This window comes from Methanothermobacter thermautotrophicus (assembly GCF_014889545.1).
GTDB lineage: Archaea > Methanobacteriota > Methanobacteria > Methanobacteriales > Methanothermobacteraceae > Methanothermobacter > Methanothermobacter thermautotrophicus_A.
Genome location: NZ_QKOF01000005.1, coordinates 228785 through 284861 on the forward strand (window position 1 = coordinate 228785; position 56077 = coordinate 284861).

Here is a 56077-nt window from a genome sequence, read left to right on the forward strand (position 1 = left end):
CACCCCTCAGCCTCGGCGGCCTCAGGAACAGCACAGTATATGTTAACCCTGCCAAAAGAACATACTCATTCACATTCAGGAATACAGGGAAATACACCACCACAGTGACATACTATGTGACGGTCTACTCATCAAGCGGTGCAAAACTTGGATACAGGTCATTCAAGTTCACACTGAACCCCGGCAGAAGCTACTCAGCAACCATCGGGTACTACCCATACGATGCAAGGATAGTGACAACAAGGAAGATCTACAACCCCAGCCGCTACACAAGGACCATAAAACTCTCAGAGACCTTCAGGGCAGACACACTATCAGCAACACTAAACTACAGCTACACCATAAGGGGCTACCGGTACGTGTACATAACAAAGACCTTCAGGGCGGTTAACATGAAAATAACCGTCACCTGATCTTTTTCCTATTTTTTTATTAAACAGGGCTTATTCCATGCTGACAAACACACAGCACTGAGATGATCAGAAAAAATTACTTCAACAAAATAAGGATTAAGGAAAAAATTATTCGAACATCTTCCTCATGCATCTTCTTATAGTACCCTCGGCTGCCTTTCCACCCATGAGGTTCTTTATCTCCTTTGCAAGGGCCTGTGCAGCCACAAGATCCGTGTGCTTGATCTCACCCTTCTCTATCCATTTATTCACCTCATCGTCAAGGTCTGATAGGGTTTTGAGTGCTGCATCAAGTTCCTCCTGCTCCTCAAGGAGGTGCATTGATTTAGCGCTCCTCACAAGGAGTTCAGGGTTCATGGCCTTGAGCATTCCATTAACACCTGAGGTTTCAACAAGTGACGCTATTGTCTGGAGTGTCATGAGGATCTGCTTCTCAACCATCTCCTTAGGGGCCCTGATTATCTGTGTACCCACATAGTAGTAGTCAAGGACACCTGAAAGTGTTACAGCTGTTACCAGGGACCCCATATCTGCAACTGCACTTGATACGTCGGCAGGTACAACATAGGCTGCCTTACCGCAGCTTTCAGCGAGTTCAACGCATTTTGATATCTGTTCATCTGTTGCTATGTCAAGTTCACTGCTTGAGTGTCCCCCTATGACATAGTGGCCATGCTGTGGTGTCCCGGGGACGGCTGCAGGGTGCATTGATGCTATACCAAGATCCTTACGGTCCCTTCTAAGCTCCCTTTCAAGGACGTAGTAGAGGACCACAGGTGAGACCGTACAGGTGTTTGCTATGACAGCCCCCTCTGGCAGGTGCTGTGTTATGTCCTTTGCTATCTCAAAGGTCCTTTTACCGAAGGGTGTGAAGAGTACTGCTATTTCAGCATCACTGGCTGCCTCAGCATCGTTGTCTGTTACAGTGACCCCTGCGTCCTCAACCACCTTCCAGTGTGCATCATCCAGCATTTCCCTTGCTGGTTCTGCCAGTACAACATCATGTCCGGCCTCTGCAAATTCAATTGCCATTCTGCTTCCGCCGTAGGGTGCCTCCCCCCCATACTTTTCAGGCAAATTCAGCTGGTCCACATAAAGTTTCTGGTTACCCGCGCCATAAACTGCAACTTTCATAGTGCTCACCTAACATTAATATATTGTTAAGTAATTTGAATGAATATTATAAATTTTGGCATTTTTTTCTTTGAAAAAAATAGGGTCCCCTAACATCCTAAAATACACAGGAAAGTCAAAGATTATTTTAAAGTTTAATATATCCCCATTCAAGTTTTAATTTAAGATTTAAAGACCTTAGCCATGTTATGGATTGAAACTATGGGGTCTGAGATGCAAAATTTTTTAATAAAATTAGCTGCCACCATAATACAGTTACTGTTCATAGGAATGATTAGAAAAGAGAAAATTTGAGTGATCTACTCTGACTCTGGTTCACCGTAAAGCTGCTCTGCTATTTTCTCCAGAGTTTCAATACCCTTCGCCTCCTTCTTGAGGAGCGGGACCTCTGCAACCACCTTATCACTGAATTTATCCCTGATCTGCTTAAGTCTCTCCTGCTGGAGCTTTCTGCGGGCATTGCAGAACTCACAGTCACTCTCCTCAGGGAGGACCTGGTTCACTATTACGCCGTCTGCGTGGATACTGTACTTCTCAAGGGCCTTCATTGCCCTCTCTGACTCGTATATGGACATCTCCTCAGGGATGACAACCATCTTGAAGGATGTCCTCTCAGGGTCTGACATGACCTCCCTTGCAGCGTTTATCTGCTTCTTGGTGGCCTCCATGTCCTGCAGTGCCCTGTCCTCCTCTTCCTCATCACCCATGAATGGGAGTATGTTCTTGAAGGCCTTGGCCATGCTCCCTATCTGCCTCCTTATCTTTATCATCTTCCCCACCCATGAGTCCATTATTTCAGGGAAGGATAGGAGTCTGAGGGTGTGGCCTGTTGGTGCCGTGTCAAAGATGACGATATCGTATTCATCGGTTGTCATGTACCTCAGGAACTGGTCGAAGGCCGCAGCCTCATCGATACCAGGGGACATTGATGCCATGTCCATCTGGTCCTGGAGCATATCCAGGCCCATGCCAGGGTTCATTGCAGCCTGTTCCTGAAGTTTTGCCTGGTACTCCTCCATCGCAACCTCCGGGTCTATCTCAACCGCGTAGAGGTTCTCGCTTATCTTTGTGGGGGTGTGGCCTATCTCCCTCTCCAGTGAATCTGAAAGTGAGTGTGCAGGGTCAGTTGAGATCACCAGGGTCTTCTTACCTGACCTTGCCATCCAGAGGGCTGTTGCAGCCGATATGGTTGTCTTACCAACCCCTCCCTTTCCGCCTATGAATACAAATGTTGTTTTGCCCTTATTGAACTTGAAGAGATCCTTAAATGCCATTATACTCCTCCTGTAAAATTAATCATCGATCCAAGATCAGCATCACTGATATAAGTTTTTCTACCTCTTTTGATAGTTATATAAAATATACCCTACTTACTTTTAACCATTGCTGTTGGATGAGAGTGATTCCATGAAGTGTGTTCCCCGGCTTTGTTCAGAAGCGGCATCGTTGATAGAGGATTTCATAAGGCAAAAGGTGGCTGAGAGTGGAACCGGCGGTGTGGTGCTGGGTCTCAGTGGCGGTGTGGACTCGAGCACAGTCGCATACCTTGCAGTTAATGCCCTGGGACCCAATAGAGTCCTTGGACTCATCATGCCATCCGATACCACTCCCAGGGATGATCTTAGACACGCCAGGACCGTTGCAGATGAACTTGGAATTGAGAGTGAAACCATAGACATTGACCCCATCCTAGAATCCATTGGTGGGCTCTGCAGCCATAATGCCAGTGAAATGGCCCTGGCAAACCTGAAACCGAGGCTCCGGATGGTGATCCTCTACTACCATGCCAACTCCATGAACCGGCTCGTGGCAGGTACCGGTAACCGGACCGAGCTACTCCTGGGTTACTTCACCAAGTACGGTGATGGTGGGGTTGACATGCTGCCCATCGGGGGACTGTACAAGGGACAGGTCCGTGAACTTGCGGGGAGGCTGGGTGTTCCCCCTGAGATAATAAAAAAACCGCCTACAGCCGGACTCTGGCACGGACAGACCGATGAGGATGAACTTGGTATGAGGTATGATCTGCTGGATGAACTCCTCTGCCTGCTGGTTGACAGAAAGCTACCGGTTGATGAGGTCGCATCCACCCTCTCTCTGCCGGTCTCAGAGGTTGAGAGGATTGCCAGAATGGTTGAAGGGTCAGAGCACAAGCTGAAGCCCCCTGAGGTCCCGGATATCAGGGAGGTGATGGAGTGTTCACACTGATATACATAACAGCATCATCAGTGGATGAAGCAGCATCCATCGGACGTAGACTTGTTGAGGAGAGACTCGCTGCCTGTGTTAATATAATACCCTTCATAAGGTCCATCTATCACTGGGAGGGGAGCCTGGAGGAGGATGATGAGTCAGCCCTCATCGTTAAAACGTCCCATGAACTGACCCCGCAAATAATTAAAAGAGTCAGGGAACTACATAGTTATGATAATCCATGCATAATATCAATTCCCATAACCGGGGGATCTCGTGATTACCTTGAATGGTTAGACAATGAAGTTAAAAGGCCATGATGGCGGTGATTCAGTGGATATTGAAAGGAAATGGCGTGATAGATGGAGAGATGCTGGCATATTTCAGGCTGACCCTGATGATAGAGAAAAGATATTCCTCACAGTCGCTTACCCCTACCCAAGCGGTGCGATGCACATAGGACACGGGAGGACCTACACGGTCCCTGATGTCTATGCGAGGTTCAAGAGGATGCAGGGCTACAACGTCCTGTTCCCCATGGCCTGGCATGTCACAGGGGCCCCGGTCATAGGGATAGCCCGGAGGATTCAGAGGAAGGATCCCTGGACCCTCAAGATCTACAGGGAGGTCCACAGGGTCCCTGAGGATGAGATTGAACGTTTCAGTGACCCTGAGTACATAGTTGAATACTTCAGCAGGGAATACCGGTCTGTTATGGAGGATATGGGCTACTCCATCGACTGGAGGCGTGAATTCAAAACCACGGATCCCACCTACAGCAGGTTCATACAGTGGCAGATAAGGAAGCTGAGGGACCTTGGCCTCGTAAGGAAGGGCGCCCACCCTGTGAAGTACTGCCCTGAATGTGAAAACCCTGTGGGTGACCATGACCTCCTTGAGGGTGAGGGTGTCGCCATAAACCAGCTCACACTCCTCAAATTCAAACTTGGAGACTCATACCTTGTCGCAGCCACCTTCAGACCCGAGACCATCTACGGGGCCACCAACCTCTGGCTGAACCCTGATGAGGAGTATGTGAGGGTTGAAACAGGTGGTGAGGAGTGGATAATAAGCAGGGCCTCTGTGGATAATCTTTCACACCAGAAACTGGACCTCAAGGTCGCAGGTGAGGTTAACCCCGGCGACCTGATAGGCAGGTACGTAGAGAATCCTGTAACAGGCCAGGAACACCCCATACTCCCTGCATCCTTCGTTGACCCTGAATATGCCACAGGTGTTGTGTTCTCTGTCCCTGCCCATGCCCCTGCAGACTTCATAGCCCTTGAAGACCTCAGGAAGGACCATGAAATCCTTGAAAGGTACGGACTTGTGGATGTGGTTGATGGTATAGAGCCCCTGAATGTGATAACAGTGGATGGCTACGGTGCGTTCCCGGCGGCCGAGGTTATAGAGAAATTCGGTGTCAGAAACCAGGAGGACCCCCGCCTTGAGGATGCCACCGGGGAGCTATACAAGATCGAGCATTCCAGGGGCGTTATGAGCAGGCACATCCCTGTCTATGGTGGTATGAAGGTCTCTGAGGCCCGTGAGGTCATCGCCGATGAACTTAAGGACCAGGGCCTTGCAGATGAGATGTATGAATTCGCTGAGCGGCCTGTCATATGCCGCTGCGGTGGCAGGTGCGTTGTGAGGGTCATGGAGGATCAGTGGTTCATGAAGTACTCTGACGATGCATGGAAGGGCCTGGCCCACAGGTGCCTCGAGGGTATGAAGATAATACCAGAGGAGGTCCGGGCCAACTTTGAATACTACATCGACTGGCTCAATGACTGGGCATGTTCAAGGAGGATAGGCCTTGGGACAAGGCTACCCTGGGATGAGAGATGGATCATCGAACCCCTCACAGATTCAACCATCTACATGGCATATTACACCATTGCACACCACCTCAGGGAGATGGATGTCAGTGAGCTGGATGACGAGTTCTTTGATGCCATATTCCTGGGTGATTCAGGAGCCTCTAAGGATCTCAGGGAGGAATTCCAGTACTGGTACCCCCTTGACTGGAGGCTCTCGGCCAAGGACCTCATAGGCAACCACCTGACCTTCCATATATTCCACCACTCAGCCATATTCCCTGAGTCATGGTGGCCCCGAGGGGTTGTTGTCTTTGGTATGGGCCTCCTTGAGGGTAACAAGATGTCATCCTCCAAGGGCAACGTCATACTCCTCAGGGATGCCATTGAGAAGCACGGTGCAGATGTGGTGCGGCTCTTCCTCATGTCATCAGCAGAGCCCTGGCAGGACTTTGACTGGAGGGAGAGTGAGGTCATCGGGACCCGCAGAAGGATTGAATGGTTCAGGGAATTCGGAGAGAAGGTGTCAGGTATCCTGGATGGAAGACTTGTCCTCAGTGAGGTTAAACCTGCTGAACCTGAAAGCTTCATTGGAAGGTGGATGATGGGACAGCTGAACCAGAGGATACGTGAAGCCACAGAGGCCCTTGAATCATTCCAGACCAGAAAGGCGATTCAGGAGGCACTATATCTTCTTAAAAAGGATGTTGACCACTACCTTAAGCGTGTTGAGGGTAGAGTTGATGATGAGGTGAAATCTGTCCTTGCAAACGTTCTGCACGCATGGATAAGGCTCATGGCTCCATTCATACCATACACTGCCGAGGAGATGTGGGAGATGTATGGTGGTGAGGGTTTCGTATCAGAGGCCCCATGGCCAGAGTTCTCAGTTGATGCAGAGAGCAGGGATGTTCAGGTTGCAGAGGAGATGGTCCAGAACACCGTCAGGGACATTCAGGAAATCGTGAAGATCCTTGGCTCCACCCCCGAGAGGGTCCACATATACACATCACCGAAATGGAAGTGGGATGTGCTGAGGGTCGCAGCAGAGGTTGGGAAGCCAGATATGGGCTCAATAATGGGCAGGGTGTCAGCTGAGGGCATCCACGATAACATGAAGGAGGTTGCTGAATTTGTAAGGAGGATCATCAGGGACATTGGTAAATCAGAGGTTACGGTGATAGACGAGTACACTGTACTCATGGATGCATCTGATTACATTGAATCAGAGGTTGGAGCTGAGGTTGTGATCCACAGCAAACCCGACTATGACCCTGAAAACAAGGCTGTGAATGCTGTTCCTCTGAAGCCGGCCATATACCTTGAATGATCCTCAGCCGGCCCTTCAAAGGTATAATTTAACTCCTACTCCTTTTTCTTTGATATTTATCCAGAGCTGGGTGCGACTACCTTATCATCGTCCTTAACTCTTACCCCTTTGATATCAAAAAATGAGAGTCTTTTCAGTCTGATGGACCCCTCAATCCATCACATATCTTCCAACCCTGTTCATAAGGGTCCCTACACCCTCGACTGTGGCCCTCACAGTATCCCCAGGTACCATCTGTCCCACACCTGGAGGCGTGCCTGTTGCTATTATGTCCCCTGGCTCCAGTGTCATGATATGGGATATGAACTCAAGGAGCTCATGGACCGTGAATATCATGTTGGAGGTGTTTGATGACTGTCTGACCTCCCCGTTTAGCTTCAGAGATATATCAAGGTTATCCGGGGTTATTTCAGTCTCTATCACAGGCCCCACAGGACAGAAGGTGTCAAAACTCTTTGCACGTGTCCACTGCCCGTCCCTCCTCTGGAGGTCCCTAGCAGTTACATCATTGAGGACCGTGTATCCTGCTATGAACTCAGATGCCGCGGAAGAGTCAACCCTCCGGGCCCTCTCTGATATGACGGCTGCAAGTTCAACCTCATAGTCAACCTCTGATGACATCTCAGGGTATATTACCGTGTCTCCATGGCCTATCACGGTGGTTGGTGGTTTCAGGAAGATGACTGGTTCATCAGGGATCTCCATCCCCAGTTCGGCTGCATGGTCCCGGTAGTTGAGGCCGACGCAGACCACCTTTGAGGGTGATACCGGTGGGAGTATCCTCACATCATCCAGTGAATGTTCAGCGATGGCTTCAGGGTTATCTGAAAGGTATTCCTCCCTCCGGATCTCTAAGATCCTGTTATTCTCTGTGAATCCATGGAGGATTCTCCCATCCTTCATGAACCTGAGGAATTTCATCTCATCACCTTCAGGGTATTATCCTCTCAATTGGCACCACAAGTATGTCCCTGGCACCAACCGCCTTGAGCCTGTTTACAAGGTTGAAGACCTCCTTTTCATCCACTACAGCGTGTACCGCCACCACCCCGTTATCTGAGAGCACCTCTGAGACCGTGGGGCCTGTCATCCCGGGCATCAGAGCTCTGACCCTTTCAAGGTTTTTGCGGTCGATGTTTAGCATCACCAGCCTCCTGCCCTCGGCATCTATGACTCCACGTATACCTGTTCTGAGTTCCTCTATTATCCTGGACTTGGTGGCGTAGCTTTCCCTGTTTGCTATTAGCTTAACCGAGCTTTCCAGGATGGTGTCGATCACCCTGAGGTGGTTCATCCTGAGGGTCGTCCCTGTGCTGCTCAGGTCTGTTATGAGGTCAGCGACTCCAATGAAGGGTGCTATCTCTGTTGATCCTGTGAGTTCAACAACCTCTGCATCTATGCCCCGCTCACGGAGATATTTCTCTGTTATCCCCGGGAACTCTGTGGCTATAACTGCACCCTGAGGTATATCCTCCGGGCCCCTCATGGGTGAGTCCTCAGGGGCTGCAAGGACCAGGCTGGCCCTTCCGTATCTGAGGTCCTCCAGGATTTCGACGTCACTTCCCCTTTCAACTATGAGATCATAGCCTGTGATCCCCAGGTCAGCGGCACCGTCGGCAACGAATTCAGGTATATCCGCTGCCCTGCTGAACATTACCTCGATCTGTGGGTGCTGTGTCTTTGAGAATAATTTTCTGTTAACAGTGTCCTTAAGACCTACACCTGCATTCTCAAGTAACCTTATCGCAGGCTCGCTTATTCTTCCCTTGGAGGGAACCGCTATTCTTATCTTCATTCAATCCCTCAATTACTGGTTAAATTTTAAATTAAAATCATGCAGGTTCTGTTCATCTGCAGGACATATCATTCTTGGCTGTAGATTAACTTATATTTCTTTCAGAAAACCTATATAATAGGTTTGGAGTCCGGTCCATGACTGGATTATAAGTTAAAACTTATAAGTTATAAGGTGGTTCCATGGAGAATGAAAGTATACTGATAACCGGTACAGAGATCCTTGATGCCAGGGGGGTCCGGCGTGGATCCGTCCTCATTGAGGATAACAGGATAGCTGATGTATCAAACACCCTAAGCCCCGGGGATGCCGACACAGTGATTGATGGAACTGGAAAGCTCCTGATCCCTGGACTCGTGAACACCCACACCCACCTCTCAATGACACTTTTCAGGGGGATTGCAGATGACCTTCCCCTGGACAGATGGCTGAACGACCACATATGGCCGGCTGAGGCCCGGCTCAACGGTGACTACTGCTACGCTGGAGCCCTCCTGGGATGCATCGAAATGATAAGATCAGGGACAACCTCCTTCAGCGACATGTACTTCTACATGGACCACGTTGCACGTGCCGTGGAGGAGGCAGGCCTCAGGTGCGTCATAAGTCACGGCATGATAGACCTGGGCGACACTGAAAAGATGAGAGCAGAACTGATGGAGAGCCGCAGGATAATAAAGGAATGCCACGGGATGGCTGATGGGCGCATAATGGTTGCACTTGGCCCCCACAGTCCCTACACCTGCTCAGAGGAACTTCTTAAAAAGACGGCTACCCTGGCCTGTGAAAATGATCTCATGATACATATACATGTCTCAGAGACAGATAATGAGGTCAGTGAAGTCTCAAGGTCCCATGGAATGACACCTGTGGAGTACCTTGATGAGACAGGTTTACTGGGCCCGCAGACCGTGGCTGCCCACTGCGTCTGGCTGAAGGACCGGGATATGGATATCCTTGCAGAGAGGGATGTGAAGGTCTCACACAACCCCACGAGTAACATGAAACTTGCATCCGGAGTATCCCCCGTCACCCGGCTCCTCAAGAGGGGTGTTAACGTTTCACTGGGAACCGATGGAGCCGCATCAAACAACAACCTCGACATGTTCCAGGAGATGAAAACGGCCTCCCTGCTCCAGAAGGTGAACCTGGGAGACCCCACAGCCCTTCCAGCCATTGAGGTATTCAGTATGGCCACAGTCAACGGTGCCAGGGCCCTTGGAATCGACGCCGGCCTGATAGCCCCTGGTAAGCTCGCTGACATCGTCATACTAAACACCAGGAGGCCCCACCTCACACCATGGAGAAATCCAGAATCACACACAGTGTATGCTGCCTCAGGGGCCGACGTGGACACCGTCATATGCGACGGCAGGATACTACTCAGGGAGGGGGAACTGGAGGTCCTGGACGAGGAATACGTTATGGAAATTGCAGAATCAGCTGCAGGGGAGCTAACAGATGATGGCCCTCTTCGACGTTGATAAGACCCTGATACACAGGTCATATGCACATGAGGACGCCTTCAGGCACGCCTTCAGGGAGGTCTATGGCGTTGATGCCGGCGTGGACAGCATAGACTACCACGGGAAGACAGACCCTTCAATAGCAGAGGAGGTGCTCCTCCTCAAGGGACTCGAAGATGCGGAGATAGAGATGCACCTGGATGAATTCCTGGTGGAACTCAGAGAGTACGTGAAGCATAACATAAAGGGGGAGGATATAGAACTCATAGATGGTGTGGATGAGTTCCTGAGTTTCCTAAAATCCATGGGTGTGTCTATTGGCCTCGTTACAGGAAACCTGATGGAAATAGCATTCATGAAGCTTGAAAGGGCGGGTATTGCAGGTTACTTTTCCTTTGGGGGCTTTGGAAGTGACAGCCCCGACAGGAAGAAGTTGACTGAGATTGCGGTTAGAAGGGGCCTGAGCCTCGGTGCAACCGGTGTCACTGTACTCTTCGGTGACACCCCCCATGACATGATGGCCGGCACCCATGTTGGAGCTGTTAACATCGGCATATCAGCGGGGAGGTACAGTGAAAGGGACCTCCTGGCTGCCGGGGCCTGTTATGTATTCCCTGATTACAGAAGCCCTGAACTCAGGGATACCGTGCTGAATATCCATGACCCGTGATCATATTTAATAGCTGTCTTAAGCTGATTTAAGGCCCCTCTCTATGAACCCGGTTTTCCTTTCCCTGTTGAGGACTATGCTTTTAAGCCATTCAGGTCTGGTTTCAGGGAAATCCTTCCTGTAGTGGGACCCCCTGCTCTCCTCCCTTATCAGGGCTGACTCCACCACCAGCGAGGACGTTATAAGCATGTTTTCAAGTTCAAGGGCCTCAATGAGGCAGGTGTTAAATCCGGATGTCTCAGGGACATTCAGATCACCCATCATCATTCTGAGGTCCTTGATAACTGTCCTGGCTGATTCAAGGGACTCACGACTCCTTACTATTGCAACACCGCTCCACATGGCCTCGTGAAGCTTATCCCTTATCTCAGATGGGTTGTGGGATCCATCGGCCACCATTGACTTTATACGGTATTCCTCCTCCTCGACCGCCGATTTAATGGATGCAGAGGATGATTTAAGGGCGTTCCTTGCAGCAGCTATCCCTGCTCTACGCCCGAATACCTGGGTATCCGCAAGTGCATTGCCTCCCAGTCTGTTGGCTCCATGGACACCCCCTGCAACCTCGCCGGCTGCAAAGAGGTTCCTGAGGTTTGTTCTTCCCCATTCATCTATCCTGACACCCCCCATGAAGTGGTGTGCTGTGGGTGCCACCTCCATTGGCTCGGATCTTATATCAATACCAACATCCTGGAACTGGAGGAGCATGGTCTCAAGTTTCTCCTCTATGACCTCATCAGGGAGGTGGCTGACATCAAGGTAGACTCCACCATGCCTGGTGCCCCTCCCCTCCATGATCTCAGTGTAGATTGCCCTTGCAACAACATCCCTTGTTGCAAGTTCACCCCTGGGGTCGTATCTCTTCATGAACCTCTCCCCCTCACTGTTGAGGAGTATTCCGCCCTCACCCCGCACGGCCTCCGTCACAAGGATCCCCCTCCTTGACTCTGGGTAGACCATGCCTGTGGGATGGAACTGGACCTGCTCCATGTCAATCAGGTCAGCCCCGGCCTTCCATGCCACAGAGAACCCATCACCACCCTTCTGGATTGTGTTGGAGGTCACCGGGTAGATGTGACCGGCTCCCCCTGTTGCGAGGATGGTTGAAGCTGCCCTGAAGGCCACAGTGCTGGAGTCCCTGATGGATACGCCCATGGCTCCAAGTACACGGTCCTCCTCCACGAGGAGGGATGTTATCATGACCTCCTCCACGGTCTCTATATCCCGTCGTAGGACCTCCTCCTTGAGGGCGGTTATCATCTCATGGCCGGTGCGGTCACCCTGGTAGCACGTCCTGCGGTATGTCTGCCCCCCGAAGGGTCTCTGGTCAAGCAACCCGGATTCCTGCCTGTCGAAGAGCGCCCCGTAGTTTTCAAGGTCCCTCAACCTGTCGGGTGCCTCATCCACAAGTATGCGGACGAGGGCAGGGTCATTGATGAACCCACCCCCCCTCATGGTATCCTCGAAGTGCACGTCCGGACTGTCCTCAGGGTCAACACATGCAAATGCAGCGTTGTATCCGCCCTCAGCCATTCCAGTGCATCCTGATTTGAATGATAAACCCTTTGATACTATTAATGGCGTGAGATTGTGTTCAGAAACTTCTATGGCCGCCCTGCAGCCGGCTCCCCCGGAGCCTATTATCAGAACATCACATTCATAGACCTGACTTTCCATGGACAATATTTTTAACATTCACTATTATAAGGTTTGGCAGTCAATAGTTAAGGTGATAAACCATCACAAGAGAATAAAGTCAATCCATGGTGACAACACCCCATACATTCTGGTGATTGGCCTGGTCAACAGTGGATTAACCACCTGATTTATTCAATAATTTAAAATCAGTGGGGGTTCTGTTTGAAAAGAAAGGATATAGTGAAGCTTTCAAGGAGGGACTTTGAAAGGGCATGGCTTGAAAGTGGGAGGAGCCTCAGTAAACCCCACCATGACATGCAGTATCCACGCCTCCGATTTGAAACCGGAAAATCTCATGTACTCTATGATACCATCTGGATGATAAGGGAGGCCTACCTGCGCCTCGGCTTCAGTGAAATGGTGAACCCGCTCCTCATAGACGAGGAGCACATATACCGCCAGTTCGGGCCCGAGGCCCCTGCAGTGCTGGACAGGTGCTTCTACCTTGGGGGCCTCCCAAGGCCCGACATCGGACTCGGGGCCGATAGAATTCAGATGATAGAGGATATGGGTATAGAGGTATCTGAAGAGAAGCTAGAAAACCTGAAGGAGGTCTTCAGGTCATACAAGAAGGGTGACCTTTCAGGGGACGACCTGGTCCTGGAGGTCTCAAATGCCCTTGAAGTTGAGAGCCATGATGGTCTGAGGGTCCTTGAGCGGGTGTTCCCTGAGATAAGGGATCTGAAGCCAGTTTCAGGGAGAACCACCCTCAGGTCCCATATGACATCAGGATGGTTCATATCACTCCAGAACATCCACGACAGATACAGAATGCCCCTGAAGCTTTTCTCAATTGACCGCTGCTTCCGGAGGGAGCAGAAGGAGGACTCAAGCCACCTTATGACCTACCACTCCGCATCCTGTGTCTTTGTGGACGATGAGGTCCCTCTCGATGTGGGTAAGGCCGTTGCAGAGGGACTCCTCGAACACCTGGGATTCTCAAGGTTCAGGTTCCGCCCGGATGAGAAGAAGTCCAAGTACTACATACCCGGCACCCAGACAGAGGTCTACGCCTACCACCCCCTCCTTAAGGAGTGGGTTGAGGTGGCAACCTTTGGCCTCTATTCACCAATAGCCCTCTCCATGTACGGGATAGACAGGGAGGTCATGAACCTGGGAGTGGGGGTTGAAAGGGTTGCCATGATACTCAACCAGGCCAGTGACGTGCGTGAAATGGTCTACCCGCAGATATATGGGGAGTGGAGGCTGTCTGACAGGGACATCGCCGAGATGCTCAGGATAAACCTCCACCCTGTAACCTCCGATGGTCGCATGCTCATGGAGCAGATAATCAAAACCTGGAGGGCCCATGCAGACGCCCCATCCCCCTGCAGCTTCGAGGTCTACAGTGGAGAGTTCCTGGGACGACGGATAGAGGTGAGTGCCCTTGAGGTGGAGGAGAACACCCGGCTTCTGGGACCCGCAGTATGGAACAACGTTTACATATATGATGGAAACATCCTAGGGGTGCCCCCCGGGACCGAACTCGACAGCGACCTCATCATCAGGGCCAGGAAGGAGGGCCTGAACACAGGCATAACCTACATGGAGGCCCTTGCAGCCGAGGCCGCCTACCGCATAGAGGAGATGGTTGTAAGCGGCGCAGAGGAGGTTGAGATAAGGAGCACGATAGCAAGGTCCCTCTCTGACCTTAACCTCACACTCGAGGACGCCGCCATGAGGTACATAACAGGTAAAAACCGTGAGATCGACCTGAGGGGGCCGCTGTTCTCAACAATAAGGTGCAAGTTAAGGGGGTGAGGCTCTGATAATCAGAGGAACTGTTAAATCAGGTTTCGGTGAGGGGGCATACTTCATAACTCGCAGCGTATACCAGGAACAGTTCAGGAAAAAGCTGGGCTTCGACCCCTTCCCGGGCACCCTCAACATAGAGGTTGGGGACCCTGAAATTCTGGATAGAATAAAGAGGGGGGCCCCTGTGATACATGGAGGCGGGGGCTTCGGTGATGTCCTCTACGTTAAGGCCGTGCTCAACGGAGAGGTTGAAGGGGCCATCCTCTTCCCCGTCAAAACCCATCACAGGGCCGGGTGCCTTGAATTTGTGGCCCCTGTGAATCTCAGAAAAACCCTTAAATTAAGGGATGGAGATACCGTTAGCCTGGATATAGAGTCTGATGAAGTCCAGGAATAGAACATCAGTAGATGGATACATGATAATGGATTAATAAACATCAGGATTATCAATGGAGATTGTGATCATATGATTCAGGAAGCCCTTAAAGCGCTTAAAAGGGGAGAAATAGTCCTTGTATTTGATGCAGATAACCGTGAAAGAGAAACCGACATGATCGTTGCTGCTGAGAAAATAAAGCCGGAGCATATAAGTATCATGAGAAACGATGCCGGGGGACTCATATGTGTTCCTGTCTCCTGGGAGAACTCAGAGAAGCTTGGAATACCCTACATGACCGATATAATGGAGGAGGCATCAGGCAGGTACCCGGTCCTCGGGAAACTGTCCCCCCATGACATACCCTACGATGATAAGTCTGCCTTCTCCATAACCGTGAACCACAGGAAGACATTCACAGGGATAACAGACAATGACCGTGCCCTCACAATAGGGGAACTCGCAGGCATCTGCAGGGATGATAAGCATGAGAGCTTCGGCGACCTATTCCGATCCCCCGGCCATGTCACCCTCCTCAGGGCTGCTGATGGCCATGTACTCAGCAGGGGGGGTCACACCGAGATGAGCATAGCCCTCATGGAGATGGCCGGACTTACCGGTGTTGCTGTCTGCTGTGAGATGATGGATGACAGGACAGGTAACTCTCTCTCAACAGAGGATGCCATGAAATACGCCAGGGAGCATGACCTTATTTTCATGAGCGGTGCAGACCTTATTGAATCATACATGGAGTTCAGATCATAGAGGTGTTCATAATGGAGAGGCTGAAGATAGGGATCAATGGACTTGATGATACCATAGGCGGTTTCCCCATGGGAAGGTCCGTTCTGATAACAGGGGAGCCCGGGTGTGGTAAGACCATCTTCGGGCTGCGCTTTGCCATAAGCAGCTGCATGGAGGGTTATAACACCGTCTACATAACAGCAGAGGAGGACGCCAATGACCTCCACATACAGGCAAACTCCTTCGGGTGGAACACCCAGGAGCTGGAGGAGAAGGGGCTCCTCAACTTCATAGAACTTACAGGTATAAGGGCGAGGATAACCGAGGCAGAGCTAAGCATGGACATGGATCCAATGAAGGGCAACTTCACCAAGATAATACATGACATACCCCCTGAGGCCGAGGTGGTTGTCATAGACAGTCTTGGTGGCTACACAGCCAAACTCACAGCCTATGAATTCAGGAACCAGTTTGACCTCCTCGTATATGAGCTCAAACAGCGCGGTATAACATCCGTCATAATACTGGACAGTGCAACATCCAAGGAGTTCAATGAACTTGCTCTATTCTCGGTCTACGGCGCCATAAAGCTTGGTAGAAGGGAGAACCCCTACACCGGTCGCAGGGAGCGGATAATGGACATAGTCAAGATGAGAAGCACCAAAACACCACTCCAGTTCCTCACATATGAGATCGGTGGTGAGGAGGGTATAACCATAACTGAAGGTGAGGAGATCCCTCAAGAGGATATGGGGATCTAAAACCTCAATCCAGAAGAAAGACATCCAGAATAGGTATTCAACCCCTGAATACCCTTCTGATTTCTTCGGGGCCCATGTAACCCCTAAATTCTGGTTTTTTTGCTAATCTGATGAGGGCATCGACATCGAGGTGCTCCTCCACAGTCTCCATGGCCTTCAGGCAGAAGTCCTCAAGTTTTATCTCAACCTCAGGTGTGCCACCCCTCTCACTCATCTCTATCCTCGGGATGGCAAGGTACCTTCCACCTGATGCCCTCTCAAATATATCCATATCATAGACCCTGTTCAGTATTCCACAGGATACATCAACACCCAGTCCCTCAAGTACAGCTATGTGGGCGTCAAGATCAACCACTGCAGACTCTATGCCGCCCTTACTGCAACCGGCAACCATTATCACAGGGATCCCGGCTGCCAGGGCAATCTCAGCCCCTGAGTATGGTGTTATATCATTCAGGAGGCCCGTGAGGATGCTCATAACTCCCTCGATAAGTATTATGTCATATCTTCCCCTCACAGATTCAAGGACATCCCTGAGCTCCATCCAGCCCAGGCGGCCTATCCTTATGGATGAGTGCTCCTCCATTGGCTCCTTTATGAGGTAGAGGGCGGGGACTATGTCCCTGACATCGGGTCCCACCTTGATAACACCCACCCTGAGGCCCCTCCTCCTGAGGGCGCCTGCAAGGCCCGTTAATATGAAGGTTTTACCTGAGTCTGAACCCGTGGATGCTATCATTATGGCGGGTGGCGTGCCCCTCACCCCTCCAATGTCTGTCACGCGTATACCCGTTGATATCCCGAGTTCAGATCTCAGGGCTTCACGAAGTTTCCTGTTGGCTTCAAGTATCCTCTCCCTTGATGTCTCATCTGCATCAAGGAATTCCAGGATGTTATCGACGAGGGCAGGGTTCTCATCCAGGCAGCCATGGACCATGGTCCCTGCAACGTTACCATCATCACTGCAGACCCCTGATATGATCTCCCCCGGCCTTTCACGATAGTCTGCCCTGACTATGCTGGACCTCATTATCTCAGGTGCATCGCCACGTATCTCACCGTAGGTGTGGCAGTGGAAACCTGTTATGCTCTCACCTGACATCCCGGAGGTGAGGAAGGACTCTCCGGTTATGGTTGCCTCCACCCGGTCGTTGCTTATCATGGGGTGGAAGGTTACGTTAAGTAGTCCCAGGCCCTCCCTGTAAACAGGGCATGGAGACCTTCTCCCTATATCTGTCCTCTCTGCAAGGGCCTGGAAACCTGAGCATATCCCCAGTACAAATTTTCCGTCGGCCGCCATCCTCCTTATCTCGGATCCAAGTTCAGGTGAAAGGCTTCCTGACTCAACTATGCTTCCCCCCGGTATTATGATCCCGTCCAGGACCCTGTGGGCCCTTGAACCCTTCACAAGGCCATTAGCTCCAACAATATCCGTTGGGAGAAATCCGAAGTTCTCAAAGGCAGGGACCGATCCCCTGACACAGACGAGTCCAATCCTCATGGGGGACACTCTCTTACAGTGAAGCAATCTCCCTCATGGCCGATAATATTATGCCGTCATCGCAGGGCTTTGCCTGTAGCTGCAGACCAACAGGAACTCCCCCCACATCTCCTGCCGGTATGCTTGCAGCCGGTATGCCTGCAAGGTTAGCTATGACCGTCAGGACATCATAGGCGTACATTTCCATTGGTTCAAGCTCCTCGCCCAGTTTGTGGGGTAGTTTTGGAACCGTTGGCCCCGCTATTATGTCCACGTTGGTGAGAAGACCTGTTATCTCTCTCCTTATGAGGGATCTTGCCTGGAGGGCTCTCTTGTAGTATCTTCCAGATAATTCCTTCTGACTTATGTAGGAACCCATATGTATCCTCCTGAGGACCTCAGGACCGCAAACATCCTCTATCCTGTGGCCGTACTTCCTGCCGTCATACTTCCTGGTGGCTGAGAAGAATTCAACGTAGTTTATGAGGTAGTAGGTGGGGAGGCAGAGGTCTATGTATTCAAATTCCAGTTCAACTATCTCGGCGCCCTCATCCTCAATGGCGCCCAGTTTATCCTGGATAACATCGTCTATAGCCTCATCGGTGACCTCCAGAAACTCCCTGACAACACCGACCCTTAGGTCCTTCAGCTCAGTCGCCGCCTCAAGGTCAGGTGAACCTTCCAGGGTTGTGGGGTCTGCAGGGTCATGGCCTGATATGACCTCAAGGGCCAGGGAGATCCCTGAGACATCCGCTGCCAGGGGCCCTATCTGGTCAAAGCTCATGGCGAGGTCCAGAAGTCCCTGCCTGGAAACTGCCCCATAGGTCGGTTTGAAGCCCATTACACCGCAGTGTGATGCTGGATTCCTTATTGAACCCCCTGTATCTGATCCAAGTGCCAGGTCACACATGCCAGCAGCCACTGCGGCAGCACTTCCACCACTTGAACCGCCCGGGATCCTTCCAGGGGCTGCTGGATTGTCTGTTGGACCGAAGAATGAGGTCTCGGTTGAACTTCCGGCGGCAAATTCATCCATGTTGGTCATGCCGATTATTATGCCGTCCTCCGCCTTTATGCGCCTTATAACAGTTGCATCGTAGCTTCCAGTGTAATTTTCGAGGGTCCTTGAAGCTGCTGATACGTTGAAGTCCTCCACGTTGATGTTGCTTTTAACTCCTATCACAAGGCCCGCCAGTCTCCCTGTCTCCTGGCCAGAGGCTATCCTTGCGTCTATCTCATCTGCCCTCTTAACGGCCTCCTCAACCTTTAAATCTACGAAGGCGTTGATATCATCGTTCTCGGACTCAATCCTCTTAAGAAATTTTTCAAGGTTTTCTGATGCGGTCAGGGCATGATTCTTAATCATATCAACCTTATCAACAGTTTCCATGTTTAACACCCTTATATTTCAATTTTAAGTGAAATTTAAGTCTGATCTGCATTAATGGCTGCCATGACTGGGTCTGGCTTGGAATATCTGACCCGTGGGGCTCCACGGCCACCATGGCGGCATACATCTCTGGTTTTAATTTCATTTCCAACACTAATAAATGTGAGATGTTCAATATTTAAAGATTGGGAGATTGGACTGGATTGTTATTAAATGGATGGTGGATGAATGGAAAAAACAGTTGTGCTCACGAGGAGCGATGTTGAGGGTCTCCTTGACATGGAAGACTGCCTGAAGGCAGTTGAGGGTGCCTTTGTACAGGAGGCCCTTGGAAGGGTTCAGATGCCCCCTAAAATGTACCTGTTTTTCAGTAGATACGATGGAGACCTCAGGGTCATGCCCTCCTACCTTGAGGAACTTGAGATGGCCGGTGTTAAGTGTGTCAATGTGCACCCCTCAAACCCTGATAGACATTCCCTGCCAACGGTGATGGCTGTCATAGAGCTGGTGGACCCTGAAACAGGGTTCCCCCTTGCACTGATGGACGGAACCCATATAACCGATATGAGGACGGGTGCCGCTGGCGGTGTATCTGTAAAGTACCTCGCATCCAGGGACGCGTCGAGTCTCGGGATAATCGGTGCCGGAAGGCAGGCCTGGACCCAGTTAATGGCAATCAGCAGGGTGGCGGATCTTGAGGAGGTCAGAGTCTACTGCAGGACACCGTCAACGCGTGAAAAATTTGCCTTAAGGGCTTCAAGGGAATACGAAGTCCCCGTGAGGGCCGCTACAGAGCCAAGGGAGGCTGTTGAGGGTATGGACATCGTTGTAACCGTCACTCCATCAAGGCGTCCTGTGGTCATGGCAGACTGGGTGTCCCCGGGTACGCACATATGTGCCATGGGTGCAGACGCCCCAGGGAAGCAGGAACTGGACCCCCTCATACTCAAAAATGCCCGTGTATTCTATGACAGCCTGGAGCAGGCAACCCACAGCGGAGAGATAAACGTGCCCATCACCGAGGGAATCCTCGGGGTGGATGACCTCCAGGGAAGCCTGGGGGATGTTATGACAGGCAAGATTGAGGGTAGAACTTCAACCGCTGATGTGACAGTATTTGATTCGACTGGACTCTCCATTCAGGACATAACAACAGCATGGATGGTCTATGAGAGGGCCGTTGCCGGTGAGGTGGGCCTTGAGGTGGATCTTCAGGGATGAGGTGAAGCGCATATGGGGAGTGGAAGGATCCTTATAGCATGAATGACAGATAATCTGATGGAGCTGATAGCATGTACCCCACCAGGACGTATATGAATGAACTCCTCACAAGGATGGACCATGTCTTCGAGAGGATGAGGTTAATTAGCAGAACAAGATCCCTTAAAAGGGAGGAGATGGAAGAGATAGACCACCACCTGACGGAGATAATGAGGATACTGAACAGGTACAACTGAAGTCGGGACACATGACCGGTATCCTCCTATTTGCTCTGACATCATTTCTTATCGGATTATCAGGTGCCATGGCCCCCGGCCCCCTCCTAACTGTAACTGTTTCAGATTCCATCAGGAGGGGATTCAGGGCTGGACCCCTCCTTGTGGCCGGGCATGTCCTCGGGGAGGCCCTTCTCGTTGTTCTGATACTTATGGGGCTGGGTTGTATCCTCAGATCAGGCGCTGCCCCAGCCCTTCTGGGGACTGCAGGTGGAGCGGTCCTTATATGGATGGGGATCCTTGGATTCAGGGATTCTGAAGACACTGAAAGCATACCTGATGGGGGGTCAATCCTCAGGGGGGCCATCATAAGCCTCGCAAACCCCTACTTCTTCCTGTGGTGGGGTGCAGTGGGCGCTGCCCTCATGTACAGGGGACTGGAGTCAGCAGGCACCCTGGGACTTCTGGCGTTCCTTGCAGGTCACTGGTCATCCGACCTCACATGGTACAGCCTGGTATCATTCATGTCATCAAGAAAATCGTTCAGAATGGATGGAAAACCATACAAACTCGTTATGAGAATTTTAAGTTCATTCCTGATTCTCTTTGGAGTATACTTCATTATTGAGAGTCTGAAGACCATTTCAGGATAGGCAAGGTCTTTATTGGTTTCCCGTTACTGCAGTGTTCTCTCAAATTAATGATACAATCAGATCCAGTGAAGGCAACTGATCTGACACCCACCCTCAAAATCTTAATACCATGAACAACATACTCAGATCCAATGAAGGCCGTTGTTTTTGATAATTCAGGCACCCTAATACGGAGGTACAGGGCCCTCAAGAACCTTAAAACCGGTAAGATATGTGACAGCATGAACTCCCTTGATGTTGTTGATTACCGGGATCGTAGGGCGCTCGTGGTGCTTCAGACGGATCCATCCACCTGTATAGTTAATGCCAGACCCGACCAGACCATCTACGAATTCATAGAGAGGAACCATATAAGGTTCAATATAAGTTACGCCAACACAGCTGTTGATCAAGGTGAAATCCTTGATGTGCTCAGGGATGACCCTGCCACCGTGAGGGACATACAGGACACCATAGATGCTGTCGCAGAAAAGAACTATAACATACAGATATGCAGCGGTTCAGGTTTCATCGTCAACATGGACCGGAGGAGGGTGGATTTCACCATAACAGCCGGTGGAAAACTCTTCCCTGAGGTCCCACATGTTATCAGAGAACTCATGAACCGGAAAATCGACATATACATTGCATCCGGAGACCGGAGGGGGTCCCTGATGGAACTTGCAAGGATCCTTGGGCTCCCAACTGAAAACGTATTTGACACCGCAGACACCGAGAGGAAGGCCGAAATAATCCGTGAACTCAGGAGGATGTACAGCAGGGTGGTTATGGTGGGTAATGGCATCAATGATATTCTGGCACTGAGGGAGGCTGATATAGGGGTTCTTACACTCCAGCAGAGGGAACCTGTTCCCCAGAGGCTCATAGAAGCCGCTGATTATGTAATAGAGAATATAGAAGAGCTGCTGGATATAGAGATCTGAATTTAAACAGAGGGGGGATGTATCATGGCTGATTTGAGCATAATCCAGGTGAACGACACCCACGGATACATTAAAAGCCATCCTGAACTTTTCTGGGAGGGCCGCGAAATCGTATATGAGAACCTTGGTGGTTACCAGCACATAGCCGGACTTGTTGATAAAATACGCCAGGAGAGGCCCACACTACTCCTTGACTGCGGGGACACAATACACGGCACATACCATGCCGTCAAGAGTCGGGGCGCTGCAATGATCCCGCTGCTGAATGAGATGGGATTTGACGCCATGACAGCCCACTGGGAGTTCGCCTATGGCCCTGAAAGGTTCATTGAACTCTCAAAGAAGTTAGACTACCCCATGCTTGCCATAAACTGCTACCGTGAGGGTAGCGACAGGCTGGTATTCCAGCCCTATGAAATCCTTGATGTTGGGGAAGTGCAGGTGGGTGTCATAGGGATAGCATCAAACATAGTCGATAAGGTCATGCCCCCCAGCTTCAGCGAGGGCCTTGAATTCACCCTTGGCCTGGAGGAGCTCCCAGGATGGATCGATGTCCTCAGAAATGATGAGAGGGTGGATCTCATCGTTGTGATATCACACCTTGGCTTTCCACAGGAGGTGCAGCTGGCATCTGACGTAGGGGGCATCGATGTGCTGCTGAGCGCACACACCCACAACAGACTTGAGAGGCCACACATGGTTGGAGATACCATAATCATACAGTCTGGCTGTCATGGCTCCTTCATCGGGCGCCTTGACCTTGAGGTGCGTGATGGTGTCAGGGGATTCAGCCATGAACTCATGAAGGTTAGGGGCCCCTCAGATCCTGAGGTTGAGGAGATGGTGCTCAGGATAACTGATACCGACAGTGACTACCTTGAAATGGTGGTGGGCTCCACCCGGACCCACCTTAACAGATACACCATACTGGAGTCAACCATGGATAACCTCCTCCTGAAGGCCATAATGGATACAGGGGACTTTGACCTTGCATTCTCCAATGGGTGGCGTTACGGTGCCCCTGTACCTCCAGGAGATATAAGAATGGAGGATATATGGAATATTATACCTGTGAATCCTCCTTTATCTCAGGTGCGGTTAAAAGGCAGGGACTTATGGAAGATGATGGAGGAGAACATTGAACTCGTATTCTCAAGGAACCCCTACAATCAGATGGGAGGCTACCTCAAGAGGTGCCTTGGGCTTGAAATGTACTTCAAGATCGAGAACCCCCCCGGTTCAAGGATACAGAAGATATTTGTAAATGGCAGGCCCCTTGACCCCTCAGGGACCTACAGTGCTGTCTACGTCACATCCCAGGGGGTTCCATCCAGGTACGGTGAGGACCATGAGGAGACCGACCTGAGGGCCATTGAGGTGCTTGAAGAATACATCGCGATAAACAGCCCGGTGGACGCCGGCCTGGAGGGGAGGATAACACCCGTCTAGCGGAGGTGGTGTCATGGTGGATTACCGTGTGGTCTTCCACATAGATGAGGATGATGAGTCAAGGGTTCTGCTCCTCCTCTCCAATGTCAGGAACCTAATGGCTGATCTCGAATCCGTCAGAATAGAGGTTGTGGCTTACTCCATGGGAGTTAATGCCCTTCGGAGGGATTCGGAGTACTCAGAGGATATAGCTGAACTCATTGGTCAGGGCGTCATGTTCTGCGCATGTTCAAACACCCTCAGGGCATCTGGTATGGACGTTTCTGATATTCTGGAAGGAGTCCAGGTTGTATCATCAGGCGTTGGTCAAATTGTGAGAAGACAGACAGAGGGGTGGGCCTATATAAGGCCCTGATTCAGTATCTGTCTAATTATTAAAACGCATAAAGGGGAGTACTTGAAGGAGAGGGGTGTCCTCTCCGCCGTATCTGTCTAATTATTAAAACGCATAAAGTCTACACATCCACTGATCCACCCAACAGACAGAACGCAGAAAGGGTGTCCCGAGAAGCTAAAGGAACCTCTTGAATATGAGAACTGCATATGCAGTGGAGCTGTACTCAAGTACTATGGGAGTTAATATGAGTGCAAGGATGGCTGCGAGGGGCATTAAAAGGTTCTTCATCAGAACACTCCGGTATTCATTTACCTGGATATCCATTAAACCATTCCTCTGGGTATAGATCCAGCTAATGGATAATAGACCTAAATGAGCATATTCACGTGGAACAGGATGTTGGGTGTTACAAGGTTTCCATGTTACTTATCAGGTTTGTTAAGAGGGGTACCATGGCAACGACCATGAGCAAGATGATGTTTATCCATATGAATCCAGTGTCAATCTTCTCCAGTTTCTCGAACTGCATGTGGTTAACCACCAGAAGACACCCAGAGGAGGAAACTGAGACACTAGCTGTACAAATCAGACGCAAGACCCATGATGTAGGCGTCCATTTTCGAAGCACTGATTGTGCCCGTGGGAGTATCTATACCCAGAACAAGTATTGTCATGGCGATAGCGAATATGGCATCAACCAGAGCCTCCAATCTATTCTTTCTCATAACGCCCGCCCCAAATTCCAGCCCCCTCAAGGATTCTTCGGCTCCTGATTACACCCTCATAGTTGTTCAGCTCTATGACGCCCCTATCTATGGATTCCAGTAGTTTAATGTCAACTGTACCCTCTCCAAGGGGGAGGTGCTGGTCCCTCTCCCCATTATTGTCACTTAGGTGGTAGTGCGCTGTCCTCTTGATCTCAAGGAAATCCCGGAGGCGCCCTGTAGTGTTGGCATGTCCTATGTCAACCGTTGCATATGAGCCGCATTCCTCAACAAATCTTTCATGTTCTGCCGGGTTATTGCAGAGGTAAGAGAATCTACCTGGCATGTTTTCGACTGAAAATTTTATGGACAGATCCTCTGCGTATTCAACACATTCCCCCAATGTTTCAACTGCAAAATGGAGTGCCGCATTCCTTATCCGCTCCTCCCTCCGGTGAACCACTCCAGGGTGGGTTGTGACTGTTGTTGCACCTATCTCAGATGCCAGGTCAAGGGTCTCCACCATCTGCCTCCCTGTCTCCTCCCTTATACCAGGGTTCATGCTGGCGGGGTTGAGGTCTATGGTGGGTGCATGGATAAGGACCTCAAGGTCAAATGATTCAAAGACTTCGAGGGAATCATTACCCTGAAGCAGCCTTCTTGGCCAGTAGGGTCCCTCACAGAGGAGTTCTATAAGTTCAAAACCATCTTCTTCAGCTTTCTGAAGTATGTTTTCCAGTGGCTCCATGAAGAGCGCCAGGGTTGAAAAACCAAGTCTCATATCGGGTCCCGGTAGATCTTCTATTTATCAGGGCTTATGAGTCTTTCCATTTGATTGCGGTGTCTTCAGGTTCAATTCCAGTCAGTTCAGGGTACAATACCGTCCTAGCCGCATCGCATCTCAACATGTCCTGATGGCCAGTGCCGGTTCAGTTCAGATATGCCATCATAAACCAGACAGGCCCATCATATATCACAAAGCTTATATATCGTGGATGTTTTATTCTGTAAATAGATATATCGTGAGATTGATATACATGCATGTGTAAAGGATATATCGGCAAAATAATCAGTTGCTGGAGATGGCTCTATGTGCGCAGAAGAAGGTTCCCCTCGCCCTGATGAGGGTGAGTTCGATGAAAAGATAATAAAAAGCTTCATGAGGGGATTCGGCAAGACAATGATTCTCTGGATGATAAGCAAGGAAAAAATACACGGCTACGAGATAATGCGACGCCTTGAAAGGTTCTACTCATTCAAGGGCATGCACTGCAAGAACATGAAACCACCAGGACCCAGCGTCATCTACCCGGTACTCCATGACCTCGAAAGAAAGGGACTGATAGAGGGGGAATGGGAGATGCACGGTGAGAAAAGAGTCAAATACTACCATATAACCCCCCTCGGTGAGAAGACAATAGACAGGATCCGGCATATAATGAGAGACCATGTCTCAAAGATATGGGAAGACTTCTGGAATGATATGTTCCCCCCTGAAAAGGAGGATGAAAGATGAAATATGCAATAGAAACCTTTGACCTCACAAAGGTCTACGGGGACTTCAGGGCAGTGGACAGCCTTAACATGAAGATAGAGAAGAACTCCATCTTCGGTTTCCTGGGGCCCAACGGAGCCGGGAAAACAACAACCATTAAGATGCTCACCTGTCTCATACCCCCAACCTCAGGAACAGCAAAGGTTGCAGGTTACGATATACTCAAGAACCCCGATGAGGTGAGACAGCAGATAGGTATGGTTCCCCAGAAGGTGAGCCTCTACGAGGACCTCACCGCAAGGGAAAACGTGGAAATGTGCGCAGACTTCTATGGTATGCCCGAGGACCTGAAGGAATCAAGGATAGAAGAGCTCATGGAACTCGTGGACATAAAATACGCTGCAGACAAGCCAGTCGGGCAGATGTCAGGTGGACAGCAGCAGAAGGTGTCACTGGTGGCAAGCCTGATACACCAGCCAGACATCCTCTTCCTGGACGAACCTACAATCGGGCTGGACCCAACAACCAAAAGGGTGCTCTGGGACCTAATAGATGAACTAAACAGCAGCGGCCACACCATAATACTCTGCTCCCATGACATGTACGAGGTGGAGCTCCTCTGTGACTACGTGGGGATAATAAATCAGGGCGTTCTTGCCGCCTTCGACACGCCACAGGGGCTCAAGGACACTGTGATAAAGGAGGAGGAATCCCTCAGAGCAAAGGAGATTGGTGGTATACTCGACAGGATCGACGAGGAGACACCTGAATCAGAGAAAAGGGCCATCAGGGAAATAAGAAAATCCGGGAGGGTGTGTGCCGGTAAGGAGATAAGCATGCTCATTGTGAACCTCACAGATGATCTAATATCTGAACTGGAATCCCTACCAGTCACACTGGACGTTAAGAAGCACCACACCGGAAGGATAATCCTTGAACTCGATGAAACATGTGAAACTGCCGTTAATGATGTTCTGGCGGCTGTTATAAGGAACAACGCCAGGATAACCTCAATTTCAACAAAGGACCCCTCACTCGAGGACGTCTTCATGAAGGTTACAGGGAGGTAACCGTTATGGAAATGAAAAAGGTAATGTGGATGCTTAAGAAGGACCTGATAGTCCTCTGGAGGCACAAACCGCGCCTCATATCCATCATACTGTTCCCCATACTGATGATAACCCTCTTCGGTTATGGTATGGGGGGTACCCTTGAGAACATACCCGTGGTTATAGTGGAACAGAGCAGCGGTCCCGTGACCGACCAGACCGTTGATGCCATGAGGAACATGAGCCTCTATGATATAAAGGATATTCTGAAGGACCCCGAAATCGCCAGGGAGATGGTGGACACAGGGGAGGTCAAGGCGGCCATAATACTGCCACCCAACTACGATAACCTCACATCATCGGAGCCCACCGTGGTCATGTACCTTGACTCCTCTGACCAGCTGGCAAGCCAGGCCCTCGTGCCGGCAACAGAGGCCCTCTTCAGCAAACTGTCCGGGCAGCTTGCTGTGGAGAGGATGCAGGGCGCATCCATGAAGCCACAGAATTCAACCCCTGCTTCCGGTTTCCAGGGCATGGTCAGCACCATAAACTTCCAGATTGACAGGATCTATGGGGACATCAAGTACATGGACTTCCTTGTTCCCGCCATACTGGCTATGACCATAATGTTCTCCTGCATGTTTGGAATGGGTCAGTCCATAGCCGGTGAAAGGGAGAGGGGAGAACTTGCAAGACTCTTCATGACCCCAACAAGTGTCTCAACAGTTGTGGGGGGTAAGATAATCTCAAAGCTTGTTATAGAAAGTGGAAGGGCCCTTCTGCTGCTCTTCATTGCAATCCTCCTCTTCGGTATTAAGATAAATGGTAGCATGCTCCTGACCATCATGCTCCTGATACTGACAGCCCTCTGCTTTGTGGGCTTCGGTATAATGATATCGGCAAGGGTGGGGACCCAGGAGGACTACATGCAGATGGTCATGCCCTTCGCCATGCCCATGATGTTCGTATCAGGGGTGTTCTACCCAATTGAGACCATGCCCTGGATATTCCAGAAGATCGCCTACATAGTACCCCTAACCTATGCAAACAACGCCCTCAGGGCGGTTATGCTCAAGGGCGCCGGCGTCGGGGACATAATGGTTAACCTCCTTGTGCTTGGTGGATTCACCCTCCTGTTCTTTGCGATGGGTGTTACCCGGTTCAACAGGGACATTTAGATTTGATGGTTCAAGATGGTGATACAAATGATGAGAAAAGGTTTAATCGCGACACTCATAATCCTTGGAATGGTACTAAGTCCTGTATCAGCAGCTGACTGGCCAGTATTCCATGGAGACGAACAGCACACAGGTTATGCAGAGGAGCCAAGCGACTTCTCTGCAAAGACATGGTACCTCTCCATTGGGGGTATAAAGTCATCCCCGGCCCTATTCAACAAGGTGGCCTACATAGGATCCCTTGATGGAAGGCTATATGCAGTGAACCTTGAGACAGGTTCAGTGGTCTGGAGCTACAAGACAGAGGGCGCCATCGTCTCATCGCCGGTGGTTGTGAATGGAACCGTATTCGTGGGTTCATGGGACGGATACCTCTATGCAATAGACACAGACACCGGAGACCTTGAATGGAAATTCAAAACAGGTAACAGGATAGAATCATCACCTGCAGTGAGCGGGGACACCGTCTATATTGGATCTGATGACTGCAGGGTATACGCAGTGGACAGAGATGATGGATCCAAAAAATGGGAATTCTACACGGGGGACGCCGTTAAATCATCACCCCTCCCTGTGAACGGCACAGTCTATGTGGGTTCATTCAATGGTAATATCTACGCCATCTCAGAATCAAATGGGAATGAAATATGGAGCTACACATCAGGGGACGCCATAAGATCATCACCAGCCTTCTGGAATGGGACAGTCTATGTTGGGTCAGACGACGGGAACATCTACGCCCTCTCAGAGTCAGATGGAAGCGTTATCTGGAAGTACAGCCTCGGTGACAGGGTATATTCCTCACCATCAGTTGACACAGAGGAGAACAGCGTATTCATAGGATGCGATGACGGGAACATCACATCACTCGATACAAGGACAGGTGCCCTGAAATGGTCATTCCATACCGGTGCCCCTGTACGCTCAACACCGGCCATCTTCGAGAACATGATAGCTGTGGGATCAAATGACGGAACACTCTACATCCTCAACAAGTACAGCGGTAAGGAAGAGTGGAGTTACTCCCCTGGCTACTACCTCTTCAACTCACCTGTTAGTTCCTCCCCGGTGGTCTACGGCAAGACAGTCTACTTTTCAACCGAAAACGGATACATGTACGCCCTTGACTCCAAGAAGAAGGAGGGCCCGACATCAGTATTCGCCTACTACATCATTGCAGTGCTCATCGTGATCGCAGGGGCTGTTATTGTGGTCAGGAAGTTTGCAGGAAGAAGATGAAAAAATATTCCAATTTTTTTAAAAAGGAGATGCTCCGATGTTCAGGACACTTATAATCTATGAGAGCACCTATGGTTCCACTGAGGAGGTTGCATCTAAAACCGGGATGATACTCGGACCATCCAGGTGCTGCAGGGCCCATGAATTCCAGGAGACCTGCCAGGACTTTGAATTCTTTGTAATTGGATCCGGCGTCTACCGGGGGAGACTCCACCCACGGGTAACTGAGTTTATAAGGGAAACCCCCTGGCTCAGGGAGAAACCCGTGGCCCTATTCTCAGTTTCTCTGAGTAGAGAGGATGGCCTGAGGGCCCTTAAGGAGGCTGAAGATCTTCTGGGAGGTAGCATATACTCCAGGGCCCTGGGTGGACGTATGAAACTCGGCGAACTTTCAGAGGAGGACCTTGCTGATCTTCAGGCCTTCTCTGAGATCACGGGTATTGAACTGACTGACGTTGATCTCCTGGATAAAGGGGAGGTCATTGAGTTTGCACTTGAACTCAGGGACATCCGTGACTCCCTCATGACCTCCATTGATGAGGGTGAACTTCGTGGATTCATTGACGAATTCCTCAGATCACACAACACCTGCACCCTTGCAACATGCCATGGGGGACAGCCACGGGCAACACCCCTCGAGTACATCTATGATGGGGATTCACTGTTCATAATCAGTGAGGGTGGTGAGAAATTTGCGGGTCTCCCTGAGAATGAAAGGGTTTCAGTTGCAGTATACGAGGACTACACGTCCATGAGCAACCTTGCAGGGATGCAGATAACAGGCACTGCCAGCATACTCCAGGGGGAGGATGCTGAGAGGGTCTATGAACTGAGGGGGCTAAACCCTGATGCCATGAAAAATCTAAACATTGATATGAATGTCATAGGTATTGACATTCAGAAGGTTGAATTCCTGAACAGTAAATTCAGGGACATCTCATCAAGCGCAAAGCAGGTCCTCTGGGTTAAAAAAGACTAAATTAGGCGTCAGACGTAAGACCCTTAAATGATTAATCAGAGGTCACTGCAATCTTTGATAATAAAATATAAAAAATGGAAACCTGTGGCTTCCATCTTTTATATCCCTATTTCCGGAGCTGAATTTCTATTGCTGAAACATTGGTAGCGGTTCCCTCGTTACCAATGATCTCCTCTGTGCATATGTCAATGTTCTCTATCTGTATGTCTGGTATGAAGCGGTTCCTTACAATCTCTGCAACGTCAACAGCCCGACTTATGGCTCTTCCACGGGCTTTAAGAATCACTTCACTGGTCCCACCGTTCATCTGAGTAACAACGGCCAGAACATAGTTCATTACAGGCTTGTTTCCGATGTATACTACATTCTCCTCTGACATCACTTAACCTCCAAGAGTGTCTGTAATAAAGATAGAAACCCAAGATTATATAAACTTTGTGATATGGTAACTGAAAAATTTAATAACAGCCATGATCCCCATGTACAGCCCCGTAAATTCTGCTGCCCAGTTTAACCGCTCCCCTGAAACCTGCTGTGAGGCTGGATCCATGCATAACATCTATGAGGGGTGCCCCTGAAACCTCAGATATGCGGGTCTCTGCAAGGCCCCCCAGTATGAGTTCGGGTTCGGTCCTGATGACGGCATCCTCAATATCAGAAGCATCAACCCCCACAAGCACCTCCGACCTCAATCCAGGCACCCCCCTGAGGTTCTCCAGTGTGTAATCGCCTATCATGTCCATGGCTACAAGAAATGGCCTCATCCTCAGTTCAGTGATGAATTCTGTGAGCGCAACGGCCCTTGTTGGTCCTGAAACGACTGCAACCCTCATTCCCTCAAGTTCAGACCTCATTCGATCCCTCTCCTCAATAAAATCAGAGAATACGTCATCTATGGGATAATCAAGGTTGAGTTTGCCGAGTACCTCCCTGTAGAATCTGAGTGAATTCAAAAAACCTATGGGTAGCGGGTGGTGGATGAAGGGTGTCCCGAAGTTCTCCTCAAGGAAGCGGCAGGGGGCGATACCCGAGACATCACAGAAGGAGCAGTTAAGGTGGCCCGCAGGGATCATTTTTATATCCTGGATGCTGCATCCCGATGTCAGGACACAGTTCACATCCACCCCCATCGCTGAGAGGGACTCCCTGACCTCCCTGAGGTCTGCTCCGCCCCTGAATTCCCCTATTATGTTTACTGAAGGTCTCCCTGATGGCTCCATCCTCCTGCAGAATTTCCGGATGAGTGCCATCATCACCTCCTCATAGCCCTCGCCCTGACTGGACTCAAATCCACCAGCACTGACGGTTATGAGCTCCGCATCCACGAGTTCTGATGTTTCATCTGCAACCCTCCCTATATCCTCGCCGATTATGCTGGTTGCGCAGGAACTCATAACAGCTATGATATCGGGTTTCCTGGTTCTGTCAACCTCAATTATCATCTCACTGAGTTTATCTGATGCTCCGAACACCACGTCTGATTCTGAAAGTTCTGTTGATGCCACAGCTATCCGCTTACCGCCCCTGGCGGTGAGCAGATATCCTATATGGTATGCGCATCCCCTGGGGCCATGGATGAGGGGTACTGCATTTTTTATTCCGCTCACCGCCCTCACGGCGCCGAAAAGCTTGCAGGTTGAAACTGGTCCCATAATGACTCCAGATGATCTATTTAAGGCTCAGTATCTTGTTTATGGCGTCCAGTACTGCCTCAACACTCGCCATGACTATGTCCTCCCTTGTGGACCTTCCTGTTGCCTTGTTACCCTCCCTGTCACTCATGACAACGAAAACCTCTGCAAGTGCGTTTGTACCGCCAGTTATGGCCTCTATGTTGTATTCATCGAGTTCTATATCTGCTGTTTCACTTACAAGACTCTGTATTGCGTTTATTGCTGCGTCTACAGGTCCAACTCCAGTCATGGATGTCGTCTTGATCTCGTCACCGATTCTGAGCTTAACTGTGGCTGTTGGCATCACACTCTCCCCTGTCATGACTGCTATGCCCTCAAGTTTCACTATCTCCCTGCTGGCCTTTCCGAGGATGGTGACGGCCATGGCCCTCAGATCCGCATCAGTAATCCTTTTACCCTTATCTCCAAGCCTCTTGACCTGTTCATAGAGTGTGCAGAACTGGTCCTCGTTCATATCTATACCGTATTCCTGGAGCTTTGATCTGAGGGCGTTGGCGCCGGTGTGTTTACCAAGGACTATCCGCCTCTTGTGGCCCACCATCTCAGGTGTTATTGGCTCATAGGTCTCCGCCTTTTCAAGGACTCCATGGACGTGTATGCCTGCTTCATGTGCAAAGGCATTTTCACCAACTATGGCCTTGTTGGGCGGCATCCTGACACCTGTTATCTTTGAAACGAACTCTGAGATGTTAACGAGTTCCACGGTCCTTATATCAACAGGGAGGTCATAGCGGGTTATTAGGGCCATGACAACCTCCTCAAGGGCAGCGTTTCCCGCCCTTTCACCTAGACCATTCACTGTTGCGTGTATCTGTGATGCCCCTGCCTCCACAGCTGCAAGGGAGTTGGCGGCTGCCAGGCCGAAGTCATTGTGGCAGTGCACGCTTATGGGTACCCTGAGTTCGCCTTTAAGTTTGGATATAAGGTGATTCATTGCCCTGGGTATCATGACCCCGACGGTATCTGGCACGTTTATGATGGAGGCACCCGCATCCTCTGCTGCACGGTATACATCAACCAGATAATCAAATTCAGTCCTTGTTGCATCCTCTGCAGAGAACTCGACCTTCAGGCCATGTTCAACCGCATATTCCACTCCAAAGACCGCCCTGTCTATTATCTCATCGGGTGACATTTTGAGCTTGTATTCTCTGTGGAGTGGTGATGTCCCTATGAAGGTGTGTATGTAATCTACTCCGCAGTCTATTGCTGCGTCTATGTCCTCACGAAGCACCCTTGCCAAACCACAGATATTTGCTTCGAGTCCCAGTTCAACTATTCCCCTTATGGAGTTCATTTCACCTGGAGATGCTGCAGGAAACCCTGCCTCTATTGTATCTACTCCAAGGGCATCGAGCTTCCTTGCTATACCCGTCTTTTCCTCTACTGTGAGGGCCACTCCAGGTGTCTGTTCACCATCCCTCAGTGTTGTGTCAAATATCCTGACATTCTCCGGGAGATTCATTTCTCCTTTAACCTCTTCTATGTACATCTTGATTCCCCGTGGTCTGGCCTTTTATAATGTTTAATCTTCTGTAAGGCCACATTAAAAGCTTTTACACACAGAATCTTATAAGTTATATATTATAAGTTATAAGTTATAAGTTATAAGTGTGATCCATGTCATCAGGTGCCATTTTTCATGAAAACATTTAAACCGCCATGCTCAGGCTCAGGAAATTCCTAAGCCCAGGGGCAAGACCAAGTATGAATATTACAAGCTTAAGGCCCTCTGAATCCACATCAGAGTCAACGTATCTATCAATGGCGTAGAGGGCGGCCAGTATAACCACCATCTTCAGGGGGAACATCACCAGGGCCGTGCCTGTGAGGCCTGTCAGGGCTGATGGAACCACATGCTGCTCTAAATAGCCGTACCAGTCGACGGCGACGTAGGTTGAAGATGCATCAAAAAGGTGTGCATATATAACGGGAATGTTCATCCTCTCTCCAAGGAACTCCCATCTTAAGCTCAGGGCATAAAATATGGCTGCAAAGGCTGTGAATACCGCCAGGACAGCGAAGAAGGGGATGGGGTTTATGTGGTGTATGCTGACGAGGTTCGGTAAGGCGAGTACGGAACCTGTGACGAATATCAGTTTCCTGTAATCCCATCCAAAGACCTCCTCAAGTTTAACCGAAGCAAGGAGTGTTGCTATGGTTGTGAGGCCCACAAGGATGTATATACCGGGGGTTACCAGAAGGTGTGTCAGGGGATATACACCGTTATCAACAAGGGCCCTTGCACCGGAGCCCAGGAATATGAAGGGAAGGAGGGGCACCAGTAGCTCCCCGGGATCCTTTTTAAGCCATCTGAACATTCTAAGTATTATCAGGACAACTATTCCAAGGATAATCCCGAATGCGACCGTGTTCAGGGGCGTGTATCCAGGGTGCAGGTAAAAGAAGTTGCTCTCAAGGAACTCGATGATCTCAGATATCATGTCACTCACCTTCTGAGGAGGTATGCCAGTCCACAACTTGATGGCCAGCCATAAACTGGCACACCCTGTTGAAGAATAGATTTCAGGGTCAGGTCAGGAACACAGTTAAAACCAGGATCAAACATAATTCCTCATCCTTCCAAGGAACTTCTTGTTAATGACCTCCCTCACAATGAGGGGAAGTGGTGTCCTGCTTCCTGCTGGCTCTGTTTTCCCCTTAAGTATCCCATGGAGTATATCATCAGCCTCGCCCTCAGAGTCAACAAGGGTGAAGGAGCTTCCAACGGCCTCCACGAAGTGGGCGTCGCTTGCACCTATCTCGGGTATGCCCCTTTTCCTTGCAAACTTCCGGGCCCTCCAGTTTGAGTAGCCCACGATGTAGCGGGAGTTAAGGGTCTCGATGCCGTCAACACGGATGTTCCGCTCATTCACAAAGAGTCCCTGCCGGTACCTAACAAAGGGGTGGGGTATGATGGCGGCTCCATCCTGGTCATGTATCGCATCCAGGGTCTCGGCCGGTGTTAGTCCCCTCTGTATCTCCTCCTGGATACCAAGGGCGACGATGTGTCCGGCGGATGTGCTGAGCTCCATTGCAGGTACCACTGTTACTTCCATGCCCCTGGATTCCCTGAGGGCAATAATTGACCCCTTCATTGTGTTGTGGTCTGCCACTGCAACGGCATCAAGGCCTATGGCCGAGGCCCTCCTGAGGATCTCACTTGGGGTTCCCCTTGCATCGCCAGAATATACACTGTGTATGTGGGGATCTATCCTGATCATCAAATCACCCTCTACTCCAGAAAAACAGAAACATCAACTCACCCTATACTCAATACTCCTTATAAGACCCACGGGTCCCGCCATCATAACATCCCCTGCCGGTGCTGCATGATGGACATCAAGGTTTATATCGTCAAGTATACTCCTCTGGGGGCCAGTTGCAGCCACCATGACAGGTTCGCCAACAGCATCAACTGCATATGCGCCGTGGCCTCCATCTCCATGGACCTCCCGGTGGGTAAGCTCACCCAGGCAGAGCCTGATTAGAAAGTCCTCAAGTTTAGCCGGTGAGAGCATGCGTGTGTGGTGTTCCATGACACCGTATATCCTGCCTTCAAGGATGCTGGCTGCCAGTGTGTGCCCATTTCCCACATCAGCCACGACTATCGGCTCATCTGAGCCCACTGCAGGATCCATGAGGGCCCCTGTTACTGATGCGAACTTTGAATCCATTATGAGGACCGGGTGCTGGATGGCCTCCTCAATGGACTTCATCCTTGTGAAGTGGTCAGGGACGTCACCCATGTAGGAGAACTCCTCCGGTGGGGTTGGTCCGGATAATTTCTCCCTGATCTTCATAAATCTGAAGTTCCTATCACCCATATCCCCTCCTGCCCCGTGGTCCTGGACAGCAACACCCAGCACATCGAAGTCCAGATCAACATCAAAGCATGCCAGGGCCCCTGCTATGGCCTCCAGGTCAACGTCCCTGAATTCAAGGCTCTTAAATCCCGGGTTTTTCCCTGATATCTCTATTCCCATGGCCATGACCCTTTCAGGGTCATCCCTCACTGTCCTGGCTGCTTCGGGTGTCATGACCACCCGGTTTCCAGCCTCGATGTGTTCAAGTATCGCCCGTGTAACGGGGCCACCCCCCATTGTCTGTCCACTTATGAAGACGTCACCACTGATCTTGCGGATTCTCCCTGCAATTATCCTTGTTGGTGAGGGCATTACCATCTTTATGGAGTTCTCTATCCTGTCGACCCCTGTGTCATGGTACATTATATCCTGGGTTCCGGCCCCCACATCAACTGCAAGTATTTTCATGTGGGAAACATATTTCATCATTGTTTATTAACCATTTCCGCTTAATGTACATATATGTGCAGTAAAGTTTTAAATAGTTCTTTGAAGATACTCTGATGCATGGAAATGCTGATATCTTCATCAGATAGGAACAGGTCCCATCCCATGAGGTGATATGATGAACAAGATAGTTCTTGATGAAAATGAAATACCAAAGAAGTGGTACAACATTAACCCGGACCTCCCCTCACCACTACCTGAACCAAAAAATCCTGAGGGTGGAGAAAACATTGAAAACCTGCCAAAGGTATTCTCAAGCGGAGTCCTTGAGCAGGAGATGTCCATGGAAAGATGGATAAAGATCCCAAGGGAAGTCAGGGACGTCTATAAGATGATCGGGAGGCCCACTCCACTGTTCAGAGCAAAGGGCCTTGAGGAGATGCTGGACACACCGGCAAGGATATACTACAAGAGGGAGGACTACTCCCCCACAGGGAGCCATAAGCTGAACACAGCCATAGCCCAGGCATATTATGCCCGTGAGGACGGGGCAGAGAGACTGACAACTGAGACCGGTGCCGGCCAGTGGGGAACCGCACTGTCCCTTGCCTGCTCACTCATGGACCTCCAGTGCAAGGTCTACATGGTTAAGGTATCCTTCAACCAGAAGCCCTTCAGAAAAACCATAATGCAGCTATACGGTGGCGAGGTTGTCCCCTCCCCCAGCAATCACACAGAATTCGGTCGAAGTATACTCAGTAAGGACCCTGACCACCCGGGATCCCTTGGAATAGCCATATCCGAGGCCATGGAGGAGGCACTGCAGGACGAAAAGGTCTACTACTCCCTTGGAAGCGTCCTTAACCATGTACTCCTGCACCAGACAGTGATAGGCCTTGAGACAAAGAAACAGCTTGAAATCGCAGGTGAAACGCCTGACATCATGATAGGCTGCGTTGGAGGAGGCAGCAACTTCGGGGGGGCCATATTCCCCTTCGTGAAGGACAAGCTTGATGGTAAGCTGGACTGCGAATTCATAGCTGCAGAACCAAAGTCATGCCCCACACTTACAGCTGGAGAGTACCGCTATGACTTCGGTGACACCGCAGGCATGACCCCCCTCCTCAAGATGTACACCCTAGGCCACGACTTCGTACCCCCATCCGTCCATGCAGGCGGACTCAGGTACCATGGAATGTCACCACAGGTTGCACTCCTCGTCAGGGAAGGTGTGGTCAATGCCAGGGCAGTCCCCCAGCACACAATATTCGAGAGCGGCGTCAAATTTGCAAAGGCCGAGGGCGTTGTCCCGGCCCCCGAAACATGCCACGCCATAAGTGTTGCCATCGAAGAAGCACGTAAGTGCCGGGAGACCGGTGAAGAGAAGACCATAGTTGTCAGTTTCTCAGGTCATGGACTCCTGGACCTGAAGGGATACGGTGACTACCTGGAGGGTAAAATCTAACCCTCCATCACCGGACCCTGACTGATTTTTCCTCCAGACGAATAAAGAAACAGTGCCAGCTGCTTCAATAGATATAAATACCATCATCACCTACACTAAATCAATTATATCAATCTCATCAAGGTGATCTGATGGACTACAGGAACATAGTTATCGGTGCCATGGTTCTCATCATAGCACTGATGGTTGGTTTCAATGTTGCCCTGTACATGGGGGCCCAGGACCAGAATGTAACCCAGCTGGACTGGTCCAATAACGCAACAACAGATATGAGTTTTGCAAATGAATCCCCAGCACCGGTCAGCACCGACAACACAAAAACCGCCACAAATAAAATAAAGCCGAGAACGAACAACAGTGCTGAAAACGGCACGGAAACATCTGAACCTGAAGCACCGGCAGAAAACCAGACCACATAGGAGGATTTTAATGTACAGAATAGGTGAAGCGCTCATAGGAAGCGGCAATGAAGTCGCGCATATAGATCTCATCATAGGGGATAAGGAGGGAAACGCCGGGGCCGCCTTTGCAAGTGGCCTCACAAACCTCTCACTGGGTCACACCCCGCTTCTATCCGTCATAAGACCCAACCTGATGACCAAACCAGCGACACTAATCGTGCCAAAGGTCACGGTGGGCTGCCTTGAGGACGCCAATAAAGTATTTGGCCCTGCACAGACGGCAGTGGCTCGTGCAGTGGCTGATGCCGTCGAGGAGGGTGTAATTCCAGAGGAAAAGGCTGAAGACCTGGTTGTTATAGTCAGCGTATTCATACACCCTGAGGCAGAGGACTACCGGAAGATATACCAGTACAACTACGGAGCAACCAGACTTGCCCTCAGAAGGGCCATGGAAGGCTACCCCTCAGTCAGTAAGGTACTTGCTGAAAAGGATCGTGGCAGCCACCCAATAATGGGATTCAGGGCTGTGAGGCTATGGAACCCTCCATACCTGCAGGTTGCCCTTGACCTCGACAGCATGGAGGAGATGGAGAGGATCATCAACACCCTCCCCGACAGGGAGCGTATACTCCTTGAAGCTGGAACACCCCTTGTCAAGAAATTCGGTGTGGGTGTTGTCAGGAGGATAAGGGAGCTTCGAAGGGACGCCTTCATAATAGCTGACCTGAAAACCCTTGATGTTGGCAGAATAGAGGTCAAAATGGCTGCAGATGAAACTGCAGATGCCGTTGCAATATCAGGACTCGGTACAGTGGAGTCCATTGAGAAGGCAATCCACGAGGCCCAGAAGCAGGGAATCTACTCCATACTCGACATGATGAACGTTGAAAACTTCGTCGATAAACTCAGGGGACTCAAATACAAACCAGACATTGTTCTCCTCCACAGAAACGTTGACCTTGAAACCCTCCGGGCCGAACGTGGAGAGGAAATTGGTGAAATGAGTGAATGGGGCAACATCAGGGAGATAAAGGAGATTCTTGGACCCAGGGGCCTTGTGGCGGTTGCAGGTGGAATAACCCCTGCAAAGATGCAGGAGGCCCTTGACAGCGGCGCAGACATAATAGTCGTTGGCAGATACATAATAGGGTCAAGGGACGTCAGGCGGGCTGCAGAGGACTTCCTTGAGCACATGCCCCAGGACCCTGACACCATGAGACTCCCCCTCGACGAGGACGAGGCAATCTAGAACTGGAGGGGGTTGCATGATACTCGGTATATGCGGAAGCCCCAGGAAGCAGGCAACGGAACATGTCCTTGAGAGTGCCCTATCAATGCTTGAGGGGGAAGGACTTGAGACAGAGTTCTTCACCGTGAGGGGTAAGAACATCTCCCCCTGCAGACACTGCGATTACTGCCTGAAGAACAGGGAGTGTGTTCTGAAGGACGACATGTTCCCCCTTTACGAGCTCCTCAGGAAGGCCAGAGGGATCATCATTGCAACCCCAGTCTACAATGGAGGTGTCAGCGCCCAGGTAAAAGCCATCATGGACCGTTGCCGTGCGCTGGGTGCTGAAGACTATGACGCCCTCCGCGGGAAGGTAGGTATGGGCATAGCTGTTGGTGGTGATAGATGCGGAGGGCAGGAGCCTGCCCTCATGCAGATCCACACATTCTACATACTAAACGGCGTCATCCCAGTAAGCGGAGGTTCCTTCGGCGCGAATCTTGGGGCCTGTTTCTGGTCAAGGGACACCCTTGAGGGTGTTAAAGAGGACTCATATGGCTTCAAAACCCTCAAGAAGACATTGAGCATGTTCAAAAGGTTCCTGGAATCTGAAGGACGCTAAAAATTCTTTTTTCTTCGAAATTTATTTAAATATCCGTCAAATCTCTTATTTCTGGTGATTCAATGACATCCTCAGGCACATCCAAACTCCTAAAGGGCAGTTTCCTTATAATGATAGGCAACCTTCTTTTCAGGGTTGGGGGCTACATCTACAGGGTTCTCATGACCCGCCTCCTTGGACCCGAGGGCTACGGTTTGCTTGGACTCACACTCCCCTTCCAGGGGATATTCCAGATACTGGCAGCCGGAGGCCTTCCACCGGCCATAGCAAAGTACGTTGCCCAGCACAGGGCCCTTAATGAGAACGAGATGGCACGACAGGTGGTTGTGACATCCCTGAAGGTGATGATATTCCTGGGCATAACCTTCTCCCTGGTCATGTTCTTCACGGCCCCATGGCTTGCAAATCAGTTCTTCCACAAACCAGCCGCCCAGTACCCCCTCCAGGCGGTTGCCCTCATAACACCCTTCAGTGTAATTGTTGGAGCCTTCCGTGGGGCATTCCAGGGCATATACCACATGGAGTACGTTGTGATTACAAGGGCTGTTGAACAGGTTTTCATGATAACACTGGCTGTTGTATTCGTTATGGCGGGCTTCTATGCGGCTGGAGCGGTCATGGGGACTGCCATGGGGTTCCTTGCATCAGCCATATCCGCAATAATAATCTTCAGGAAGCTGATAAATACTTACTTCCCGCCCGCCCCGCCTGAGAAGAGACTGGGTCTCAGGGAGGAACTTGGACTCGTTAAGACCCTGATATCCTTCTCAATCCCTGTCATAATAACCGCCCTCTCTGAGATGGCCATATACGACATAAGCGTATTCGTAATAGGTTACTTCATGGCGACGACCTCAGTGGGGTACTACACCGCTGCTGATCCAGTTGCAAGGCTTCCGCTTGTCATATCACTGTCCGTAGCAACTGCAGTGCTGCCAGCAGCATCAGAGGCATTTGCACTGAAGGACCGGAGGCTCCTTGAGACCTACATCGTCCAGTCATACCGTGTAGTCACCCTCCTTGTACTGCCAATGTGTGTGGGTATAGCCGTGTTCTCAGGGCCCCTCCTTGAGCTGCTATTCGGTAGGGACTTCATATTTGGCGCAGGGGCCCTCAGCATACTCGTGGTTGGTATGAGCTTCTACACCCTCTTCATGATATCATCAAGCATAGCCCAGGGGATAGGGTACCCACGCCTCCCAATGTACGTACTGGTGGGTGGGACCATAATAAACCTTGTACTCAACGTTGCCCTTGTACCCATGCTCGGGATCGAGGGAGGAGCCCTTGCAACAACCCTTGCAGCCCTCATTATAATGATCATAATCCTGTGGAAGACAACGGAGATAACAGGTGTGGGGCTTCCAGGGATGGCTTTCCTCAGGATAGTCATTGCATCAGGAGTTATGGGTGGTTTCATGATGCTGCTCCCCCAGAACATCCCGGGCCTCATTGCAGCCATCATCTTCGCCCCCCTGGTTTATGGTCTGAGCATTCTACTTGTCGGTGGTGTTGAGAAGAGGGATGTGAGGCTCCTTCGAAGGTTGGGTGCAAGGATGGGGCCGCTGAGTGGTACCGTTACATGGATGGCTGACCTGATGGACAGGTGGGCTAGATAGTTGATGGCATAAAAATATAAAGAATTGGCACCATAGGTTCCACAATGAGATTTGCCTGCAGAATCCCCATCAACGAGGTTGAAGTTCCCGTTGATGAGAGAATGTTCAAACTCCTCAACCTCATCCACAGGATGGGCTCCATAACAGTTGCAGCCAGGGCTGCTGGAATACCCTACAGAAGCGCCATTGCATACATACGGAACGTCGAGGATATCCTTGGCGAGAACATAGTGGAAACCCGGCGCGGTGGAAGGGGGGGTGGTGGAGGAAGCAGGCTCACAGAGACGGGCCTGATGATCATCAAGGAGTACCTGAAACTAAAGAGGGCCCTTGAAAGGCAGAAAACTGTGAATGAACTTGAGGGCGTCGTTGAGGAGGTCTCAGAGGATGGTGTGAGGGTTAGGGTCGGTGGGTTCACCATTGACGCGGCCCACGCAGATGATTTATCCTCTGGAGACAGGGTCATCCTCCTTGTTGAACCCGACGATATTGTCCTGATGAGGGAAATGCAGAACACCAGTATGAGGAACATCATCCACGGAATTGTGACGGGCCTTGAGATGAGGGGGGGCATCGTAGGTGTCAGGGTGGATGCAGGTGATGGACTGGAACTTGAGACCCATATAACACCTGCTTCACAGAGGAGCCTCCACCTTGAACTGGGCACCGGGATATACGCAGGGTTTAAGGCAGTGGCTGTTACGGTTCTGAAGATATGACGTACTATACCAAAATTAATCTAATCCTGAACAAAGTTCTCACCCAATAGGTTCTAAAGATATGAAGTCCTATACAAAAAACCTTTACTGGAGATAGGTGGTTGATTTGAAGATAATTGTTGATCCAGAGAAGTGCACAGCATGCGGCGAGTGCCGTGAGGCATGCCCCAAGGGTGGTAAGATATGGATGATCCAGAGGGGGAAGCCTGCAACCCCCTCAAACCTTGAATTCTGCCACCAGTGCATGATCTGCGCAAGTAAGTGTCCTGAGGGCGCCATAAGAATTATCAGGGATGATAACTATGAGAAGAAGTATGAAGACGAGGGAAACCCTTGAAACCCATGTGAAGGTGGATCTTGAACTTGACGGAAGCGGGAAATCAAGCGTGAACACCGGTCTGGGATTCCTTGACCACATGCTTGAATCACTTGCACGCCATGGACTCCTTGACCTGGAGGTTGAGGCGAGGGGTGACCTGGAGGTTGACGACCATCATACCGTTGAGGATGTTGCCCTCACACTGGGGGAGGCCCTGAGGGAGGCCCTGGGTGATAAGAGCGGTATAAGGAGGATGGCCCATGCCATGGTCCCCATGGATGATGCCCTTGCAACCGTTGCCCTGGACCTCAGTGGAAGGCCCTATACGGTCCTTGAACTGGAATTCGATGATGCTGTGATAGGTGATGTGAAATCACAGAACCTAGGACACTTCATTGAGTCCCTTGCAGTATCTGCAGGCATGAACATCCACGCCTCCGTGAGGGGAAGGAACGACCATCACAAGGCCGAGGCCCTCTTCAAGGCCCTTGCCCTTGCAATCCGGGACGCTGTCCGGGTTGAACACGGGGAAATTCCAAGCACGAAGGGCAAATTGTAATATGGAACAGGAGATGGGATGAAAACTCCAGTTCCAGATAATTTAGCCGGCATTCCAGCTCCACTGAAACAGTAAAGCACCTCTCCACGCAACCAGTAAGCCCCTTTTTTTCATTGATTACCATGAGTCACCTCTATGGTGGATTGTGCTTCAAGCATATTCATCCAGAGACCACCATGAGGACCCAAAAACATCAGACACGCTTCAAGTATATACATTTACTAATAATATCAAATCTTAATATGTAAACATTTATTAACCTTTTTTAACATACATTGTACTAGGATCAGGGTCGCCGGCCATGATCATATCCTTTATTATTGAATGACTGCAAAATCGCGGTTATCAACTGGAATGGGGGTGAACGTTTTGTGTGAACTTTTAGGAATGTGTTTCAACCAGGAGGTGCAGCCATCCTTCTCCTTGAGGGGTTTCAGGATGAGATCAGAGCGCAACCCCCATGGATGGGGGCTTGCCTTCTATCCGGACAAATCCGTCCAGGTGTATAAGGAGCCAGTGAAATCCAGAAAAAGCCTGATGGCGGAGATCATGGAGGGCTATAACCTTATCAGATCCAGCATCATAATGTCCCACGTCAGGTATACAAGTAAAGGAACTGTTGCCCAAAGGAACACCCATCCCTTCCAGAGGGAGTGGGACGGTAGAGAATATGTATTCGCCCACAATGGCACCCTAAATGCGGAATTTAACCTGGAAGACGGAAGATACCGGCCAGTAGGTGAAACTGACTCTGAGATGGCCTTCTGCCATATCATGAACCAGATCAGCGAAAATGGGGATTACATTCAAGGATGAATCAGAATACAGGTGGCTATGGGACCTCCTGAGGGATATAAACCAGCGCGGAACATTCAACTGCCTTCTATCCGATGGCAGGCATCTCTTCTGTTACCATGACCATGCCGGATACAATGGTCTCTGCCAGCTGCACCGAAGGGCACCCTATGATAAAGTGAAACTCCTGGACGATGATTACGAGATAAACCTTGCCCATGAGAAAAGACCCGACCAGGAGGGCTACATCATCGCAAGCAATCCTCTGACCAATGAAAAATGGGAAGAATTCCATGAGGGTGAACTGAGGGTCTACAGGGATGGTAAACTGGTATACATCTCCAGAGAATAGGTTAATCTGAACCTCTCCATCCCCACTTCATTTTGCTGTGGAACTTCAAAACTTGTGTGGATGTCTTTTCAGCTGAGACCTGTAAAATTATATTAAAGAGAGAAAAAAGTAAAACCAGAACTGATCTATTCTGGTTTGGCCAGAAGATCCGTCTTGCTTAATGTTTCGCCCTCTTTACCGTGTGGTGTTCTGAGGACGGTGTCGTTGGCCTTTTCAATCTCCCTTGCTTCTGCTGCAAGTTTGGCTGCTGCAGCCAGCATTTCGTGTGCTGATGCGACTATCGGTATGTACTTGTCTGGGTCCTGCACCATGAAGCAGCCCTTAACGTCTATATCTGCGACCTTGGTGGCTATCTCATATGCTGCCATGGCCTTGGCCTTTGCATATGGGTTCTCATAGCCTGCTGCCTCAACAGCAACGTCGGTGTCTATTACAACCTGTGGAAGTTCAGGTGCCTTTCCAGCCTCAACATCGGCGATCATGGCATCAATTGTGTTCTGAACGACCCTGTATGCACCTGTGAATGCAAGGACCTTTATAACATCTGAGTTGAAGGATGCCATCTCTGTTGGGTCCAGGAACTCCCTCCTTGCACCTATCATTGGGTCTGCCTTAACTATGATGTAACCGAGTCCCTGTTCCTCGATTTCATCCTTTACCCGGAGACCTGGAGCGTCACCAATTATCATGGCGGGGACGTCGGCCTCTGATAGGAGTTCCCGTGCCTTTGCAGGGCCTGGTGCACCTGGGTTTGGACTTATGAATATAACAAAGTCCCTGTCCATTTCAAGCATGGATGGTACTGCCCTTTCAATTTCATCAGGGTTCATCTTTGCACCTGAACCAACCACACAGACATCTATGTTTGGCCTGTCGGCCCTCTCATCCAGTAGCAGGTCAAGTACAGGTGAGGTCCCGATGTTACCGCATCTTATTATCCCAATTTTTACAACCATTAGATCACCAGAATCTTATTATTTTGCACCTTATTAAGTATTTTATGATTTAAAGATTATGATTAAGCTTTTATATCAGTAGTATATTTTTCACATTTTCTGGGATACCGATGGTTAAAATTTAAAGTACTAATATTATTTTAATCATTAAATTTAATATCAGATTTATTAATCTCTGGTTTTTCAATAACAAGAACATTGCCTGTGAAGATCCTTGAAAATATCTCCCTTTTAATTTTGATCCTTCCAAGTGCAGGGTCGGCAAGGGTGATGTTCCTCTCATCCATTGAAATGACAACGGTGTAGTGGCATGTGTCCCCATATTTAACAAAGACTATGTGGTTTTTTCTAAGATCATTGAGCTCCATTTTAACCCCCCTCGCCCTCAGGCCCTTTGAGGTGGCTGCAAGGATAAGTCCATACATTGTGGTACCTGATTCGTCTGTACCTGCAAGTTCTGCAAGTTCTGCCTCGGTACAGTTTACTCCAAGGTTCCTGAGGACCGTTGCAAGTGCTGCTGGTCCACAGCTGTAGCTTCTGCTCTGCATCACTATAACATCATCATCCAGAGATGTACTCATAACAAAAACCTCCATTTTAATACTGATGTTAATAATTAATTATTAATTGTTATTAATAAATGTGTATGGTGAAACCCATGGATCTCCAGAAACAGTAAGCTGTAAAATAGAGAGAACTACCAGATAGAGCAACCTGCAGCTACCAGAAAAATACTATCTGAAATGTCTGCGGGCATCCCATATTCGCCTCATGGACTTCAAACCTCCCCTGGGTCCAGCGAATTCATGGAAATCTTCTACAAGCTCTGAAAGTTTACTTAAAGCAACCTCAGCATCCCGGACAATACTCGCTGCTTCCGGTGGCCTCACATCATCCACCATATCCCTCAGATCTCCAGCATCAGCAACAGGTATCCCCACCTGACGGGCAAGATCAACACTGGCATGCCTCACATGGAATCCCCTTATCTTAATGGATGGGACACCCAGTACCGCCGCCTCTATCGTAACCCCCATTCCAGCACCATATACCATGAGGTCAGCGGCGCTCATAAGGGATGGGAGGTCAACGAAACCCTCAAGGACCTCCACGTTTCCGGATCTTACAAAGCCCCTGACATAATCAGGGCTGAAACGGAAGGGGACAACCAGGACTCTCCTATCAAGTGCTTCAACCCCTGAGATAACCTCAGGTACGTCCCTCCTCCTCAGGTCACCGCCGAGTACAAGGAGGGTGTAGTCCCTTATCCCCGGGTCTTCAATGTGGAGGCGGCTCACATAGAGGGCGTGGGGGTATCCTCCGATGACCTCAACATTCTCAAGGAGGTACTCGTCCTCAAGGTAATCCCTGTACTCAGCTGAAGGTGCCGTTACAGTGTCTGCGAAGGCTATCATCTCGATGGGGTTGTAGATATCCTGTTCAACGTGGATTACACCGATGCCCCTGAGGCGTGAAGCTGCTATGGCCTTCCTGACGTCACCGGCATTTCCACATGTGAGGACTAGGTCAGGGTCTATCACCCCGAGGTGCCTCCAGGTCCTAAGGATATCCCTCAGGACAAGTACTCCGACCTCAACAGCCCTTCCTGAACGGCTCCTCCCTGCACCCATGGTGTAGAATCGTGAACAGAGACCATCAAGGATATCCCTGACACCATTCCCGTGACAGAGGCAGTGATAATCATGTCCCGTATCCTCCATCAGGGGGTGGAATGTCTTTGCAGGGGCCATTTCAGCTGCAACTGCCAGCCTCAGAGTAACACCTCCAGAGAACGTATATTATTGATATGGATGCTATGAGGTAGAATATCCAGACCACGAGGTCTGTGGGTCCTGTTTCAACCCACACCATTGTCTGGGCCAGTAGGATGGAGTATATTCCTGTGAAGAATCCGCCGATACTTCCCTGAATTCTGTGCATAAGCCCCAGGATTAGTCCTATTATAAACATCTGGAAGAGCATCGCATGTAACCCGAAATCCAGGAGGGCGGGTCCAAAGATCAGGGATGTTGTGGAGTGCCTGTAACCTAGTACAGCCTCTCCAACGATTGCCCTGGGGTCGATGGAGTGGAGGTATCCTGTCAGGGTGTAATATAGGAGTTTCCCTCCTGTTGCACCCTGGATGGACAGTATCCTGTCAAAAACTGTGAGGGTGTAGCCTGCCCTGTAGAGGAGGAGCTCCACAGGGTTAAGTGTCCAGGTCTGCCACTCAATGGATTTAACCGCAACGTATCCAACAAGCAGAGCTGCCACTGCAAGTACAGAGATTAAAACCCCCAGTTCCCTCCAGGATGGCCTCAGAGAATAGTAGAGGGTTATGGTGCCACTGAGGAGTATTACCACCACGGTCGTCCTGTATCCTGTAAGGGCGAAGATGATGGCCCCCATGAGGAGGGGGAAGTAATATTTTCTCTCAGGGTATGCTGCAAGGAGCATGTTGATGGATGGGAGAAATACCAGGTATGAAATGAACCATAACTTTGTGACGGCCCTTGCCTTGAGGTATCCGCTGAATAGTGGAATTCCCCCCAGGATATACAGGTTAATGGCCTGGATGAGAAGTCCTGCAGCCACAGCCGCGACCAGGAAGGATTCAGATAACTCAGGTGTCCATATTTCACCTATTCTGAGCCATGATGATAGGTAAACACCTGCGGTGAGGGCTGCAGCTCCGGTGACTATGTAGATGATGGAAAGGGCTGAAGGTGGTTCAAGTCCCCTCAGGCTCATTCCTGTTCCAGCCAGGGCCATGGCAATGTAGATTATAATTACAGCCACCAGGGAGTATGGTGAAAAGACATCAAACCTCATGGATGGCCCTCCAGGTTTCCAGGTCAACCGGAATCCCCTCATTCTAAAACTCCCATGCATTCCTTGTGAAGTTTGCAGCAAACTGTGGGCAGGAAGCGGCATGTATATGGATGTAGCTTGCAAGGGCTGAGCCGGATGTGATACCATCAAGTGAATCCACTATACCCCTCCCCCGAAGGACCCTGAAGGCGAATTTTCCGCCTGAAGCCCCCTGGACCCTCGAGTAGTGGAACTCATGTCCCCTGAATTTATCACCACCCTCTGTGATGGGGTTATCCCTCAAGGCCTCGGCTATCACGTAGCTCAGCCCCTGAACCCGCCCTGTCATTTCGGCTGGGTGTGGGAAAACGCCGCACATTTCACGCCCATCTATTGACCTCATGAGATACATGAGGCCTCCGCATTCACCGAAGATGGGCCTCCCATCTGAGTGGAACCTCCGGATGGACTTCCTCATTGAGGTGTTGGATTCAAGTTCCCCTGCAAATACCTCAGGGTATCCCCCACCGATGTAGATGGCATCAACATCTGGAAGCTCCTCATCATGGAGGGGACTGAAGGGAACCACAGATGCTGCGTTGTCCTCAAGGGCTTCAAGGTTCTCCTGGTAGTAGAAGTTAAAGGCCTCGTCAATGGCCACGCCTATCCTCACCCTTTTACTGTTTTTCTTCTGCCAGAGGGGTTCCCTTTCACCCCTTATTCTCCCTGCAGAGGACATTATATCCTGAAGGGCCTCAAGGTCGATGTATTCCTCCATTGCGAGGCCCCACCTATCGATGTGGGCTGCGATGGTATCCCTTTCAACTGCGGGGACAAGGCCAAGGTGTCTCTGTTCAACCTCAAGTTCGCTGCTGCGGGGGATGCCTCCAATAACAGCTGTGCCTGTCAGTTCCTCCACAGCCCTCTTTGTCTTGAGGTAGTGCCTCCTGTTCTTAACCTGGTTCAGTATGACACCCTCTATTTTAACCTCCCTGTCGAGACTTCTGAATCCGAGGACCATTGCTGCAGCGCTCTTAACAAGGCTCCTTGAGTTTATTATAAGTACTACTGGCGCATCGAGGGCCTTTGCAACGGATGCTGTACTCCCAGTATCTCCTACCGGACTTATACCTTCATATAATCCCCTTACACCCTCTATTATACCCATTCGGGCCCCTGATGATTCCATGGCCCTTGTGAATGCCTCCCTTATCTGGGCGTCTGTCATGAAGAATGAGTCAAGGTTCCTTGATTTGTTGCCGGTGGCCATGGTATGATATGAGGGGTCTATGTAGTCGGGGCCCACCTTGAAGGGCTGCACTCCTCTACCTGAGAGCGCCTTCATTATCCCTGTTGCTATGGTGGTCTTACCCACTGCACTCCCTGTCCCTGCAAGTACAACTCTCATGTATGATGGTCAGCGCTCAATTTATTTAAATTATTGGTAGAAGATGGATCAGAGAAAAAATTATTGAAGTTGATGGGTTGTATCAGTACCTGGTGAGGTACCTTGCCCTTGATGTGTGTGACTTTCCATGTACAAGACAGAAGTCTGCATCACAGTGACTGCATACCCACATCCCCTCTGGACATGTGGGGCCCTCCTCATATCTCAGTACGCCGTCCCTGCCACAGAATGGGCAGTGGTTCCTGAAGATTGACCTGTGTTCAGCATAGTCTGTGTGGAGGGAGCATGAACATCTACCCACCGATTCAACGTACTGTGAAGTTACTCTGTGATATGATGCTCCAACATCCCTTGATGTGCGTCTGTAGGCCCTCACGTGTTTCCTCTTGTAGACCTTCTTCCTGTAGTATGCCTTTGTATGGATCTTCTTCCTGTACTTGGATGCTGCATCAACCTTCACTGGCTCCGCACCCAGCCTTGTTCCTCCATCCTCAGCATCATAGGAAGCAGCTATGCCTCCTGCAGCAATGGATAGAAGGAATATGGATGTAATAAAAAATCGCTTAATTGTACCGCCTCCAATCCAGAAAGATGTATCATTCCCTCTGGATGGTATGGATATAAATCTGAAGGTATATATAAATATTTTGCCTCTAAATCAAAAAAGAAGCTTGAATAAAACTCTTTTTTTCAATTTAAACTCTATTATTCCTTTTCAAATATGCTGATAATGGCCATCCACTTTTTATTTCCTCTTTAAACCTCTTTGACAATATAAATCGTCTTTTTCAAAAAATAAGTCATTTCAGGCTCTTTTATGCTTATGATGCTCCAGTGGATTGTACTTAAATGGGTTAAAACTGCTAAATGGACCATTTTAGGGTTTCAGGAAAATTAAATCACATTTAAGAGCACTTATAGCCGTAAATAAGCATTAATATTCCCATATATGCATTTTATGTAATCAAGGCAGATCTAATGGTTAACATTACAGTAATGGAGATCCATGGGGGGTCAGATGCAAGGGTAAAAAATTAATAGAAGCCCACACATAAATATGATTATGAGTCTAGGTGAAAGGGTCCAGGTCCTAAGTGACAGCGCCCAGTTTGACCTCTGTGATTACAGCGCTGACCCTTCCCAGCGGAATACTGCCGTCCCTGGCATCTACTACAGCAGTTACCGGGGCTGCAGGGTTCCCCTATTCAAGGTGCTCCTCACCAACAGGTGCTGCAATGACTGCAGGTACTGTATAAACAGCTCCTGTGAGATGCCGGTGGAGCTCAGCCCGGAGGAGATTGCCCGGGTATTCCTTGACTACTATGAGAGGCGGTATGTTGACGGCCTCTTCCTTAGTTCCGGTGTCAGCCATGACCCCCATGAAACCATGGAGCGTCTCATAGAAACCCTCAGGATCCTCCGTCTGGAAGGCTATGGTGGTTACATACACCTCAAGATTATCCCTGGATCCTCCATGGATAGTATAAAGAGGGCCATGGAGCTTGCAAGCCGTGTGAGTATCAACATCGAGACAGCCACCCCTGACGGCTTGGATGAGCTTTCATCGACCAAGGATTATGGTGTTGATATACTGAGGAGAATGAGGTGGATCCACAGGTTCAGGAAGAGGCACCCTGAACTTGCCCCCTCAGGTCAGAGCACACAGCTCATGGTCGGGGCCGTTGATGAAACAGATGAGGATATAGTGAAAAGGGTCAGTTGGATCCATGACCGTTTTTCAATTAAAAGGGTCTACTTCAGTGGTTTTCAGCCCATGGAGGGCACTCCCCTCGAATCCAGGAATGAAGCTGATTCTATGAGGGTTCTGAGGCTTTATCAGGCGGATTCGCTCATCAGTTCCTATGGTTTCAGACCAGATGAGCTCAGATTCAGTGAGGGCTACCTTGACACGGACATTGACCCGAAATATGCCGCTGCAGTGGATATGGATATCTTCCCTGTTGACCTTGAGAGCGCACCCTACCATGAAATCATAAGGGTGCCCGGGATCGGCCCCAGGTCTGCCAGGAGAATAATTGAGATGCGTAGCAGAACACGCCTCACACCTGCAGTGCTCAGGAAGATGGGTGTGAGGTTAAAGAGAGCAGAACCATTCATATACCTTGATGGCTTCCAGTCCACGCTGAGTGACTGGAGTAAGCCATGAATGTTCTGAATATGCGAATATAGATTGGATTGGATCAGAGGGTACATAGCTCAATCAACAGAACACCCCGGCAAGTCCACACAAAAAAAGTAAACCAGGAAGCAACTCCAAGAACCAGTAAAAAATAAACTAAAGCTCAGAGAACATATCCCATATGTCAGGGTACTTCTCCCTCACTGCCCGCTCTATGAGGTAAGATGCCTCCTTACTTATGCTGAATTCTGGCTGTGTCTTTTTAAGGTACCTCAAAACAGCTGCTGATCTTGCAGACCACAGGGTCACCCTTGGATTCTTCTTAACTTCCCTTATGACCTCCTGTACGCGGATATCATCATCCTTTCCTTTATCTATTTCAGGTTCCTTCCTTGTCCTTGACTGGATCAGTGCATCCAGTCCCATTCCAAGACCCTTCTTCTGTGTCATCCTATCCCTCCATCTCAAGTATTTCGGCTGCAAGTTTCATGTAGGCCTCCGTACCTGTACTTTCAGGGTCATAGGTTATGCAGGGCTTGCCATGGCTGGGGGCCTCAGCAAGGCGGACGTTCCTGGGTATCCTTGTCCTGAAGATGTTCTCCCTTTCACCGAAGAACTTCTCAACCTCCCTCTGGACGTCCCTTGCAAGTCGTGTCCTTGAATCGTAGAGTGTCAGCAGTATCCCCTTTACTGGGCAGGGACTCTGGAGGCGTTCTTCCACCAGGTTCATTGTCCTGAGGAGGTCTGCCATGCCCTCAAGGGCGTAGTATTCTGCCTGTATGGGTATTATGACACTGTCGGATGCCACCAGGGCGTTTAGTGTGAGGATGCCCAGGGATGGTGGGGCATCTATGAATATGTAGTCAAAATCATTCCTCACATCCCCAAGTGACTCCTGGAGTATGGCATGGTAGCCTATCTCACTGCTGAGCTCTATCTCGGCACCGCTGAGGGATATGTTGCTGGGTGCTATGTAGAGGTCCTGGAGTTCGGCGGGCATTATCACAGAGGATAGTGTTGCCTTTCTGGTGAGGACCGTGTATATTGTTGAATCAAGCTCCGACTTGTTTATCCCGAACCCTGTGGTTGCATTACCCTGGGGGTCCATGTCGATTACAAGAACCCTCCTGTCAAGGAGTGAAAGTGCTGCTGATAGGTTAACGGCTGTCGTTGTCTTTCCACAGCCACCCTTCTGGTTTATGATTGAAATTACCTCTCCCATCTCATCACCTGATGAATACAGGTTATAATTTATAACTTATAAAGTATATCTTATAAGTTATAAGTTATCAGATTAAAAAATTTATTAGAAGTTTATCCTCTCGGATAGTTTAACAGGCAGGGGCAGTCTCCTGAAGGGCATCCCATCTGTTTCCGCTCTGATTCGTTCTATGAGCTCATCCACGCTCATCTGAAGCTTTTCACCTGTTTCCCTCACATTGACCGTGAGTTTACCCTCCAGCTCACTGTCACCTATAACAACAACGTAGGGGACCCAGTCCTGGGCCGCATTCCTTATCTTCTTCCCGAGGGTCTCTGACCGGTCGTCCAGATCAGCCCTTATGTCACCTGCAATAAGTTTCGATACGAGGTCGCTGGCATACTCCATGTGGCGCTCAGCAATTGGAAGCACACGTACCTGGGTGGGGGAGAGCCAGACAGGCAGCATGGGGGGTTTTTCATCCATTTCAATGGCTGTTTTCTCTAGAAGACTGCATATAACCCTCTCAATACTGCCGGTTGGACTGCAGTGGAGTATTATAGGGTTTACCTCATCCTCATCACGGTTAACATAGGTTATCCCGAACCTCTCCCCGCTTTCAACGTCAATCTGAACCGTTGGGTTCTCTATCGGTCTTCCAAGGTAATCTATGGCTGCGAAGTCCATCTTGGCAATCCAGTAGTGCTTTCTTGATGGCAGTATCTCCAGGAGTACGGGTTTCCCGATCCTATCCACTACCTCATGGACCCATTCCCTGTACTCCTCATAGAAGTCAGCTGTGGCCCTGAATATGACCTCATAGTTAACCTGGAGGTCCTGACCGGTCCTCATGCACATCTCAACCTGCCTCGCGAATTCCTCAAGGGACTGGTCAAGGTCGGCGCAGACCGTGTGGAGGTCTGGCATTGTAAAGCCCCTGAGCCTCTTGAGGCCAACGACTTCACCCTTCTTTTCAAGCCGGAAGCTGTAGGTTGAGAGTTCATATATGGACGCCGGCAGGTTCTTCCATGTGAGGAAGGAATCTGAGAGGATCCTGAAGGCTCCGAAGCAGCATGCGTATCTCAGCATGAGCTCCTTCTTGTTCTTCATCCTGTACTGTCTTTCACCAAACTTCTCTGCATGTACCCTGATTGCCTCATCCGCAAGGTCATACATTATGGGTGTCTCAACTGGCATCGCCCCCTCACTGGTGACGAGCATGTAGACGTAGTCTGCAAGGAGGTCCCTTATCAGTCTGCCCCTTGGGTACCAGCGGAGGTGTCCCACATCTGCTGATGGCTCATAGTCTGCAAGTCCCTTCTCCCTCATGAGTCTAACGTGTGGTGGTTCTTCACCGGAGGATTCAAGTTCACCAAGCTCATATTTCACCAGGTTCTCAAGGTCCCTGTTTTTGAACTCGAAGTCCTCGGGTTTGACTGTCTCTCCCCTGTAGAGTATGAACCACTCTGATTCCTCGCTCTCCTCCTCCACCTTTGGGGGCTGTGGCCTGATGGTCCTTGAGAGCTCTGATAGAGGGTGGCCCTTGCAGGATATCTTGAAGGCCTTGTACCACCCGAAGGGAACCCTTGAGACCTCAACACCCTCCCTGCGGAGGGCTGATTCCATCCCCTCAAGGATCTCCACCGCTGTTTTGGGGGAGCTGAGTGAGGAGCTGAGGTGTGCGTATGGATATATCACAACATTCTCCGCCTTAACGTCATTGAAAACCTTTATTATTTCATTAACCGCGTTTTCAATTACTGATTCCGGGTTATCCTCATCCCCTGACTCCACAGCTGTGAAAACCACCAGGGACTCCCTGAAATCTCCCTGCATCTTATCTTCAGGGATTTCCTCTGCTATCCCTGTTTTATTCTTTGTCTCGTATTTCAAGTAATCAGAGTGAATTAACAGTATCCTCATGCCATCACCTTGTAAGAATAATTAATGTTATTCTTTTTAAGGTGAGGGTTTTTAAATATTGCTCCCTTCATGGGGCGAAGCTTTAAATATTGTTCCCAATGTTGAAATGTGGCTCCAGCAGCTTTATCTACACTCAGACAGGCCAGCCAGATTATTGGACTCACTCCAGCAGCTCCGCTGAAACTTTCATGGGATTCTAAAGATTTTCAGGGGTCATGGAAAGTGGAGTGTTGCCATAAAGATAACCCTTCTTCCTGTTCAAAACGAGAACCGCCCTCAAAGTTTACTGTTGCCTCTCTTCCAGACCGTGTCGAATATCCGTGCATAGTTCTCTGCTATCTCAGGGTACTGGTTCCATATCCCTATGGCTGTCTCAGGGATGGGTGCACCATCGGGTGTGAAGCGTGAGAATATCCACATCATCTCCTGTGAATCCCTCACAAGCATCCTTACAGGGGGTATTCTCCTTACCTTAACCTCGCCGGGCACATCAATCACCTCCGCTGCCATTATCTTAACCTCAACCCCACGGTCTGTTATCCTATCAAGGGCAGGACGGAGTGTTTTTATTTCATCCCCGAAGGTGAACCCCATCCTCATCTTGAGTTCATTCCTTGAACGGGATACTATCTCAAGTTCCTTCTTCAGAATCTTCTCCTGGCCATGGATGAGCCATACAGGTGCCGGTACCCTGGCAACCCCCTCCTCGTAGATTTCAGTAAGGTGGGACATGGCAGCGTCAAGTTTTTTGATGATACTCTCCTTCTCCCTCCTGAACACCTCTGATGGTGGCACCACATGATACCTCATGGGTTTACCCCTCTCAACCTCCACGAAGCCCCTTTCTGCGAGCTGCCTCAGTACCTCATAGACCCTTGATCTTGGTATGCCAGAAACCTCCGCAACCTCCGCTGCCCTGGCAGATACCAGGGAAACCAGTGCCTTGTAGGCCGAGGCCTGATACTCTGTTAGACCCATAAACCTGAGGGCTTCCATCACATCCCTGCCCATAAAAACGCCTCACCTGTTACATTTTATACTCATTTAGTGACAAAAGTTACATATACTTTGCTGCCAGTTTTTAATATGGTGATTGAAAATGAAGTACCGCTGCAAGGTATGTGACTACATATATGATCCGGAGGTGG

Annotated in this window: 60 protein-coding genes (3 of these 60 running past the window's edge); 34 read left to right on the forward strand and 26 right to left on the reverse strand. The window is 50.0% G+C overall.

Going from position 1 to position 56077, the window contains the following annotated elements; translation table 11 throughout:
- A protein-coding gene (locus tag DNK57_RS09045) for a CARDB domain-containing protein (RefSeq protein ID WP_226891032.1) crosses the window boundary here: on the forward strand, window positions 1–46 show its 3' end. Its footprint begins 2465 nt before the window's first position; the window shows 46 of its 2511 coding nt (coding positions 2466–2511); the start codon falls outside the window, past its left edge; its stop codon occupies window positions 44–46.
- Window positions 1–413: the 3' portion of a hypothetical protein gene (locus tag DNK57_RS03695; RefSeq protein ID WP_192961691.1), read on the forward strand. 7 nt of this gene lie to the left of the window's left edge; only the last 413 of its 420 coding nucleotides appear in the window; its start codon lies off the left edge, out of view; the stop codon is at window positions 411–413. Before DNK57_RS09045 ends, DNK57_RS03695 begins: the two co-directional genes overlap by 53 nt.
- A gap of 108 nt (window positions 414–521) precedes the next feature.
- On the opposite strand, the gene DNK57_RS03700 is transcribed toward DNK57_RS03695, so the two are convergent.
- On the reverse strand, window positions 522–1547 hold the full coding sequence (locus DNK57_RS03700) for a H(2)-dependent methylenetetrahydromethanopterin dehydrogenase-related protein (protein ID WP_192961692.1): 1026 nt from the start codon (window positions 1545–1547) through the stop codon (window positions 522–524).
- Window positions 1548–1846: 299 nt separating this feature from the next.
- Complete coding sequence (locus DNK57_RS03705; RefSeq protein WP_192961693.1) at window positions 1847–2821, reverse strand: TRC40/GET3/ArsA family transport-energizing ATPase; 975 nt, start codon at window positions 2819–2821, stop codon at window positions 1847–1849.
- Window positions 2822–2954: 133 nt separating this feature from the next.
- Here DNK57_RS03705 and DNK57_RS03710 point away from each other — a divergent pair, with 133 nt between their 5' ends.
- From DNK57_RS03710 to leuS, 3 genes are read left to right on the forward strand one after another with little or no spacing between them, the layout of a single operon-like run.
- On the forward strand, window positions 2955–3755 hold the full coding sequence (locus DNK57_RS03710; RefSeq protein WP_192961694.1) for an NAD+ synthase: 801 nt from the start codon (window positions 2955–2957) through the stop codon (window positions 3753–3755).
- The gene (cutA, locus tag DNK57_RS03715; protein WP_192961695.1) at window positions 3743–4060 is read left to right on the forward strand and encodes a divalent-cation tolerance protein CutA; all 318 of its coding nucleotides are present in this window, start codon (window positions 3743–3745) and stop codon (window positions 4058–4060) included. The genes DNK57_RS03710 and cutA overlap by 13 nt, the downstream gene beginning before the upstream one ends.
- The gene (gene leuS, locus DNK57_RS03720) at window positions 4041–6887 is read left to right on the forward strand and encodes a leucine--tRNA ligase (RefSeq protein WP_192961696.1); all 2847 of its coding nucleotides are present in this window, start codon (window positions 4041–4043) and stop codon (window positions 6885–6887) included. Before cutA ends, leuS begins: the two co-directional genes overlap by 20 nt.
- A 150-nt stretch (window positions 6888–7037) precedes the next feature.
- Here leuS and DNK57_RS03725 read toward each other — a convergent pair whose 3' ends face one another.
- Window positions 7038–7808, reverse strand: coding sequence for a fumarylacetoacetate hydrolase family protein (locus DNK57_RS03725; RefSeq protein ID WP_192961697.1), 771 nt, complete (start codon window positions 7806–7808; stop codon window positions 7038–7040).
- 10 nt (window positions 7809–7818) lie between these two features.
- A complete protein-coding gene (gene hisG, locus DNK57_RS03730) occupies window positions 7819–8682 on the reverse strand; it encodes an ATP phosphoribosyltransferase (protein WP_192961698.1) in 864 nt (287 codons plus the stop codon).
- A 182-nt stretch (window positions 8683–8864) separates the two neighbouring features.
- Here hisG and DNK57_RS03735 point away from each other — a divergent pair, with 182 nt between their 5' ends.
- Both DNK57_RS03735 and DNK57_RS03740 read left to right on the forward strand, forming a co-directional pair.
- Complete coding sequence (locus tag DNK57_RS03735) at window positions 8865–10166, forward strand: amidohydrolase family protein (protein ID WP_192961699.1); 1302 nt, start codon at window positions 8865–8867, stop codon at window positions 10164–10166.
- Window positions 10144–10818: an HAD family hydrolase gene (locus tag DNK57_RS03740; protein WP_192961700.1), complete on the forward strand. Its 675-nt coding sequence runs from the start codon at window positions 10144–10146 to the stop codon at window positions 10816–10818. The genes DNK57_RS03735 and DNK57_RS03740 overlap by 23 nt, the downstream gene beginning before the upstream one ends.
- A gap of 18 nt (window positions 10819–10836) precedes the next feature.
- Here DNK57_RS03740 and tfrA read toward each other — a convergent pair whose 3' ends face one another.
- On the reverse strand, window positions 10837–12495 hold the full coding sequence (gene tfrA / locus DNK57_RS03745; protein WP_192961701.1) for a fumarate reductase (CoM/CoB) subunit TfrA: 1659 nt from the start codon (window positions 12493–12495) through the stop codon (window positions 10837–10839).
- 183 nt (window positions 12496–12678) lie between these two features.
- Here tfrA and sepS point away from each other — a divergent pair, with 183 nt between their 5' ends.
- From sepS to DNK57_RS03765, 4 genes are all read left to right on the forward strand, one after another.
- The gene (sepS, locus tag DNK57_RS03750; protein ID WP_192961702.1) at window positions 12679–14277 is read left to right on the forward strand and encodes an O-phosphoserine--tRNA ligase; all 1599 of its coding nucleotides are present in this window, start codon (window positions 12679–12681) and stop codon (window positions 14275–14277) included.
- Window positions 14278–14287: 10 nt separating this feature from the next.
- On the forward strand, window positions 14288–14668 hold the full coding sequence (locus tag DNK57_RS03755) for a DUF120 domain-containing protein (protein ID WP_320056863.1): 381 nt from the start codon (window positions 14288–14290) through the stop codon (window positions 14666–14668).
- A gap of 69 nt (window positions 14669–14737) precedes the next feature.
- Window positions 14738–15412 (forward strand): 3,4-dihydroxy-2-butanone-4-phosphate synthase, encoded by a 675-nt coding sequence (ribB, locus tag DNK57_RS03760; protein ID WP_192961703.1) that lies wholly within the window; start codon window positions 14738–14740, stop codon window positions 15410–15412.
- A gap of 11 nt (window positions 15413–15423) precedes the next feature.
- On the forward strand, window positions 15424–16152 hold the full coding sequence (locus DNK57_RS03765; protein WP_192961704.1) for an ATPase domain-containing protein: 729 nt from the start codon (window positions 15424–15426) through the stop codon (window positions 16150–16152).
- A 37-nt stretch (window positions 16153–16189) separates the two neighbouring features.
- Here DNK57_RS03765 and DNK57_RS03770 read toward each other — a convergent pair whose 3' ends face one another.
- Together DNK57_RS03770 and gatA are read right to left on the reverse strand one after the other, a co-directional pair.
- The gene (locus DNK57_RS03770; RefSeq protein ID WP_192961705.1) at window positions 16190–17653 is read right to left on the reverse strand and encodes a nucleotide-binding protein; all 1464 of its coding nucleotides are present in this window, start codon (window positions 17651–17653) and stop codon (window positions 16190–16192) included.
- 13 nt (window positions 17654–17666) lie between these two features.
- Window positions 17667–19022 (reverse strand): Asp-tRNA(Asn)/Glu-tRNA(Gln) amidotransferase subunit GatA, encoded by a 1356-nt coding sequence (gene gatA / locus DNK57_RS03775; protein ID WP_192961706.1) that lies wholly within the window; start codon window positions 19020–19022, stop codon window positions 17667–17669.
- A gap of 228 nt (window positions 19023–19250) precedes the next feature.
- Here gatA and ala point away from each other — a divergent pair, with 228 nt between their 5' ends.
- The 6 genes from ala (at window position 19251) to DNK57_RS03805 (ending at window position 23838) form a co-directional block, all read left to right on the forward strand.
- Window positions 19251–20243, forward strand: a complete 993-nt coding sequence (ala, locus tag DNK57_RS03780) for an alanine dehydrogenase (RefSeq protein WP_192961707.1) — start codon at window positions 19251–19253, stop codon at window positions 20241–20243.
- Window positions 20244–20314: 71 nt separating this feature from the next.
- Window positions 20315–20479 carry a hypothetical protein gene (locus DNK57_RS03785; RefSeq protein ID WP_192961708.1) on the forward strand — a complete coding sequence of 55 codons (165 nt, stop codon included), beginning with the start codon at window positions 20315–20317 and terminating at the stop codon, window positions 20477–20479.
- A gap of 11 nt (window positions 20480–20490) precedes the next feature.
- Window positions 20491–21111 carry a LysE family translocator gene (locus DNK57_RS03790; RefSeq protein ID WP_192961709.1) on the forward strand — a complete coding sequence of 207 codons (621 nt, stop codon included), beginning with the start codon at window positions 20491–20493 and terminating at the stop codon, window positions 21109–21111.
- 131 nt (window positions 21112–21242) lie between these two features.
- Window positions 21243–22034 carry an HAD family hydrolase gene (locus DNK57_RS03795; RefSeq protein WP_192961710.1) on the forward strand — a complete coding sequence of 264 codons (792 nt, stop codon included), beginning with the start codon at window positions 21243–21245 and terminating at the stop codon, window positions 22032–22034.
- 24 nt (window positions 22035–22058) lie between these two features.
- Window positions 22059–23483 carry a bifunctional metallophosphatase/5'-nucleotidase gene (locus DNK57_RS03800; protein WP_192961711.1) on the forward strand — a complete coding sequence of 475 codons (1425 nt, stop codon included), beginning with the start codon at window positions 22059–22061 and terminating at the stop codon, window positions 23481–23483.
- A 13-nt stretch (window positions 23484–23496) separates the two neighbouring features.
- Window positions 23497–23838 (forward strand): DsrE family protein, encoded by a 342-nt coding sequence (locus tag DNK57_RS03805; protein ID WP_192961712.1) that lies wholly within the window; start codon window positions 23497–23499, stop codon window positions 23836–23838.
- Between the two features lie 388 nt (window positions 23839–24226).
- Here DNK57_RS03805 and DNK57_RS09270 read toward each other — a convergent pair whose 3' ends face one another.
- Genes DNK57_RS09270 through DNK57_RS03815 form a run of 3 tightly spaced genes read right to left on the reverse strand, consistent with a single transcriptional unit; the run spans window position 24227 to window position 25305 of the window.
- Window positions 24227–24349: a hypothetical protein gene (locus DNK57_RS09270; protein ID WP_264291550.1), complete on the reverse strand. Its 123-nt coding sequence runs from the start codon at window positions 24347–24349 to the stop codon at window positions 24227–24229.
- 43 nt (window positions 24350–24392) lie between these two features.
- On the reverse strand, window positions 24393–24545 hold the full coding sequence (locus DNK57_RS09380; protein ID WP_192961713.1) for a TMEM175 family protein: 153 nt from the start codon (window positions 24543–24545) through the stop codon (window positions 24393–24395).
- Window positions 24532–25305, reverse strand: a complete 774-nt coding sequence (locus tag DNK57_RS03815; RefSeq protein WP_192961714.1) for a sugar phosphate isomerase/epimerase family protein — start codon at window positions 25303–25305, stop codon at window positions 24532–24534. Before DNK57_RS03815 ends, DNK57_RS09380 begins: the two co-directional genes overlap by 14 nt.
- A gap of 309 nt (window positions 25306–25614) precedes the next feature.
- Between DNK57_RS03815 and DNK57_RS03820 the strand changes: the two genes are divergently transcribed.
- Genes DNK57_RS03820 through DNK57_RS03840 form a run of 5 tightly spaced genes read left to right on the forward strand, consistent with a single transcriptional unit; the run spans window position 25615 to window position 30464 of the window.
- Window positions 25615–26040, forward strand: coding sequence for a PadR family transcriptional regulator (locus DNK57_RS03820; RefSeq protein WP_192961715.1), 426 nt, complete (start codon window positions 25615–25617; stop codon window positions 26038–26040).
- Complete coding sequence (locus DNK57_RS03825; protein WP_192961716.1) at window positions 26037–27089, forward strand: ATP-binding cassette domain-containing protein; 1053 nt, start codon at window positions 26037–26039, stop codon at window positions 27087–27089. The genes DNK57_RS03820 and DNK57_RS03825 overlap by 4 nt, the downstream gene beginning before the upstream one ends.
- A 5-nt stretch (window positions 27090–27094) precedes the next feature.
- Window positions 27095–28246, forward strand: coding sequence for an ABC transporter permease (locus DNK57_RS03830; protein ID WP_192961717.1), 1152 nt, complete (start codon window positions 27095–27097; stop codon window positions 28244–28246).
- A gap of 27 nt (window positions 28247–28273) precedes the next feature.
- Complete coding sequence (locus tag DNK57_RS03835; RefSeq protein WP_226891033.1) at window positions 28274–29485, forward strand: beta-alanine-activating enzyme beta-propeller domain-containing protein; 1212 nt, start codon at window positions 28274–28276, stop codon at window positions 29483–29485.
- 37 nt (window positions 29486–29522) lie between these two features.
- Window positions 29523–30464, forward strand: a complete 942-nt coding sequence (locus DNK57_RS03840; RefSeq protein ID WP_192961719.1) for a pyridoxamine 5'-phosphate oxidase family protein — start codon at window positions 29523–29525, stop codon at window positions 30462–30464.
- Window positions 30465–30570: 106 nt separating this feature from the next.
- On the opposite strand, the gene albA is transcribed toward DNK57_RS03840, so the two are convergent.
- From albA to DNK57_RS03870, 6 genes are all read right to left on the reverse strand, one after another.
- On the reverse strand, window positions 30571–30843 hold the full coding sequence (gene albA / locus DNK57_RS03845) for a DNA-binding protein Alba (RefSeq protein WP_192961720.1): 273 nt from the start codon (window positions 30841–30843) through the stop codon (window positions 30571–30573).
- Between the two features lie 79 nt (window positions 30844–30922).
- Entirely contained in the window at window positions 30923–32116 is a 1194-nt protein-coding gene (locus DNK57_RS03850) for a nitrogenase component 1 (protein WP_192961721.1), read from the reverse strand.
- 16 nt (window positions 32117–32132) lie between these two features.
- Window positions 32133–33650 carry a 2-isopropylmalate synthase gene (locus DNK57_RS03855; protein WP_192961722.1) on the reverse strand — a complete coding sequence of 506 codons (1518 nt, stop codon included), beginning with the start codon at window positions 33648–33650 and terminating at the stop codon, window positions 32133–32135.
- Window positions 33651–33810: 160 nt separating this feature from the next.
- Window positions 33811–34602 carry a DUF63 family protein gene (locus DNK57_RS03860; protein ID WP_192961723.1) on the reverse strand — a complete coding sequence of 264 codons (792 nt, stop codon included), beginning with the start codon at window positions 34600–34602 and terminating at the stop codon, window positions 33811–33813.
- Between the two features lie 117 nt (window positions 34603–34719).
- A complete protein-coding gene (locus DNK57_RS03865; protein ID WP_192961724.1) occupies window positions 34720–35382 on the reverse strand; it encodes a PHP domain-containing protein in 663 nt (220 codons plus the stop codon).
- A 33-nt stretch (window positions 35383–35415) separates the two neighbouring features.
- On the reverse strand, window positions 35416–36432 hold the full coding sequence (locus DNK57_RS03870; protein ID WP_192961725.1) for a DUF1786 domain-containing protein: 1017 nt from the start codon (window positions 36430–36432) through the stop codon (window positions 35416–35418).
- A 154-nt stretch (window positions 36433–36586) separates the two neighbouring features.
- Here DNK57_RS03870 and DNK57_RS03875 point away from each other — a divergent pair, with 154 nt between their 5' ends.
- From DNK57_RS03875 to DNK57_RS09280, 10 genes are all read left to right on the forward strand, one after another.
- On the forward strand, window positions 36587–37876 hold the full coding sequence (locus DNK57_RS03875) for a TrpB-like pyridoxal phosphate-dependent enzyme (protein WP_192961726.1): 1290 nt from the start codon (window positions 36587–36589) through the stop codon (window positions 37874–37876).
- A gap of 131 nt (window positions 37877–38007) precedes the next feature.
- Window positions 38008–38295 (forward strand): hypothetical protein, encoded by a 288-nt coding sequence (locus tag DNK57_RS03880; protein WP_192961727.1) that lies wholly within the window; start codon window positions 38008–38010, stop codon window positions 38293–38295.
- 10 nt (window positions 38296–38305) lie between these two features.
- Window positions 38306–39526 (forward strand): bifunctional 5,6,7,8-tetrahydromethanopterin hydro-lyase/3-hexulose-6-phosphate synthase, encoded by a 1221-nt coding sequence (locus DNK57_RS03885; protein ID WP_192961728.1) that lies wholly within the window; start codon window positions 38306–38308, stop codon window positions 39524–39526.
- 16 nt (window positions 39527–39542) lie between these two features.
- Window positions 39543–40127, forward strand: a complete 585-nt coding sequence (locus DNK57_RS03890; RefSeq protein WP_192961729.1) for a flavodoxin family protein — start codon at window positions 39543–39545, stop codon at window positions 40125–40127.
- Between the two features lie 62 nt (window positions 40128–40189).
- The gene (locus tag DNK57_RS03895) at window positions 40190–41746 is read left to right on the forward strand and encodes an oligosaccharide flippase family protein (RefSeq protein WP_192961730.1); all 1557 of its coding nucleotides are present in this window, start codon (window positions 40190–40192) and stop codon (window positions 41744–41746) included.
- A 44-nt stretch (window positions 41747–41790) separates the two neighbouring features.
- A complete protein-coding gene (locus tag DNK57_RS03900) occupies window positions 41791–42465 on the forward strand; it encodes a TOBE domain-containing protein (RefSeq protein WP_192961731.1) in 675 nt (224 codons plus the stop codon).
- A gap of 97 nt (window positions 42466–42562) precedes the next feature.
- Window positions 42563–42802, forward strand: a complete 240-nt coding sequence (locus DNK57_RS03905) for a ferredoxin family protein (protein WP_320056854.1) — start codon at window positions 42563–42565, stop codon at window positions 42800–42802.
- Window positions 42768–43343, forward strand: coding sequence for an imidazoleglycerol-phosphate dehydratase HisB (gene hisB / locus DNK57_RS03910; RefSeq protein WP_192961733.1), 576 nt, complete (start codon window positions 42768–42770; stop codon window positions 43341–43343). The genes DNK57_RS03905 and hisB overlap by 35 nt, the downstream gene beginning before the upstream one ends.
- A 387-nt stretch (window positions 43344–43730) precedes the next feature.
- Window positions 43731–44159, forward strand: a complete 429-nt coding sequence (locus DNK57_RS09275; protein ID WP_264291553.1) for a class II glutamine amidotransferase — start codon at window positions 43731–43733, stop codon at window positions 44157–44159.
- The gene (locus tag DNK57_RS09280; protein WP_192961735.1) at window positions 44137–44490 is read left to right on the forward strand and encodes a class II glutamine amidotransferase; all 354 of its coding nucleotides are present in this window, start codon (window positions 44137–44139) and stop codon (window positions 44488–44490) included. Before DNK57_RS09275 ends, DNK57_RS09280 begins: the two co-directional genes overlap by 23 nt.
- A gap of 125 nt (window positions 44491–44615) precedes the next feature.
- On the opposite strand, the gene DNK57_RS03925 is transcribed toward DNK57_RS09280, so the two are convergent.
- From DNK57_RS03925 to DNK57_RS03950, 6 genes are all read right to left on the reverse strand, one after another.
- Entirely contained in the window at window positions 44616–45446 is an 831-nt protein-coding gene (locus tag DNK57_RS03925; RefSeq protein WP_192961736.1) for a F420-dependent methylenetetrahydromethanopterin dehydrogenase, read from the reverse strand.
- A gap of 140 nt (window positions 45447–45586) precedes the next feature.
- Entirely contained in the window at window positions 45587–46027 is a 441-nt protein-coding gene (locus DNK57_RS03930; RefSeq protein WP_226891034.1) for a C39 family peptidase, read from the reverse strand.
- A 153-nt stretch (window positions 46028–46180) separates the two neighbouring features.
- Window positions 46181–47197 (reverse strand): glycosyltransferase family 28 protein, encoded by a 1017-nt coding sequence (locus DNK57_RS03935; RefSeq protein ID WP_192961738.1) that lies wholly within the window; start codon window positions 47195–47197, stop codon window positions 46181–46183.
- 1 nt (window position 47198) lies between these two features.
- Entirely contained in the window at window positions 47199–48278 is a 1080-nt protein-coding gene (locus tag DNK57_RS03940; protein WP_192961739.1) for an oligosaccharide repeat unit polymerase family protein, read from the reverse strand.
- Window positions 48279–48321: 43 nt separating this feature from the next.
- Window positions 48322–49665 carry a Ni-sirohydrochlorin a,c-diamide synthase gene (gene cfbB / locus DNK57_RS03945; RefSeq protein ID WP_192961740.1) on the reverse strand — a complete coding sequence of 448 codons (1344 nt, stop codon included), beginning with the start codon at window positions 49663–49665 and terminating at the stop codon, window positions 48322–48324.
- Between the two features lie 82 nt (window positions 49666–49747).
- Window positions 49748–50125, reverse strand: coding sequence for a hypothetical protein (locus DNK57_RS03950; RefSeq protein WP_320056855.1), 378 nt, complete (start codon window positions 50123–50125; stop codon window positions 49748–49750).
- A 603-nt stretch (window positions 50126–50728) separates the two neighbouring features.
- On the opposite strand from DNK57_RS03950, the gene DNK57_RS03955 reads away from it, so the two are divergent.
- A complete protein-coding gene (locus tag DNK57_RS03955) occupies window positions 50729–51832 on the forward strand; it encodes a radical SAM protein (protein ID WP_192961741.1) in 1104 nt (367 codons plus the stop codon).
- Between the two features lie 129 nt (window positions 51833–51961).
- Here the strand turns inward: DNK57_RS03955 and DNK57_RS03960 are convergent, their stop codons facing one another.
- The 4 genes from DNK57_RS03960 to DNK57_RS03975 all read right to left on the reverse strand — a co-directional run bounded on the left by DNK57_RS03960 (window position 51962) and on the right by DNK57_RS03975 (window position 55940).
- A complete protein-coding gene (locus DNK57_RS03960) occupies window positions 51962–52255 on the reverse strand; it encodes a hypothetical protein (protein WP_192961742.1) in 294 nt (97 codons plus the stop codon).
- Between the two features lies 1 nt (window position 52256).
- The gene (locus DNK57_RS03965) at window positions 52257–53027 is read right to left on the reverse strand and encodes a ParA family protein (protein WP_192961743.1); all 771 of its coding nucleotides are present in this window, start codon (window positions 53025–53027) and stop codon (window positions 52257–52259) included.
- Window positions 53028–53111: 84 nt separating this feature from the next.
- Entirely contained in the window at window positions 53112–54929 is a 1818-nt protein-coding gene (locus tag DNK57_RS03970) for a threonine--tRNA ligase (RefSeq protein WP_192961744.1), read from the reverse strand.
- Between the two features lie 276 nt (window positions 54930–55205).
- Window positions 55206–55940 carry a TrmB family transcriptional regulator gene (locus tag DNK57_RS03975; RefSeq protein ID WP_192961745.1) on the reverse strand — a complete coding sequence of 245 codons (735 nt, stop codon included), beginning with the start codon at window positions 55938–55940 and terminating at the stop codon, window positions 55206–55208.
- Window positions 55941–56028: 88 nt separating this feature from the next.
- Between DNK57_RS03975 and hcp the strand changes: the two genes are divergently transcribed.
- A protein-coding gene (gene hcp / locus DNK57_RS03980) for a hydroxylamine reductase (protein WP_192961746.1) crosses the window boundary here: on the forward strand, window positions 56029–56077 show its beginning. The gene runs 1427 nt beyond the window's last position; 49 of the gene's 1476 nt are visible here — the first part of the coding sequence; its start codon is at window positions 56029–56031; its stop codon lies beyond the right edge, outside the window.

What these genes read in the sequence shown, in the direction of transcription:
- DNK57_RS03700 (WP_192961692.1), bottom strand. Translation starts at nt 1,547, where the DNA reads ATGAAAGTTGCAGTTTATGGCGCGGGTAACCAGAAACTTTATGTGGAC.
- DNK57_RS03705 (WP_192961693.1), bottom strand. Translation starts at nt 2,821, where the DNA reads ATGGCATTTAAGGATCTCTTCAAGTTCAATAAGGGCAAAACAACATTT.
- DNK57_RS03710 (WP_192961694.1), top strand. Translation starts at nt 2,955, where the DNA reads ATGAAGTGTGTTCCCCGGCTTTGTTCAGAAGCGGCATCGTTGATAGAG.
- leuS (WP_192961696.1), top strand. Translation starts at nt 4,041, where the DNA reads ATGAAGTTAAAAGGCCATGATGGCGGTGATTCAGTGGATATTGAAAGG.
- DNK57_RS03725 (WP_192961697.1), bottom strand. Translation starts at nt 7,808, where the DNA reads ATGAAATTCCTCAGGTTCATGAAGGATGGGAGAATCCTCCATGGATTC.
- hisG (WP_192961698.1), bottom strand. Translation starts at nt 8,682, where the DNA reads ATGAAGATAAGAATAGCGGTTCCCTCCAAGGGAAGAATAAGCGAGCCT.
- DNK57_RS03735 (WP_192961699.1), top strand. Translation starts at nt 8,865, where the DNA reads ATGGAGAATGAAAGTATACTGATAACCGGTACAGAGATCCTTGATGCC.
- DNK57_RS03740 (WP_192961700.1), top strand. Translation starts at nt 10,144, where the DNA reads ATGATGGCCCTCTTCGACGTTGATAAGACCCTGATACACAGGTCATAT.
- tfrA (WP_192961701.1), bottom strand. Translation starts at nt 12,495, where the DNA reads ATGGAAAGTCAGGTCTATGAATGTGATGTTCTGATAATAGGCTCCGGG.
- ribB (WP_192961703.1), top strand. Translation starts at nt 14,738, where the DNA reads ATGATTCAGGAAGCCCTTAAAGCGCTTAAAAGGGGAGAAATAGTCCTT.
- DNK57_RS03765 (WP_192961704.1), top strand. Translation starts at nt 15,424, where the DNA reads ATGGAGAGGCTGAAGATAGGGATCAATGGACTTGATGATACCATAGGC.
- DNK57_RS03770 (WP_192961705.1), bottom strand. Translation starts at nt 17,653, where the DNA reads ATGAGGATTGGACTCGTCTGTGTCAGGGGATCGGTCCCTGCCTTTGAG.
- gatA (WP_192961706.1), bottom strand. Translation starts at nt 19,022, where the DNA reads ATGGAAACTGTTGATAAGGTTGATATGATTAAGAATCATGCCCTGACC.
- ala (WP_192961707.1), top strand. Translation starts at nt 19,251, where the DNA reads ATGGAAAAAACAGTTGTGCTCACGAGGAGCGATGTTGAGGGTCTCCTT.
- DNK57_RS03785 (WP_192961708.1), top strand. Translation starts at nt 20,315, where the DNA reads ATGTACCCCACCAGGACGTATATGAATGAACTCCTCACAAGGATGGAC.
- DNK57_RS03790 (WP_192961709.1), top strand. Translation starts at nt 20,491, where the DNA reads ATGACCGGTATCCTCCTATTTGCTCTGACATCATTTCTTATCGGATTA.
- DNK57_RS03795 (WP_192961710.1), top strand. Translation starts at nt 21,243, where the DNA reads ATGAAGGCCGTTGTTTTTGATAATTCAGGCACCCTAATACGGAGGTAC.
- DNK57_RS03800 (WP_192961711.1), top strand. Translation starts at nt 22,059, where the DNA reads ATGGCTGATTTGAGCATAATCCAGGTGAACGACACCCACGGATACATT.
- DNK57_RS03805 (WP_192961712.1), top strand. Translation starts at nt 23,497, where the DNA reads ATGGTGGATTACCGTGTGGTCTTCCACATAGATGAGGATGATGAGTCA.
- DNK57_RS09270 (WP_264291550.1), bottom strand. Translation starts at nt 24,349, where the DNA reads ATGCAGTTCGAGAAACTGGAGAAGATTGACACTGGATTCATATGGATA.
- DNK57_RS09380 (WP_192961713.1), bottom strand. Translation starts at nt 24,545, where the DNA reads ATGAGAAAGAATAGATTGGAGGCTCTGGTTGATGCCATATTCGCTATC.
- DNK57_RS03815 (WP_192961714.1), bottom strand. Translation starts at nt 25,305, where the DNA reads ATGAGACTTGGTTTTTCAACCCTGGCGCTCTTCATGGAGCCACTGGAA.
- DNK57_RS03820 (WP_192961715.1), top strand. Translation starts at nt 25,615, where the DNA reads ATGTGCGCAGAAGAAGGTTCCCCTCGCCCTGATGAGGGTGAGTTCGAT.
- DNK57_RS03825 (WP_192961716.1), top strand. Translation starts at nt 26,037, where the DNA reads ATGAAATATGCAATAGAAACCTTTGACCTCACAAAGGTCTACGGGGAC.
- DNK57_RS03830 (WP_192961717.1), top strand. Translation starts at nt 27,095, where the DNA reads ATGGAAATGAAAAAGGTAATGTGGATGCTTAAGAAGGACCTGATAGTC.
- DNK57_RS03835 (WP_226891033.1), top strand. Translation starts at nt 28,274, where the DNA reads ATGATGAGAAAAGGTTTAATCGCGACACTCATAATCCTTGGAATGGTA.
- DNK57_RS03840 (WP_192961719.1), top strand. Translation starts at nt 29,523, where the DNA reads ATGTTCAGGACACTTATAATCTATGAGAGCACCTATGGTTCCACTGAG.
- albA (WP_192961720.1), bottom strand. Translation starts at nt 30,843, where the DNA reads ATGTCAGAGGAGAATGTAGTATACATCGGAAACAAGCCTGTAATGAAC.
- DNK57_RS03850 (WP_192961721.1), bottom strand. Translation starts at nt 32,116, where the DNA reads ATGGGACCAGTTTCAACCTGCAAGCTTTTCGGCGCCGTGAGGGCGGTG.
- DNK57_RS03855 (WP_192961722.1), bottom strand. Translation starts at nt 33,650, where the DNA reads ATGTACATAGAAGAGGTTAAAGGAGAAATGAATCTCCCGGAGAATGTC.
- DNK57_RS03860 (WP_192961723.1), bottom strand. Translation starts at nt 34,602, where the DNA reads ATGATATCTGAGATCATCGAGTTCCTTGAGAGCAACTTCTTTTACCTG.
- DNK57_RS03865 (WP_192961724.1), bottom strand. Translation starts at nt 35,382, where the DNA reads ATGATCAGGATAGATCCCCACATACACAGTGTATATTCTGGCGATGCA.
- DNK57_RS03870 (WP_192961725.1), bottom strand. Translation starts at nt 36,432, where the DNA reads ATGAAAATACTTGCAGTTGATGTGGGGGCCGGAACCCAGGATATAATG.
- DNK57_RS03875 (WP_192961726.1), top strand. Translation starts at nt 36,587, where the DNA reads ATGATGAACAAGATAGTTCTTGATGAAAATGAAATACCAAAGAAGTGG.
- DNK57_RS03880 (WP_192961727.1), top strand. Translation starts at nt 38,008, where the DNA reads ATGGACTACAGGAACATAGTTATCGGTGCCATGGTTCTCATCATAGCA.
- DNK57_RS03885 (WP_192961728.1), top strand. Translation starts at nt 38,306, where the DNA reads ATGTACAGAATAGGTGAAGCGCTCATAGGAAGCGGCAATGAAGTCGCG.
- DNK57_RS03890 (WP_192961729.1), top strand. Translation starts at nt 39,543, where the DNA reads ATGATACTCGGTATATGCGGAAGCCCCAGGAAGCAGGCAACGGAACAT.
- DNK57_RS03895 (WP_192961730.1), top strand. Translation starts at nt 40,190, where the DNA reads ATGACATCCTCAGGCACATCCAAACTCCTAAAGGGCAGTTTCCTTATA.
- DNK57_RS03900 (WP_192961731.1), top strand. Translation starts at nt 41,791, where the DNA reads ATGAGATTTGCCTGCAGAATCCCCATCAACGAGGTTGAAGTTCCCGTT.
- hisB (WP_192961733.1), top strand. Translation starts at nt 42,768, where the DNA reads ATGAGAAGAAGTATGAAGACGAGGGAAACCCTTGAAACCCATGTGAAG.
- DNK57_RS09275 (WP_264291553.1), top strand. Translation starts at nt 43,731, where the DNA reads ATGTGTTTCAACCAGGAGGTGCAGCCATCCTTCTCCTTGAGGGGTTTC.
- DNK57_RS09280 (WP_192961735.1), top strand. Translation starts at nt 44,137, where the DNA reads ATGGGGATTACATTCAAGGATGAATCAGAATACAGGTGGCTATGGGAC.
- DNK57_RS03925 (WP_192961736.1), bottom strand. Translation starts at nt 45,446, where the DNA reads ATGGTTGTAAAAATTGGGATAATAAGATGCGGTAACATCGGGACCTCA.
- DNK57_RS03930 (WP_226891034.1), bottom strand. Translation starts at nt 46,027, where the DNA reads ATGAGTACATCTCTGGATGATGATGTTATAGTGATGCAGAGCAGAAGC.
- DNK57_RS03935 (WP_192961738.1), bottom strand. Translation starts at nt 47,197, where the DNA reads ATGGCCCCTGCAAAGACATTCCACCCCCTGATGGAGGATACGGGACAT.
- DNK57_RS03940 (WP_192961739.1), bottom strand. Translation starts at nt 48,278, where the DNA reads ATGAGGTTTGATGTCTTTTCACCATACTCCCTGGTGGCTGTAATTATA.
- cfbB (WP_192961740.1), bottom strand. Translation starts at nt 49,665, where the DNA reads ATGAGAGTTGTACTTGCAGGGACAGGGAGTGCAGTGGGTAAGACCACC.
- DNK57_RS03955 (WP_192961741.1), top strand. Translation starts at nt 50,729, where the DNA reads ATGAGTCTAGGTGAAAGGGTCCAGGTCCTAAGTGACAGCGCCCAGTTT.
- DNK57_RS03960 (WP_192961742.1), bottom strand. Translation starts at nt 52,255, where the DNA reads ATGACACAGAAGAAGGGTCTTGGAATGGGACTGGATGCACTGATCCAG.
- DNK57_RS03965 (WP_192961743.1), bottom strand. Translation starts at nt 53,027, where the DNA reads ATGGGAGAGGTAATTTCAATCATAAACCAGAAGGGTGGCTGTGGAAAG.
- DNK57_RS03970 (WP_192961744.1), bottom strand. Translation starts at nt 54,929, where the DNA reads ATGAGGATACTGTTAATTCACTCTGATTACTTGAAATACGAGACAAAG.
- DNK57_RS03975 (WP_192961745.1), bottom strand. Translation starts at nt 55,940, where the DNA reads ATGGGCAGGGATGTGATGGAAGCCCTCAGGTTTATGGGTCTAACAGAG.